At 70.5% G+C, this 45,354-nt stretch carries 36 protein-coding genes (1 of these 36 cut by a window edge); 28 read left to right on the forward strand and 8 right to left on the reverse strand.

All coding sequences use genetic code 11. From position 1 onward, the window contains the following. From ACZK5D_RS14770 to pknB, 3 genes are all read left to right on the forward strand, one after another. On the forward strand, positions 1–291 hold the 3' portion of the coding sequence (locus ACZK5D_RS14770) for an FtsW/RodA/SpoVE family cell cycle protein (RefSeq protein WP_463665816.1). Its footprint begins 1,104 nt before the window's first position; the window shows 291 of its 1,395 coding nt (coding positions 1,105–1,395); its start codon lies off the left edge, out of view; the stop codon is at positions 289–291. Further along, positions 288–1,715, forward strand: a complete 1,428-nt coding sequence (locus ACZK5D_RS14775) for a peptidoglycan D,D-transpeptidase FtsI family protein (protein ID WP_463665817.1) — start codon at positions 288–290, stop codon at positions 1,713–1,715. Before ACZK5D_RS14770 ends, ACZK5D_RS14775 begins: the two co-directional genes overlap by 4 nt. Before the next feature lie 67 nt (positions 1,716–1,782). Then, entirely contained in the window at positions 1,783–3,615 is a 1,833-nt protein-coding gene (pknB, locus tag ACZK5D_RS14780) for a Stk1 family PASTA domain-containing Ser/Thr kinase (RefSeq protein ID WP_463665818.1), read from the forward strand. 89 nt (positions 3,616–3,704) lie between these two features. Here the strand turns inward: pknB and ACZK5D_RS14785 are convergent, their stop codons facing one another. Further along, on the reverse strand, positions 3,705–4,343 hold the full coding sequence (locus ACZK5D_RS14785) for an aminodeoxychorismate/anthranilate synthase component II (RefSeq protein WP_463665819.1): 639 nt from the start codon (positions 4,341–4,343) through the stop codon (positions 3,705–3,707). Between the two features lie 66 nt (positions 4,344–4,409). Beyond that, positions 4,410–5,189, reverse strand: coding sequence for a DUF881 domain-containing protein (locus ACZK5D_RS14790; protein WP_463665820.1), 780 nt, complete (start codon positions 5,187–5,189; stop codon positions 4,410–4,412). A 109-nt stretch (positions 5,190–5,298) separates the two neighbouring features. Between ACZK5D_RS14790 and ACZK5D_RS14795 the strand changes: the two genes are divergently transcribed. The 13 genes from ACZK5D_RS14795 to ACZK5D_RS14855 all read left to right on the forward strand — a co-directional run bounded on the left by ACZK5D_RS14795 (position 5,299) and on the right by ACZK5D_RS14855 (position 19,888). Continuing rightward, a complete protein-coding gene (locus tag ACZK5D_RS14795; RefSeq protein ID WP_463665821.1) occupies positions 5,299–5,583 on the forward strand; it encodes a cell division protein CrgA in 285 nt (94 codons plus the stop codon). Further along, the gene (locus ACZK5D_RS14800; RefSeq protein WP_463665822.1) at positions 5,580–6,224 is read left to right on the forward strand and encodes an HAD family hydrolase; all 645 of its coding nucleotides are present in this window, start codon (positions 5,580–5,582) and stop codon (positions 6,222–6,224) included. The genes ACZK5D_RS14795 and ACZK5D_RS14800 overlap by 4 nt, the downstream gene beginning before the upstream one ends. 39 nt (positions 6,225–6,263) lie before the next feature. Beyond that, positions 6,264–7,781, forward strand: coding sequence for a lysine--tRNA ligase (locus ACZK5D_RS14805; protein WP_463665823.1), 1,518 nt, complete (start codon positions 6,264–6,266; stop codon positions 7,779–7,781). Between the two features lie 323 nt (positions 7,782–8,104). Beyond that, positions 8,105–9,406, forward strand: a complete 1,302-nt coding sequence (locus tag ACZK5D_RS14810) for an ABC transporter substrate-binding protein (RefSeq protein ID WP_463665824.1) — start codon at positions 8,105–8,107, stop codon at positions 9,404–9,406. A gap of 145 nt (positions 9,407–9,551) precedes the next feature. Then, entirely contained in the window at positions 9,552–10,484 is a 933-nt protein-coding gene (locus tag ACZK5D_RS14815; protein ID WP_463665825.1) for a carbohydrate ABC transporter permease, read from the forward strand. Then, positions 10,484–11,392 (forward strand): carbohydrate ABC transporter permease, encoded by a 909-nt coding sequence (locus ACZK5D_RS14820; protein ID WP_463665826.1) that lies wholly within the window; start codon positions 10,484–10,486, stop codon positions 11,390–11,392. Before ACZK5D_RS14815 ends, ACZK5D_RS14820 begins: the two co-directional genes overlap by 1 nt. Further along, positions 11,389–12,801 (forward strand): GH1 family beta-glucosidase, encoded by a 1,413-nt coding sequence (locus ACZK5D_RS14825; protein ID WP_463665827.1) that lies wholly within the window; start codon positions 11,389–11,391, stop codon positions 12,799–12,801. The genes ACZK5D_RS14820 and ACZK5D_RS14825 overlap by 4 nt, the downstream gene beginning before the upstream one ends. An 11-nt stretch (positions 12,802–12,812) precedes the next feature. Continuing rightward, entirely contained in the window at positions 12,813–13,817 is a 1,005-nt protein-coding gene (locus ACZK5D_RS14830; protein WP_463665828.1) for a LacI family DNA-binding transcriptional regulator, read from the forward strand. A 122-nt stretch (positions 13,818–13,939) separates the two neighbouring features. Then, entirely contained in the window at positions 13,940–14,893 is a 954-nt protein-coding gene (locus ACZK5D_RS14835) for a DMT family transporter (protein WP_463665829.1), read from the forward strand. Then, positions 14,890–16,179, forward strand: coding sequence for an ABC transporter substrate-binding protein (locus ACZK5D_RS14840; protein ID WP_463665830.1), 1,290 nt, complete (start codon positions 14,890–14,892; stop codon positions 16,177–16,179). The genes ACZK5D_RS14835 and ACZK5D_RS14840 overlap by 4 nt, the downstream gene beginning before the upstream one ends. Further along, positions 16,176–17,099 (forward strand): carbohydrate ABC transporter permease, encoded by a 924-nt coding sequence (locus ACZK5D_RS14845; protein ID WP_463665831.1) that lies wholly within the window; start codon positions 16,176–16,178, stop codon positions 17,097–17,099. Before ACZK5D_RS14840 ends, ACZK5D_RS14845 begins: the two co-directional genes overlap by 4 nt. Positions 17,100–17,102: 3 nt before the next feature. After that, positions 17,103–17,954, forward strand: coding sequence for a carbohydrate ABC transporter permease (locus ACZK5D_RS14850; RefSeq protein ID WP_463665832.1), 852 nt, complete (start codon positions 17,103–17,105; stop codon positions 17,952–17,954). Beyond that, entirely contained in the window at positions 17,954–19,888 is a 1,935-nt protein-coding gene (locus ACZK5D_RS14855; protein ID WP_463665833.1) for a glucosylglycerate hydrolase family protein, read from the forward strand. The genes ACZK5D_RS14850 and ACZK5D_RS14855 overlap by 1 nt, the downstream gene beginning before the upstream one ends. A 6-nt stretch (positions 19,889–19,894) precedes the next feature. Here the strand turns inward: ACZK5D_RS14855 and ACZK5D_RS14860 are convergent, their stop codons facing one another. Beyond that, on the reverse strand, positions 19,895–20,608 hold the full coding sequence (locus ACZK5D_RS14860) for an NUDIX hydrolase (protein ID WP_463665834.1): 714 nt from the start codon (positions 20,606–20,608) through the stop codon (positions 19,895–19,897). A 63-nt stretch (positions 20,609–20,671) separates the two neighbouring features. On the opposite strand from ACZK5D_RS14860, the gene nadA reads away from it, so the two are divergent. Genes nadA through nadC form a run of 3 tightly spaced genes read left to right on the forward strand, consistent with a single transcriptional unit; the run spans position 20,672 to position 24,236 of the window. Further along, complete coding sequence (gene nadA / locus ACZK5D_RS14865) at positions 20,672–21,706, forward strand: quinolinate synthase NadA (protein WP_463665835.1); 1,035 nt, start codon at positions 20,672–20,674, stop codon at positions 21,704–21,706. After that, positions 21,703–23,325, forward strand: a complete 1,623-nt coding sequence (gene nadB, locus ACZK5D_RS14870; RefSeq protein ID WP_463665836.1) for an L-aspartate oxidase — start codon at positions 21,703–21,705, stop codon at positions 23,323–23,325. The genes nadA and nadB overlap by 4 nt, the downstream gene beginning before the upstream one ends. Further along, positions 23,322–24,236 (forward strand): carboxylating nicotinate-nucleotide diphosphorylase, encoded by a 915-nt coding sequence (gene nadC, locus ACZK5D_RS14875; protein WP_458995266.1) that lies wholly within the window; start codon positions 23,322–23,324, stop codon positions 24,234–24,236. Before nadB ends, nadC begins: the two co-directional genes overlap by 4 nt. Before the next feature lie 191 nt (positions 24,237–24,427). Here the strand turns inward: nadC and ACZK5D_RS14880 are convergent, their stop codons facing one another. The 4 genes from ACZK5D_RS14880 to ACZK5D_RS14895 all read right to left on the reverse strand — a co-directional run bounded on the left by ACZK5D_RS14880 (position 24,428) and on the right by ACZK5D_RS14895 (position 31,306). Then, on the reverse strand, positions 24,428–25,912 hold the full coding sequence (locus tag ACZK5D_RS14880) for an amino acid permease (RefSeq protein ID WP_463665837.1): 1,485 nt from the start codon (positions 25,910–25,912) through the stop codon (positions 24,428–24,430). Between the two features lie 96 nt (positions 25,913–26,008). Continuing rightward, positions 26,009–26,461 carry a NanQ anomerase/TabA/YiaL family protein gene (locus ACZK5D_RS14885; RefSeq protein ID WP_463665838.1) on the reverse strand — a complete coding sequence of 151 codons (453 nt, stop codon included), beginning with the start codon at positions 26,459–26,461 and terminating at the stop codon, positions 26,009–26,011. 3 nt (positions 26,462–26,464) lie between these two features. Continuing rightward, on the reverse strand, positions 26,465–29,545 hold the full coding sequence (locus ACZK5D_RS14890) for a glycoside hydrolase family 2 TIM barrel-domain containing protein (protein ID WP_463665839.1): 3,081 nt from the start codon (positions 29,543–29,545) through the stop codon (positions 26,465–26,467). A 336-nt stretch (positions 29,546–29,881) separates the two neighbouring features. Continuing rightward, on the reverse strand, positions 29,882–31,306 hold the full coding sequence (locus ACZK5D_RS14895) for a nitronate monooxygenase (protein WP_463665840.1): 1,425 nt from the start codon (positions 31,304–31,306) through the stop codon (positions 29,882–29,884). A 241-nt stretch (positions 31,307–31,547) separates the two neighbouring features. On the opposite strand from ACZK5D_RS14895, the gene ACZK5D_RS14900 reads away from it, so the two are divergent. From ACZK5D_RS14900 to ACZK5D_RS14920, 5 genes are all read left to right on the forward strand, one after another. Then, positions 31,548–32,573, forward strand: coding sequence for a LacI family DNA-binding transcriptional regulator (locus ACZK5D_RS14900; protein WP_463665841.1), 1,026 nt, complete (start codon positions 31,548–31,550; stop codon positions 32,571–32,573). Between the two features lie 162 nt (positions 32,574–32,735). Continuing rightward, positions 32,736–33,857, forward strand: coding sequence for a molybdopterin-synthase adenylyltransferase MoeB (moeB, locus tag ACZK5D_RS14905; RefSeq protein WP_463665842.1), 1,122 nt, complete (start codon positions 32,736–32,738; stop codon positions 33,855–33,857). A 16-nt stretch (positions 33,858–33,873) separates the two neighbouring features. After that, a complete protein-coding gene (locus ACZK5D_RS14910; RefSeq protein ID WP_463665843.1) occupies positions 33,874–34,113 on the forward strand; it encodes a MoaD/ThiS family protein in 240 nt (79 codons plus the stop codon). 13 nt (positions 34,114–34,126) lie between these two features. Then, a complete protein-coding gene (locus ACZK5D_RS14915; RefSeq protein ID WP_463665844.1) occupies positions 34,127–34,996 on the forward strand; it encodes a DUF4031 domain-containing protein in 870 nt (289 codons plus the stop codon). Between the two features lie 90 nt (positions 34,997–35,086). After that, positions 35,087–35,542: a cupin domain-containing protein gene (locus ACZK5D_RS14920; protein ID WP_458995275.1), complete on the forward strand. Its 456-nt coding sequence runs from the start codon at positions 35,087–35,089 to the stop codon at positions 35,540–35,542. 39 nt (positions 35,543–35,581) lie between these two features. On the opposite strand, the gene ACZK5D_RS14925 is transcribed toward ACZK5D_RS14920, so the two are convergent. Continuing rightward, a complete protein-coding gene (locus ACZK5D_RS14925) occupies positions 35,582–39,022 on the reverse strand; it encodes a 1,3-beta-D-glucan phosphorylase, GH149 family (RefSeq protein ID WP_463665845.1) in 3,441 nt (1,146 codons plus the stop codon). A gap of 230 nt (positions 39,023–39,252) precedes the next feature. Here ACZK5D_RS14925 and ACZK5D_RS14930 point away from each other — a divergent pair, with 230 nt between their 5' ends. From ACZK5D_RS14930 to ACZK5D_RS14945, 4 genes are all read left to right on the forward strand, one after another. Continuing rightward, entirely contained in the window at positions 39,253–39,843 is a 591-nt protein-coding gene (locus tag ACZK5D_RS14930; RefSeq protein ID WP_458996468.1) for a TetR family transcriptional regulator, read from the forward strand. Further along, positions 39,840–41,585: an ABC transporter ATP-binding protein gene (locus ACZK5D_RS14935; RefSeq protein ID WP_463665846.1), complete on the forward strand. Its 1,746-nt coding sequence runs from the start codon at positions 39,840–39,842 to the stop codon at positions 41,583–41,585. The genes ACZK5D_RS14930 and ACZK5D_RS14935 overlap by 4 nt, the downstream gene beginning before the upstream one ends. Beyond that, the gene (locus ACZK5D_RS14940) at positions 41,582–43,564 is read left to right on the forward strand and encodes an ABC transporter ATP-binding protein (RefSeq protein WP_458995278.1); all 1,983 of its coding nucleotides are present in this window, start codon (positions 41,582–41,584) and stop codon (positions 43,562–43,564) included. The genes ACZK5D_RS14935 and ACZK5D_RS14940 overlap by 4 nt, the downstream gene beginning before the upstream one ends. 454 nt (positions 43,565–44,018) lie before the next feature. Beyond that, positions 44,019–45,352, forward strand: a protein-coding gene (locus tag ACZK5D_RS14945) for an IS3 family transposase (RefSeq protein WP_463664529.1) whose coding sequence is annotated in 2 segments (ribosomal slippage) — positions 44,019–44,298 and positions 44,298–45,352 — 1,335 coding nt in all. Because the reading frame shifts where the segments join, the coding sequence is not laid out codon by codon here. Positions 45,353–45,354 lie beyond the last annotated feature (2 nt).

A 45,354-nucleotide genomic window follows, 5' to 3' on the forward strand; every position in this document is an offset into this window, starting at 1 on the left:
AAGACGGCAGTCACCTCGCCCGACGGGTTCGGCAAGCTGCTCGCCACGGGCCTGAGCTTCACCTTCGCGCTGCAGGTGTTCGCCATCATCGGCGGCGTCACCCGCCTGCTGCCGCTGACCGGCCTCACCACCCCGTTCATGTCCCAGGGCGGCTCCAGCCTGATCGCCAACTGGATCATCATCGCCATCCTCATGGTGATCTCGCACCGCAGCCGCATGCCCCAGGCCGCGACAGCCGCGCCCCGCGACCTCAGCCTCCTCGACGACGCGACGACGGTGATCACCCGATGAACGGCCCCATCCGCAAGGTGACGGTGTTCGTGGCGCTGATGATGGCCGCCCTGCTGCTCAACCTGACCGCCATCTCGGTGGTGCAGGCCGACGACCTCAACGCGGACCCGCGCAACCGTCGGGTCCGCGACGCCGAGTTCGCCCGCCCGCGCGGCGCCATCCTGGTGGGCAACGACCCCATCGCCGTCTCGGTGGAGCGCCCCGGCCGCTTCCCCTACGTGCGCACCTACCCCGCGGGCGAGCTGTGGTCCTCGGTCACCGGCTGGTACTCCTACGACTACGCCCGCTCCGGCCTCGAGAGCTACTACAACGAGGAGTTGGCCGGCACCTCTCCGGAGCAGTCGGTCGGCCGCCTCGTCGACCTGCTCACTGGCAGGCGCTCGCAGGGCGCCAACATCTCCACCACGCTCAACCCCCGCGCCCAGGCCGCCGCGGTGCGGGCGCTGGGCAACCAGCAGGGCGCCGTCGTGGCCATGAACTACGAGACCGGCGAGATCCTGGCGATGGTGTCCACCCCCACCTACGACCCCAACCGGCTGGCGACGGTGGACCTCGAGGTGGCGCGCGAGGCCTGGACCGAGCTGCTGGACTCTCCGACGGAGCCGCTGAAGAATCGCGCCACCCGCGAGGTCTACCCGCCGGGGTCCACGTTCAAGCTGATCACCGCGGCCGCCGCCCTGGAGGACGGCATGGTGCCCAGCAGCGAGCTGGACGCCCCCGTGTCGCTGCCGCTGCCCAACTCCAGCCGCTCCATCGGCAACTCCACCAACTGCGGCGGCACCACCGTCACGCTGCAGCAGGCGCTGCAGACCTCCTGCAACACGGCCTTCGGGTCGCTCGCCCTGGACCTCGGCGACGAGAAGCTGCGCGCCATGGCCGAGGCCTTCGGCTTCAACCAGGAGCCCACCGTCGACATCGCGGCCGCCACCTCCCGCTTCCCCACCGAGATCGACGAGGCGCAGACGGCGCTGTCTGCCATCGGGCAGTACGACGTGGCGGCCTCGCCCCTGCAGATCGTCCAGGTCGCGGCGGCCATCGCCAACGACGGCGTCATGATGTCGCCCTACCTGGTCAGCACGGTGACCAGCCAAGACCTCACGGTCCTCAGCTCCCGGACCCCCGAGGTGATCGGGCAGCCCATCAGCGAGTCGTCGGCCGAGCTGCTGCAGCAGATGATGGTGGCCACCGTCGAGGACGGCACCGGGCGCCCCGCCCAGACCGACGGCGTGGTCGTCGGCGGGAAGACCGGCACCGCCCAGACCGCCCCCGACCGGCCGCCCTACGCCTGGTTCGTCGGCTACGCCGAGGACCCCACCGTGGCCATCGTCGCGTTCGTGGAGAACGCCGACGTGGACCGCGACGACATCTCCGGGGGCCGGCTCGCGGCCCCGATCTTCAAGGCCGTCCTGGAGGCTCTCCGATGAACATCTCAGAAACCTCTCAGGTGTATGGCGCAGTATTGTCCGTGATCGACCGGAAGGATCTTCAGCGATGACAGAGCGAGGTGCCCTGCTCGGCGGCCGTTACGAGCTCGACCAGGTGATCGGCCGCGGCGGCATGGCTGAGGTGTGGCGCGCCAGGGACCTCCGGCTGGAGCGCGACGTCGCGGTGAAGCGGCTGCGGGTGGATCTGGCGAGCGACCCGACGTTCCAGGCGCGGTTCCGTCGCGAGGCGCAGTCCGCCGCGGGCCTGAACCACCCCAACATCGTCGCCGTCTACGACACCGGCGAGGAGCGCGACGGCGACGTCTCCGTGCCCTTCATCGTGATGGAGCTCGTCGAGGGCGTGACGCTGCGCGAGGTGCTGCGCGACGGCCGCAAGATCGTGCCGGAGCGCGCGATGGAGTTCACCGCCGGTGTCCTCGACGCCCTGGCCTACTCGCACCGGGCCGGCATCATCCACCGCGACATCAAGCCCGCCAACGTCATGCTGACGCCCAACGGCACCGTCAAGGTGATGGACTTCGGCATCGCGCGCGCGGTGGCGGACACGTCGGCCACCATGACCCAGACCGCCGCCGTCATCGGCACCGCGCAGTACCTCTCCCCCGAGCAGGCGCGCGGCGAGAAGGTGGACAACCGCTCGGACATCTACTCCGTCGGCTGCCTGCTCTACGAGCTGCTCACGTCGCAGCCGCTGTTCAAGGGCGACTCGCCGGTGAGCGTCGCCTACCAGCACGTACGCGAGATCCCCGTGCCGCCGTCGGAGATCGACGCGGAGATCAGCCCGTCGATGGACGCCATCGTGCTGAAGTCGCTGGCGAAGGATCCTCGGGACCGCTACCAGGACGCCTCCGAGATGCGTGAAGACCTGGTGCGGGCCCTCAACGGGCAGCCGGTGCTGGCCGCGATGCCCGCGGAGCGGCCCACGCAGGTGATCGCGAGCGACCCGATGACCACCACGGCCCGTCGCGGCGTGGCTCCCGTCGCGGTGCCCGTCTCCCCGGCCGCGTCGCCGGCCACGGCGGCCACCGATCCCCTGGAGCCGGAGAAGAAGTCCAACAAGGGCGTGATCGCCCTGGCGATCGTCGCCGGGCTGATCCTCATCGCCATGGGCGTGGCCATCTGGACCATCCTCAACCCGCCGGAGCCGCCGTCGACCGCGACGGTCCAGGTGCCGACGGTGGTGGGCCAGACCGAGGTCGCGGCCACGAACATCCTCACCGACGCCCGGCTCGTGCCCAACGTGACCTACGTGGTGGGCACGGAGGACGACAAGGGTCTGGTGCTCAGCTCAGATCCGGCCGCCGGCCAGATGGTCGAGCCCGGTTCGCGGGTGTCGCTCGTGGTGTCGAGCGGCGCGGATGTGAAGACCGTGCCGGAAGGCCTGACCGGCGTCACGGTGGCCGAGGCCCGACGCCTCCTCACCACGGCCGGGCTGACGAAAATCCGCGAGGAGGAGGCGGATCCCGCCACCGAGCCCATCGACGCGGTGGCCGGCAACGTTGTCTCGGTCAACCCCGTCTCGGGTGCCGAGGTGCCGCCTGACCAGGAGATCGTCCTGACGGTGGCGACGGGTCGCTCGATCGTGCCCGTGCTGACGGAGCGCACCGCGTCGGCGGCGCAGCGCGAGGCGGAGGCCAAGGGCTTCCGCGTCAACATCACCGAGGCGGAGACCTCCGAGGTATCGCCGGGGCTGGTGTTCGACCAGGATCAGGCGGCGGGCGTCGCCCTGGACCGCGGCACGGTGATCCAGCTGCTGGTGGCGGTGGCCGAGCCTGAGCCGACTCCGACCCCCACCCCGACACCCACCCCCGATGCGACGCCGACCCCCGATCCGTCTCCCTCGGTGTCACCGGAGCCGACGGCCTCACCCACCCCGTAGCCCCGGGCGCTGACCCGGACCAAGACGACGCGGCCCCCTCCACAGCGGAGTGGGCCGCGTCGTCGTGTGACGCCTGCGGTAGGTCTTGGTCAGGTCAGGGTGGTGGTCACCAGCGGCGACAACTTCGCCGCGCGCGCGGGGGCGTCCGCGTCTCCGCACTCCACCAGCCAGTTGGCCAGCATCTGGTAGCCGCCCTCGGTGAGCACCGACTCAGGGTGGAACTGCACCGCCTCGACCGGGAACTCGCGGTGGCGCACCGCCATGATCACGCCGGTGTCCGTCCGGGCCGTCACCTCGAGCACGTCCGGCACCGTGTCCTCGACGATGGCCAGCGAGTGGTAGCGCGTCGTCGTCACCGGCGACGGCAGCCCCGCGAACACGCCCTTGCCCTCGTGGAACACCGGCGAGGTCTTGCCGTGCAGCAGCTCGGGTGCCCGGTCCACGACGCCGCCGTAGGCCACCGCCATCGCCTGCAGGCCGAGGCACACCCCGAAGAGCGGCTTCACCCCGCCGAGCGCGCGCACCACATCGACGCAGACTCCTGCCTCCTCGGGCGTGCCGGGGCCGGGCGACAGCAGCACACCGTCGAACGGCTCATGCCAGTCGGGCGCGTCGAAGCGCGGGTCGTCGTTGCGCCACACCTCCACCTCCGCGCCGATCTGCGCGAGGTAGGACACGATGTTGTAGACGAACGAGTCGTAGTTGTCGATCACGAGGATGGCTGCCACGCGGCCATTGTGCCACCGCCGGCCCGTTCGGCCGTCGCCCATATCGCTGCCAGGACGGGCGGGGGCTCAGCCGGCGACCGTCGCCAGGCGCACGCCGGTGGATCCGCTGAACGCGGGAAACTCCAGCCCTTGAGACCGCTCGACGGCGTAGCCGAGGCCGTAGGCCGCCACGTACTGGCGGTAGATCTGCAGCGACGGCGACTCGTCCAGAGCGGCCAGCAGCAGGTCCTCGTCCCCGATGGCCTCGATGACGTAGGGCGGCGCGTACGGGATGCCGTGCAGGACGACGGTGTTGCCGACGCACTTGATGCCCGTGGTGGAGATGACGCGCTGGCCCTGGATGGTCATCGCCTCGGCGCCCCCCGCCCACAGCGCGTTGGCCACCGCCTGGATGTCCTGCTGGTGGACCACGAGCGCGTCGTCGTCCACGCCCGCGGGCTTGACCTCGTTGGGCGCGTCGGTCAGCGTCACCCGCACGCCCGGCCCCACGACCGCCACCATGCCGGCCTTCTCCTCGGCTCGGGCGAGGTCGTCGGCAAGGTCTCCGGTGCCCACCTGGGCGGAGCCGAGCTGCGCGACCTCGGCGCGCAGTGCCTCCGCCTCGCCCCGGAGTTCGGTGTTGCGCCGCCCCTGGGACACGATGAGGTCTCTCAGGTCAGCCGTGCGGTCGGCGCGCAGGTCCGTGCCCCGGGCCGCGATGGCGGCCACGGTCATCATGAGGCCGGCGAGGAGGCAGACCAGGACGGTGGTCACCCGCCCGCGCGGCGACCGCGACCTCAGCTGGTTCTTCCCGATGTTGGCGCGGACGCGGGGCACCCGCTCCTTCACCGCATCCCACATCCGCATGCGCCCACGGTACCCGCCGGCGCGGGGCTCGCCGGGGTCCGGCCGGCACACTGATGCGCGGGATTCGTCGTCGCTCGCCTAGGCTAGGACTCCGAAGAAGGAGGCAAGAGTGCCCGAATCAAAGGTGCGTAAGTCCGCGGAGGACAAGAAGAAGTTCAAGGCGAAGGCCGAGCTTGCGGAGAAGCGCAGCGAGACCGCCCGCCTGGCCCCGGCCGGGCGCTCCTGGGTGCCCGCCGTCTTCCTGCCGATCGGCCTCCTGGGCGTGGCCTGGATGGTGACGTGGAACCTCGCCTACGAGTACGTCGGCTTCATGCGTGCCCTCGGAGACTGGAACCTCGCGATCGGGCTGGGGCTCATCGTGACCAGCTTCGTCGGAATGACCCTCTGGAAGTGAGCGAACTCGGCACGTTCGACGCCGTCATCTTCGACTTCGACGGCACGCTGGCGAACTCCATGGCGTCCATGCACCGCGCCTACGCGCTGTGGGCCGTCGAGTACGGCGTGGACCTGGAGACGCTGAGGCAGTACACGGGTCGGCCGGCCGAGGCCGTCGCCCGGGCCCTCCTGCCCGCGGACATCGCCCCGGCTGCGGGCCGCCGCATCGACGAGTTGGAGGTCTCCGACACCGAGGGCGTCGTCGCGCTCCCTGGCTCCGCAGAGGCGTTCGCCGCGATCCCCACCAGCCGGCGGGCCATCGCGACATCCTGCACGACGGCGCTTCTGGACGTGCGCCTCGCCGCCACCGGGCTGCCCCGGCCCGAGGTGGTCGTGACGAGGGACCAGGTCGAGCGCGGGAAGCCCGCCCCAGACAGCTTCCTGCTGGCCGCCGAGCGGCTCGGCGTCGACCCCACCCGCTGTCTCGTCTGCGAGGACGCGCCCGCGGGCGTCGCCGCGGCCCGCGCCGCCGGGATGCCGGTGCTGGCCGTGCTGACCGAACACACCGCCGACGAGTTGGCCGCGGACTGGGCCGTCGACAGCCTCGCCGACGTGGTCTTCGAGGACACCGTCGACGGCGTGCGCGTGCGCCTGGCCTGAGCCCCCGTCGTGACGGGTCACGCGGCCCCACCGGTTAGGATGTCCCGCGTGACTGATACCCCCACCCCCCTGCCCAGCGACTCGGAACAGACCGCCGTCCGCAAGGAGAAGCGCGCCCGGTTGCTCGAGGCCGGGGTGGAGGTCTACCCCGCGGACCTGACCCGCAGCCACACGCTGCGCGCCATCCGGGCCGGATGGGGGCACCTGGAGGCCGGCGAGGAGACCCAGGACGTGGTCACCACCGGCGGCCGCGTGGTGTTCATCCGCAACACCGGCAAGCTCGCCTTCGCCACACTCCAGGACGGCTTCACCCCCGACGACAACGGCGAACGCCTCCAGGTGATGCTGTCGCTCGCCGAGGTGGGCGAGGACGCGCTCGCGGCCTGGAAGACGGACGTGGACCTGGGCGACTTCGTCTGGGTGACCGGCCGGGTCATCTCGTCGAAGCGCGGGGAGCTGTCCATCATGGCCTCGCAGTGGCGGATGGCGTCGAAGGCGCTGCGCCCGCTGCCGGTGATGCACAAGGACCTGTCCGAGGAGGCCCGGGTCCGCCGTCGCTACGTGGACCTCATCGTGCGCGACGACGCCCGCCAGATGGTCCGCACCCGCGCCGCCATCACCCGGGCGGTCCGCCAGACGCTGTACGCGCAGGACTACATCGAGGTGGAGACGCCCATCCTGCAGCTCGTGCACGGCGGCGCCGCGGCGCGTCCGTTCACCACGCACATCAACGCGTTCGACATCGACATGACGCTGCGGATCGCCCTGGAGCTGCACCTCAAGCGCACCATGGTGGGCGGCGCGGACCGGGTCTTCGAGATGGGCCGCGTGTTCCGCAACGAGGGCATCGACTCGACGCACTCCGCCGAGTTCACCATGCTCGAGGCCTACATGGCGTGGGGGGATCAGCGCACGATCGCGCGGCTCATCCAGGACATCGTCGTGGCGGCGGCGGATGCGGTGGGGTCGCGGCAGATCGAGACGCCGAAGGGGGTCATCGACCTCGACGGCGAGTGGCCGTGGCTGTCGGTGTTCCCGGCCATGTCGGAGCGGTTCGGCGAGGAGATCACCGTCGATACCCCCCTCGACGTGCTGCATCGGATCGCGGACGCCCACGAGGTGGAGTACGACCCGAAGTGGGCCGCCGACAAGATGGCGATGGAGCTGTTCGCCGAGGTGATCGAGCCGGACCTGCTGCAGCCCACGTTCGTCTACGACTACCCGTCGATCGCCCAGCCGCTCGCGCGCCCGCACCGCACCGACCCGGGCAAGGTCGAGGCGTGGGACCTCATCATCGGTGGCCTGGAACGCGGCACCGGCTTCACCGAGCTCGTCGACCCGGTCATCCAGCGTGAGGTGCTGGTGTCGCAGTCGCTCAAGGCGGCCGGGGGCGACCCGGAGGCGATGCAGTTCGACGGCGACTTCATCGAGTCGCTCGAGTACGGCGTGCCGCCCATGGGCGGGCTGGGCCTCGGCATCGACCGCCTGATCATGCTGCTGACGGGCGTCGGCATCCGCGAGACCATCCTCTACCCCCTCCTGCGCCCCCAGGCCTGACCCGCGTTGAGCCTGACACGGCTCTCGCGGGGCTGAGTTGAGCCTGATCTGGATCTCAACGCGCGAAACGGCCGATTTGCACGTTTCACCCGCGTTGAACCCCAGATCAGGCTCAACTCGTCCCCCCACCCAGGCGGCGACGACGGCGCGGTTCGCCGGGCGCAGAAGGCGCCCGATTATCACAAGTTGATAACCCCGGTTGACTTTCGCGGCGGGGCCAACATAAGCTTCCAGCAATCCCTGAGAGCGCTCTCGGTGATTCGCCGAAGACAGATGAGAGCGCTCTCTACGGGAAGGCACACAGTCATCACAAAGGAGTCACCGTGCGTCCTGCCATCCGCAACCTCGCCGCCGTCGCTTGCGTCGGCGCCCTACTCACCGCCTGCTCTGGCGGCACCCCCGACGCCACGTCGTCGGCCACCTCGTCGGCCGACCCGAACGCCGAAGTCACCCTCACCGTCGCGACGTTCAACGAGTTCGGCTACGAGGAGCTCTTCGAGGAGTACATGGCCGACAACCCCAACGTCACCATCGAGGCGCGTAAGGCCGCCACCTCGAACGAGGCGCGTGACAACATGAACACCCGTCTGGCCGCCGGCTCCGGCCTGGCCGACATCGAGGCCATCGAGATCGACTGGCTCACCGAGCTCATGCAGTACCCGGACAAGTTCGTCGACCTCGCCGACCCCGAGCTCGACGGCCGCTGGCTGGACTGGAAGACCGCCGCGGTCACCACCGAAGACGGCAAGGTCATCGGCTACGGCACCGACATCGGCCCGGAGGCCATCTGCTACCGCGCCGACCTCATGGAGAAGGCGGGCTTCCCGACCGACCGCGAGGAAGTCGCCGCGCTGCTCGAGGGTGACTGGGACAACTACTTCAGCGTCGGCAAGGACTACGTCGCCAAGTCCGGCGGCGTCGCCTGGTTCGACTCCGCGTCGGCCACCTTCCAGGGCATGGTCAACCAGGTCGAGAACCCCTTCGAGAACTCCGACGGCACCCCCATCCCGCTCGCTGAGAACACCGAGATGAAGGCCATCTACGACCAGATCGCCACGGCCGCCGTCGACGACAAGCTGTCGGCCGGTCTCGCGCAGTGGAGCGAGGACTGGACCAACGCCTTCCAGAACGACAAGTTCGCCACGATGCTCTGCCCCGGCTGGATGCTCGGCGTCATCGAGGGCAACGCGGGCGGCGTCGAAGGCTGGGACATCGCCAACGTGTTCCCTGGCGGCGGCGGCAACTGGGGCGGCTCGTACCTGACCGTTCCCGAGCAGGGCGCCAACCACGAGGCCGCGAAGAAGCTGGCAGCCTGGCTGACCGCTCCTGAGCAGCAGATCAAGGCCTTCCAGGCCAAGGGCACCTTCCCGTCGCAGGTCGAGGCCCTCTCGGATCCGGCCCTGCTGGAGCAGACCAACGCCTTCTTCAACGACGCCCCCACCGGCCAGATCCTGGCTGACCGCGCCAAGGCCATCGAGGTTCAGCCCTTCAAGGGCCCGAACTACTTCGCGCTGACCCAGCTGGTCACCGATGCGCTGAACCGCCTCGACGTCGAAGGCACCGACGACGCCGAAGGCTCGTGGAACAAGGCCCTCGAGGCGTACGACGCCCTTGGCCTGAGCTGATCCACAGGGGCCGGGGTTCACGCCCCGGCCCTTTGGACAAGGCCTGGCCTCCGCCGTCGGCTCCGGCCGAAAAGCACGGGGGCCGGGGATCATTCCCCGGCCCCCGACCCCTCCCGCCCGCTGTCGCGCGAAAGAGTCACCACCCATGAACCAGCTCACCTGGCGCCAACGCATGAGCCGGCTCGACGTCAAAGCGTCGCCGTACCTCTACATCAGCCCCTTCTTCATCCTGTTCTTCATCGTCGGCCTGTTCCCCCTCGTCTACACCGCCTGGGTGTCGCTTCACGACTGGAACCTCATCGGCGGCCAGGGCGACATGGTCGGCCTGAAGAACTACACCGACGTGCTGCAGCAGCCCAACTTCTTCAAGGCGCTGCGCAACACCTTCTCGATCTTCCTGCTGTCGTCGGTGCCGCAGGTGATGGCCGCGATCGTCATCGCCTACTTCCTGGACACCAACCTCCGGGCCAAGACCTTCTGGCGCATGGGTGTGCTGCTCCCCTTCGTGGTGGCCCCCGTGGCCGTCTCCCTGATTTTCGCCAAGATCTTCGCCGACCAGTCGGGTCTGGTCAACGCTGTCCTCGAGATCCTCGGCGCCTCCCCCATCGGCTGGCACGCTGATCCCCTCGCCGCCCACATCGCGATCGCCACCATGGTGAACTTCCGTTGGACCGGCTACAACGCCCTGATCTTCCTGGCCGCCATGCAGGCCATCCCGCGTGAGGTGTACGAAGCCGCCATCGTCGACGGCGCCAACCGCCTCCGCACCTTCTTCTTCGTCACCGTCCCGATGCTCCGGGCCACCATCATCTTCGTCGTCATCACCTCCACCATCGGCGGCCTGCAGATCTTCGACGAGCCTCGCATGTTCGACACCACCGGCCAGGGCGGCGCGGACCGGCAGTGGATGACGCTGACGATGTACATCTACGAGCTCGGCTGGGGCGCACAGAAGAGCTTCGGCCGCGCGGCGGCCGTGTCCTGGATCCTCTTCCTCATCATCATCGCGATGGGCCTGGTGAACTACCTCATCACGCGCTCCATCTCGTCCAACTCGAGCGGAAAGGCGGGCCGTTGATGTCCACCCAGATGTCCTCTCCCATGGCCACCCAGCTCGCCGGCAAGGGCGCCGGGCGCGCGGTCAAGCGCAAGCTGCACGGACTCGACAAGCGGCCGGGGTGGGTCACCTACGGCGTGCTCATCGCCGTCGTGCTGATCTCGTTCTACCCGATCTGGTTCACGATCCTGCTGGCCTCGTCCAACGCCACCGACATCGCACGCAACCCCATCCCCTCGCTCATCCCCGCCGGCGAGTTCTTCACCAACGTCGGCCGGGTGATCAACTCCGACATCAAGTTCTGGACCGCGCTGGGCAACTCGATCATCGTGTCGACGATCACCGCCATCTCGGTGGTGTTCTTCTCCACGCTGGCCGGCTACTCGTTCGCCAAGCTGCGCTTCCGCGGCAGCAGCGGCCTGCTGGTCTTCGTCATCGCGACGATGGCGGTGCCGACGCAGCTCAGCATCGTTCCGCTGTTCATCCTCATGTCCGAACTGGACTGGGTGGGCAAGCTGCAGGCGGTCATCGTGCCCGGCATGGTCACCGCGTTCGGCGTGTTCTGGATGACGCAGTACCTGCGTGAGGCGCTGCCGTTCGAGCTGATCGAGGCGGCCCGCGTCGACGGCGCCTCCATGATGCGCACCTTCTGGTCGGTCGCGCTTCCCGCGGCCCGCCCGGCCGCCGCGATGCTGGCGCTGTTCACCTTCGTCGGCTCCTGGACGAACTTCTTCTGGCCGTTCATCATCCTGGGCTCGGCGAACCCCACCCTCCCGGTGGCGCTCCAGCTGCTGCAGGCCTCGTACTTCAAGGACTACTCGCTCATCATGGCCGGTGTCGTCGTGGCCACGCTGCCGCTGGTCCTCCTGTTCGCCGTGGCCGGCCGCCAGCTGGTGGCGGGCATCATGGCAGGGGCGGTCAAGGGATGACGTCGTTGGCCTTCCCGAAGGGCTTCCTCTGGGGCAGCGCCACGGCCGCGTACCAGATCGAGGGCGCTGCCCACGAGGACGGCCGCCGCGACTCGATCTGGGACGTGTTCTGCAGGCAGCCCGGCACCGTGGCGGGCGGCCACGACGGCACCGTGGCCTGCGACCACTACCACCGCATGCCACAGGACGTGGCGATGATGGCCGAGCTGGGGCTGCAGTCGTACCGGTTCTCCACGTCGTGGTCGCGGGTCCGTCCGGACGACGACCAGTTCAACCCCGCGGGGCTGGACTTCTACTCGCGGCTGGTCGACGAGCTGCTCGCCCACGGCATCACCCCGTGGGTGACGCTCTACCACTGGGATCTGCCCGCCGCACTCCAGGAGAAGGGCGGCTGGACCGACCGCGACACCGCCTACCGCTTCGTCGAGTACGCCGAGGCGATGCACGGCGCGCTGGGTGACCGGGTGGACATCTGGACCACGCTCAACGAGCCGTGGTGCTCGTCGTTCCTGTCCTACGCCGACGGCGAGCACGCCCCCGGGCACGCCTCGCGACGGGAGGGCCTGCACGCCGGCCACCACCTGCTGCTGGCGCACGGCCTGGCGACGGCGCGGCTGCGCGAGTTGGCGCCGTCGGCCACGCTGGGGATCACCACGAACCACACCGTCGCAGACCCGCTGGACCCGTCGTCGGAGACGGACCGGGACGCAGCCCGCCGCATCGACGGCATGTTCAACCGGTTCTTCCTCGACCCGATCTTCCGTGGCGCCTACCCCGCCGACGTGCTGGAGGACCTGGCGGGGATGGGTCTCGACGAGGCGATCAGGCCGGGGGACCTGGAGATCATCTCCACCCCGATCGACGTGCTGGGCGTGAACTACTACCACGGTGAGGCCCTCACCGGGACGCCGTCGTCCGACTACGCTCCGACGGTGCAGCCCGACGGGCGGCTCCGGGGCAACCCGAACGTCGGCTCCGAGTGGGTGCAGTCGGTGCCGCGCGGGCTGCCGGTCACGGACCAGGGCTGGGAGATCCAGCCCGAGGGCCTGACCCGCCTGCTGGAGCGGCTGCACCGGGAGTACACGGGGCCGGCCGGGGTGTCGCTCTATGTCACGGAGAACGGTGCGGCGATGCCCGACGTCGCCGATGCCGACGGGTTCGTCGACGACCAGGACCGGGTGGCCTTCGTGCGGGACCACCTCGTCGCCGTCCACGACGCCATCGAGGCCGGCGCGGACGTGCGCGGCTACTTCGTGTGGTCGCTCATGGACAACTTCGAGTGGGCATGGGGCTACGACAAGCGGTTCGGGATCGTGCGCGTCGACTACGAGACGCTGGCCCGCACGCCCAAGGCATCGGCTCTATTCTTCCGGGACGCGGCGCGTCAGAATGGCGTGCAGGTGAAGTGAGGGGACCGACGATGGTGAGGCCGACGCTCGAGGATGTCGCGCGGTTCGCGGGCGTCTCGCGCGCGACGGTGTCGCGCGTCGTGCGTCACGATCCGGGCGTGTCGTCGGAGACGGCCGCCAAGGTGGGCGCGGCGGTCTCCGTGTTGGGCTATGTGCCCAACGCCTCCGCCCGCTCGCTGGCGACGGGGCGCTCCAACACGCTCGCCATGGTGGTCCCCGAGCCCGACGGGCGGGTCTTCTCGGACCCGTTCTTCGGGTTGGCCGTGGCAGGCATCAACGCCGGCCTGGCCGGCACCGACATGCAGCTGGTGATGGTCTTCGCATCCCACCCGGACCGCTCGGGCTCCGTCGTCGACTTCCTCCTCGAGGGTCGTGTCGCGGGGGCGATCGTGGTGTCCCACCACCGCGCCGACGGCCTGGTGGCGGCTGCGGTCAACCTCCCCATCCCGACGGTGTTCCTGGGCGCCCCGCTGCTGCGGGACACGGACATGCACCCGTACTTCGTGGACACCGACAACCTGGCCGGGGCACGCCTCGCGGCGGAGCGGATGCTCGCGACGGGGGTGCGGCACCCCGCCACCGTCGCCGGGCCCACCGACATGTCCGCGGCGCTGGACCGCCTGACCGGCTGGCGCGCCGTCCTGGAGGAGGCAGGGCTGCAGGTCGCCGTCGCGTACGGGGACTACACACGCGAGTCGGGGGCCCTTGCCGCCGCCGAGTTGCTCGACGCGGACCCGTCGATCGACGGGATCTTCGCCGCCTCGGATCTCATGGCAGAGGGCGTGATGGACACGCTGCACGCCCGTGGGATCGCGATCGGGGAGCAGGTCAAGGTGATCGGCTTCGACGACTTCGGCGCCGCGGCCCACACCGACCCGCCCCTGACCACGATCGCCAACCCTGCCGTCCAGCTGGGCCGTGAGGCCACGCGGATGGTGCTCAGCCTGGTGGAGGGTCGCGAGACGGTGTCGCCGGTGACCCTGCCCGTCGAGCTGCGGATCCGCGCCTCGGGCTAGGCCCCCCGGCGGCCGCCACACCTCCCGACGCCTGCCATGTCTCCAGCCTGACAGGACCGCTTGCATCACGCCGTCGATCCACCTACACTCCTGATGTAACCGGTTACATTCAAGGAGGAAGCGTGCGGCGGTCCACCACAGCCACCCTGGCGCTCCTCGTCGTCACCGCGATCTGGGGCTCGACGTTCTTCATCATCAAGGACGCCGTCAGCCTCATCGACCCCATCGACTTCCTGGCCGTCCGGTTCGCCGTCGGCGCCGCGATCCCCGCCGCCATCTTCTGGCGACGGCTCCGCCGCCTCACCGCGACACAGTGGCAGATCGGCCTCGCGCTCGGCGGCCTCTACGGGCTGGCGCAGATCGTGCAGACCGTCGGACTGCAGACGACGGCGGCGTCGGTCTCCGGGTTCATCACCGGCACCTACGTGGTCCTCACCCCGATCATCATGTGGATCGCGTTCAAGGCGCGCCTCAACATCCGCACCTGGGCCGCCGTCGCGCTGGCGCTCGTGGGCCTGGCCGTCCTCAGCCTCACCGGGCTGGGCGGCGGGGGCGTGGGCGAGGCGCTGACCCTCGTGGGCGCCACGCTCTACGCCGTGCACATCGTCCTACTCGACCGGTGGTCGCGCTCCATGGACGCCCTGAGCCTGGCCATCGTGCAGCTCATCGGCGTGGCGCTGACCACCGGGTTCCTCGGCCTCCCCGGCGGCTACCACGTCCCCGCCGACCCGGGCGTGTGGGGCGCCATCGCCTACACCGCGATCGCCGCCGGCATCGTCACGATGCTGCTGCAGACCTGGGCCCAGCGCCACATCACCCCCACCCGCGTGGCGCTGCTCATGACGTTCGAGCCCGTCTTCGCCTCGGCCTTCGCCGTCGGCTTCGGCGGCGAGGACGTCACGCTCCGCCTCGTCGGCGGCGGCGCCCTCATCCTGCTCGCCACCCTCCTCGGCATCACAGGCGGCCAGGCCGACCCCGCCGACGCCCCCCTGATCCCGGCGCCAGACGGCGCCGCCACCCCTCCCCCCACCACCCCCGTCATCAACGGAGATAGACAAGAAGGAGACCCCCTATGACCATCCTCACCCGCCGCCGCCTCGGCGCCCTGGCCGGACTCGCCGCGCTCGGCATCGGGCTCACCGCCTGCTCCGGCGGCAACACCTCAGCCCCCGCCGACGGCGACTCCAAGGTGGTCTGGTCCACCTGGGGCTCGCCCGAGGAGCTGAAGATGTTCGACCGCGTCCAGGAGTCGTTCAAGCAGGCCAACCCCGACGTCGAGCTCGTCTTCCAGCCCACGCCGTCGTACTCGGACTACCACTCCAAGCTGCTCACCCAGCTCTCCTCCGGCACCGCCCCGGACGTGTTCTACGTGGGCGACGACCGGATCGCGTCGGTCATCCGCAACGACGTGCTGGCCCCCGTCAGCTCCTCGTCGCTCGACGAGGCCGACTTCGCCGAGAACGTCCTCGACGTCGCCCGCTGGGAGGGCGAGCTCTACGCGCTACCCAACGACGTCAACCCCGACGCCCTCTGGTACGACAAGGAGGCCCTCAAGGCCGCCGGCATCACCGAGGACCCGGCCGAGCTCGCCGCCAACGACGAGTGGACCACGGAGAAGTTCTTCGAGATGACCGGCAAGCTCGCCGCGGCGGACCTGACCGGCGCCGTCTACTGGAACTACTGGGCCACCCACAACTCGATCATGACCGCCGGCGGCGGCCAGGTGTACGACGACGAGGGCGCCTACGTGGCCAACACCGACGGCAAGAGCGTCGCGGCGCTGGACGAGTACGCCGCACGGTTCGCCACGGGCGAGCTCAAGCTCGCCGACCTCCTCCCCGAGGGCTCCGGCGAGGACACGCTGCTCGTCACCCACAAGCTGGGCTTCCTGGCCCAGGGCCGCTACACCATCGGCACCATCCGCGGCGCGGGCGTCGACGAGAGCCTCTACGACATCGTCCGCTGGCCCACCCCCGACGGCAAGGCGGCGCCCACCGGCGTCGCGGCGTCGTACCTCGCGGTGAGCAAGAAGGCGGCGGAGAACGACGCGGCCTGGGATTTCTTCTCGTTCTTCCTCAGCGCCGAGGGCCAGCAGCTCCGCCTCGAGGGCACCGGCAACGCCGTCCCGTCGATCGCCGGCGCCGACGACATCGTGCTCGCCGACGGCTTCCCCATGCACGCGCAGACCATGCTCGACATGCGCGACCTCGGCTACTCGAACTTCGCCACCGAGGCGGCCGTCCCGGACCTGTCCAATCAGATCGCGGTGGAGTTCATGCAGCCCCTGTACGAGTCGGGCTCCGGCGCGCAGGAGACCCTCGACGCCGTGGCCGAGCTGGTCAAGGAGAAGACCGCGTCATGACCGCAGCCCCGCTCGTGGCCGGGGGGCGACCCCCGGCCCGGCGCGGCTGGCGGGAGAGGGACAAGTACTGGGGCATGGCGTTCGTCGCGCCCCAGGCGCTGGGCATGCTCCTGTTCACCCTGCTCCCGTTCGCGGCCGCGTTCCTCCTGGCGTTCACCGACTGGAACGGCTTCGGGATGCCCGAGTTCGTCGGCTTCGACAACTTCGCCGACCAGCTGACCAGCCCGCTGCTGGGCCGCGCCATCCTCAACACGATGGTGATTGCTCTCGTCACGGTGCCGATCGGCCTGTTCCTGGCCATCGTCGCCGCCGTCGTGCTCAACAAGATCAAGGGCCGCGCCTTCTACCTGGTGCTGTTCTTCGCCCCCGTCGTCACCAGCTCGGTGGCCATCGCGCTGATCTGGCAGCAGCTGCTGCGCGCCGACGGCGTGCTCTCCGGCTCGCTTACCCGCCTGTTCGGCATCGCCCCCATCGACTGGCTCGGCGACCCGATCCTGGCCCTGCTCGCCGTCTGCCTGGTGACCGTCTGGGCCTCGCTCGGCCTCAACGTGGTCATCTTCATGGCCGGCCTGCAGTCCATCTCCCCCTCGGTGATGGAGGCCGCCGCCATCGACGGCGCGGGCCCCGTCGCCCGGTTCTTCAAGATCATCCTGCCGCTGCTGTCCCCCATCGTCTTCTACCAGTCCGTGGTGGCGTTCATCAGCTCGCTGCAGACCTTCGACCTGGTGTTCGTCCTTGTCAACAATGCCGGCCCGGACAACGGCACCCGCACGATCGTCTACCACATCTACGACCTCGGGTTCGCGAAGTCGCAGTTCGGCCTCTCCAGCGCCGCCTCCATCGTCCTGCTCGTCCTGACCCTGGTGATCACCGCGATCCAGTTCGGCGCGCAGAAGAAGTTCGTCCACTACGAGAGCTGAGCCATGACCGTCCTCACCTCCACCCGGCCCCGCCGGGGCCTCTCCTGGCTCAAGCACCCCCTCGTGCTGGCGGCCGCGCTGCTCATGGTGGCGCCGTTCCTGTGGATGCTGCTCACCTCGTTCAAGGGGTTGCCGCAGCTGCTCACCGACCCGCTGTCGATCCTCCCCCAGCCGTGGGTGTTCACCAACTGGGCCGACGCGTGGAACGCGCTGCCGTTCGGCCGCGCCTACGCCAACTCGATCTACATCACGGTGCTGGTGGTGGCCGGCACGCTGCTCACCACGTCGATGGCCGCCTACGGCTTCGCGCGGATCCCGTTCAAGGGCTCGACGGTGCTGTTCTGGGTGTTCCTCGCCATGCAGATGGTGCCCAAGCAGGTCACGCTCGTGCCGTTCTACTTCCTCATGGCGCAGATCGGCTGGGTGGACTCGCACCTGGCGCTCATCATCCCGGCGATCATGGTCAACCCGTTCGGCGTGTTCCTCGCGCGGCAGTTCATCGCCTCGGTGCCCGTCGAGCTGGAGGAGGCCGCGATGATCGACGGCGCCTCCCGCTGGCGGATCTACTGGACCATCATCCTTCCCGCCATCCGGCCGGGGCTGGGCGCGCTCGGCATCATCGTCGCGCTCGACGCGTGGAACAACTTCCTCCTGCCGCTGGTGCTGCTCAACTCCACCGACCTGTTCACCGTCCCGCTGCTGCTCAGCCAGTTCCAGGGCCAGTTCGGCGGGATGAACTACGGCATCGTGATGGCCGCCACCGCCCTGTCGACGGTGCCGATGCTCATCGCGTTCGTGATCGGGCAGCGGCAGATCATCGAGTCGCTGGCCACGTCCGGGCTGGGCGGGCGCTGATGAGCGACCTCGGCCGCGACCTCGCGCACCGGTTCGACCTGGTCGACGTCCCCTACACGGCGCGGTTCTCCCGGCTGTTCGTCCGTCGGGGGGAGGGCGGCCTGACGGTGTACGAGGCGGCGTACGAGCGGCCGCTGGACGAGAGCGTGGTGGTCGCGGGGCTGCGGATCCTCGACGAGGCAGGCCGCGAGGTCGAGGTCGTCCGCGCGAGCCCCGCGGGCATCGAGTTCGACGGCGGGGCACGTTTGGTCGTCGACGGCGGGGAGGTCCTGGTCGGCGGACTGCCGGAGCTGTGGTCGGTGTCGGCGGAGGACGTCGCGTCTCCTAGGCTTCGAGACGCCCTCGGCGACTCCGTCGCTGCGGGCTCCTCAGCCAGCGAGAAGGACGGCTCCGCCGCTGCGGGCGCCCCCTCTCCGCTGGCCGAGGAGCCTGGAGCAACGAAGTCTCTGTTTTCGCTGGCTGAGGAGCCCGCAGCGTCGAAGTCACTGTCCTCGCTGACCGAGGAGCCCCCAGCGACGAAGCCTCTGTCTTCGCTGGCTGAGGAGCCCGGAGCGACGAAGCCTCTGTCTTCGCTGGCTGAGGAGCCCGGAGCAACGAAGTCTCCGTTTTCGCTGGCTGAGGAGCCCGCAGCGACGGAGTCGCCAAGGGCGTCTCGAAGCCTAGGAAGCGCAAGGATCCGCACCTCACCCGACCACGACCTCCTCACCCCGCACGACCAGCAACTCTCCGAGTGGCTCGACCGCTGCCCCACCGTCGGCCCCGCCCACCGCGACCTCACCCGCTTCTCCTGGTGGGTCCTCGCCATCAACACGCTCCGCCTCGACGCCCCCGAGGGGCCCAACCGCGCCGTCGTGCCGTCGAAGATCGGCTACGTGGGGCTGTGGCAGTGGGACGCGTACTTCATCGCGATCGGCCTACGTCACGGCGACCCCGAGCTGGCCCGCGAGCAGCTCCGCATCGCCGTCGCCCACCAGGGCGCCGACGGCCAACTGCCCGACGTCGTGCACGAGCAGGGCATCCTCGCCTCCAGCGACGACCTCCCGCCCCTGGACCTGGAGAACCTCCGCGCGATGGCGTCGCCGTCGCTGGCCCACTCCCGCGTCCCGCTCACCAAGCCGCCGCTCACCGCTCTGGCCGTGGCGAAGCTGGCCGAGGTCATGGGCGAGGGCGTCGTCGACGAGTTCCTTCCCGCCGTGCTGCGCGCGCAGGAGTGGTGGTACGCGCACTCCACCCGCGACGGCCGCCCGGTGTACCTGCACCCCTACTCGTCGGGCCTCGACGACTCACCGATCTTCGACGACGACGCCATCGTCGCCTCGCCGGACCTGGCCGCGTACCTCGCCCTCTCCGACCGTCTGCTGTCCGGCTGGCTCGAAGAGCGCGGCCGCGTCGACGAGGCCGCTGCCTGCCGTGAGCGCGCCTCCGCCACCGTCGACTCCCTTGTCACCAGCTGGGACGAGGCCCGCGGATTCTTCCCGGCCATCGGCGAGGACGGCGACCCGATCTCGGCCGAGACCATCGTCTCCCTCATGCCGCTGCTGGCCGACGGCCTGCCCGGCCACCTCGTCGACGGCGTCCTGACCGCGATCGGCGACCCTGCCCGCTTCGCCACCCCCCACGCGCTGCCGACGGTGTCCGCCTCAGACCCCGACTACTCCACCGAGCGCATGTGGCGCGGACCCGTGTGGGTCAACACGAACTGGCTCGTCGCGGAGGGCCTCCGTCGCCGTTCCGCCGCCGACCCCTCACGAGCCGACCGCCTCCTCGACGCGGCCGACCGCCTCGAGCGCGACACCCTGTCGCTCGTCGACGCACACGGCCCGAACGAGTACTTCAACCCGGTGTCCGGCGAAAGGCCGCCGCGAGCGACGACGGTGTTCGGCTGGTCGGCCGCCCTCGCCGTCGACCTAGCCGTCCGCCTGTCGGCCGGGTGAGCATCCCTACTCGGGTCGGAGGACGGCGAAGGGGTCGGTGACCACCAGGGCGTGGTCGCGGAAGCGGAACACCCGGGCCGGGCGACCGCCCTTCGTGCCCGGGGCGGACATCTCCCCCGTCGGCACCAGCTGGCCGCGCCTGGTGAGTACGCGCTCGAGGTTCGTCGGCTTGACGTCGTGGCCCAGCGCCGCGACGTAGACCTCCCGCAGCTCCGCGACCGTGAACTCGGCCGGCATCAGCGCGAACCCGATGTTGGTGTAGCTCAACTTCGCCCGCAGCCGGGTCACGGCCTGCGCGACGACGCTGTCATGGTCGAATGCCAGGTCCGGCAGGGCGTCGACGGCGAACCACGCCGCCCGCTCCGGCAGGTGCGGCTCCAGCACCGTCGGCACGAGCCCGAGGTAGCTCGTGCCGATGGTGCGCTGCGCGGGGTCGCGGCCAGGGTCGGAGCGGGTGCCCAGCTGCTCCAGATGCGTCAGCCCCGCGACGTCCACCTTCTGCGCCAGGTGCCTGAGTACCGCCGCCTCCAGCGTCTCCTCCGGCTCGACGGGGCCGCTCGGCAACGCGAACCGGCCCGCGTAGGGCTCGTGGTCCCGGCCGGCGAGCAACACGCAGAGCCGGGGTACGTCGTCGACGACGCGGACCTGGAGGACCGCCCCGATGGCCTCGTGCCGGTAGAGCGCGACGCCCACGGAATCGCGCTGGGATTGGGGAGCCATGGATGGCATGCTACAGTTCCCCTAGTTTTCGCCTGACAGTCGAAAACTTGAAAGGAGCACGAGATGACCCTCCTCCAGGAGCCCGCCGCCGGCACCGAGGCCTGGGAGCGCTGGACGGCCGACGAGGTGGCCGCGTGGCAGACCCGCGTCCACGCGCTCGCGGCCGAGCGCAACGCCGTCATCCTCGCCCACAACTACCAGGCGCCGATCATCCAGGACGTCGCGCACCACGTGGGCGACTCGCTGGCCCTCTCCCGGATCGCCGCGACCTCGGACGCCGAGACCATCGTCTTCGCGGGCGTCCACTTCATGGCCGAGACCGCCAAGCTCCTCTCCCCCGCCAAGCGAGTCCTCATCCCGGACCAGGCGGCCGGCTGCTCGCTCGCCGACACGATCAACGCGGACCAGCTGCGCGCCTGGAAGGCCGAGCACCCCGGCGCCGTCGTCGTGTCGTACGTCAACACCACCGCCGAGGTGAAGGCCGAGACGGACGTGTGCTGCACCAGCTCCAACGCCGTCGAGGTGGTGCGCTCCATCCCGGAGGACCGCGAGATCCTGTTCCTCCCCGACCAGTTCCTCGGCGCGCACGTGCGCCGCGCCACGGGCAGGCAGAACATCCACGTCTGGCTCGGCGAGTGCCACGTGCACGCCGACATCTCGCCGTCGGACCTCATCGAGTCTGTGCGCGCCAACCCGTCGGCGGACCTCTACGTGCACCCCGAATGCGGCTGCACCACCAGCGCGCTGTGGCTGGCCGAGTCGGGCGAACTGCCCGGGGACCGCACCCACGTGCTCTCCACCGGCGGAATGCTGGACTTCGCGCGGCGGGAGACGTCGCGGCAGGTGCTGGTGGCCACCGAGATCGGCATGCTGCACCAGCTCCGCAAGGCCAACCCGTCCACCGACTTCCAGCCGGTCAACCCCAAGGCCGCCTGCCCCTTCATGAAGATGACCACGCCCGAGAAGCTCGAGGCGTGCCTCGGCGATCCCTCCCTGACCAGGGGCTATGAGGTGGACGTGCCCGCAGACGTGGCCGCCCGCGCCCGGCAGGCCGTCGAGCGGATGGTGGCGATCGGCAACCCCGGATCGGGGGAATGATGCTGCCCGCGGCTCCCCCCGCGTGGACGGGGCGGACCGACGTGGTGGTGGTGGGCACCGGCGCGGCGGGGCTCTCGGCGCTGCTGCACCTGGCCGCCGCCGGCGTCGACTGCGTGGCGGTCACCCGCGGCGAGGTCACCGACTCCGCCACGGCGTGGGCTCAGGGCGGGCTCGCGGCGGTGTGGGACGACGGCGACACCCTCGCCTCCCACGTCGCCGACACCCTCACCGCCGGGGCGGGGCTGTGCGACGTCGAGGCCGTCGAGGACCTCGTGGCGAGCGCTCCGGGCGCGATCCGTCGGCTGATCGGGCTGGGGGCTCGGTTCGACCGGGCTGCGGGGGGCGGGCTGGACCTGCACCTCGAGGGCGGGCACTCGGCGCGCAGGATCATCCACGCCGACGGCGACGCCACCGGCACGGAGATCGAGCGCGCCCTGTGGGCGTCGCTGTCGTCGGCGTTGGAGGGGTCACGCACGCGTCTCATGACCCAGACGCGGCTCATCGACGTGCTCACCGACTCCGACGGGCGCGCCTGCGGCGTGCGTCTGCTCGACGCCGACGGGCGGGTGGGCGAGCTGCTTGCGGGCGCCGTCGTGCTGGCCACCGGCGGGATCGGCCAGCTGTGGCCGGTCACCAGCAACCCGCTGGGCGCCACGGGAGACGGGGTCGCGGCCGCGCTGCGGGCCGGCGCCGAGGTGCGCGACCTGGAGTTCATGCAGTTCCACCCCACCGTGCTGGCCGACGCCGACGCGGGCTCGCGGGGGGTTCTGGTGTCCGAGGCCGTGCGCGGCGAGGGTGCCTGGCTGGTCGACGACGCGGGCCGTCGGATCATGGCCGGCGTGCACCCGCTGCTCGAGCTGGCGCCGCGCGACGTCGTGTCGGCGGCGATCATGGCCGAGCTGGACCGGACGGGCGCGCCGCATGTCTGGCTCGACGCCACCTTCTTCGGGCGGGAGAAGTGGGAAGGGCACTTCCCGGGCATCCTGGCGCTCTGCCGGGGCCGCGGCGTCGACCCGGTGACCGAGCGCATCCCGGTGCACCCGGCTGCGCACTACGCGTGCGGGGGTGTCGCGGCAGACCTGCACGGGCGGACCTCCGTGCCGGGGCTGTACGCCGTCGGCGAGGTCGCCGCGACGGGGGTGCACGGGGCCAACCGGCTGGCGTCGAACTCCCTGACCGAGGCGCTCGTCGCGGGCGACCGGGTGGGCGCGCTGCTGGCCTCGGGGCCTGTGGGCCGCGTGGGGGTGGCCGCGCCGCGGGAGGCGGCGGGCGTCGTCGAGGCGTCGGCCCTGCCCTGGATCAGGCAGTGGATGCAGCGGGAGGCGTTCGTGTCGCGGACCGGCCCGGGGCTCGCGGCTCTCGGGGCAACGCTGGCGGCCGCGCCGTTGAGCGCGGGGCCGGTGGACGACGCGACCCTGACCGCGACCAACCTGCACGCCGTCGCCACCGTCCTCGCGGCGGCCGCGGCAGAGCGGACGGAGTCGCGGGGGGCCCACCGGCGCTCGGACTTCCCCGCCACGTCGCCCGGCTGGGAGCGACGGATCGGGTTGCGCCTCAGCGGCGGCCACCTCACCCTCACCTCCACTCCACTGACCACCCGCGAAAGGACCGCAGCATGAACGCCGTGTCGACCGTCGACCTCGCCCCCCTCGAACGGGACGTGGCGGAGGCCTGGAGCGCCGTCGACCCGGCCGAGGTGCGGCGGATCATCGAGGTCGCCGTCGACGAGGACCTCCGGCTCGGGCCGGACGTGACCACGGAGGCGACGGTGCCCGCGGACGCCGTCGGGGTCGCGGAGGTGGTGGCACGCGAGGCGGGAGTCGTCGCGGGGGTGCCCGTGGCCGTCGAGGTGCTGCGGGCAGTGTCGTCGCAGCTGGGGGTCGAGGCGCCGTGCGAGGTGGTGCTCGGGGACGGCGCGAGTGTCGCGGCGGGCGACGTGGTGCTGCGGATCACCGGGCCCGTGCGCTGCCTGCTGACCGCCGAGCGGACGCTGCTGAACTTCCTCGGGCAGCTGTCCGGGGTGGCGACGGCGACCGCGTCGTGGGTGACAGAGGTGGCCGGGACGGGCGCCCGGATCCGCGACACCCGCAAGACCGTGCCGGGCATGCGCGCGCTGCAGAAGTACGCCGTCGTGTGCGGCGGCGGGGTGAACCACCGGATGGCGTTGGGGGACGCGGCGCTGATCAAGGACAACCATGTCGCGGCGGCTGGGTCGGTCGCGGCGGCGTTCCGGGCCGTGCGGGCGCAGGCACCCGGGGTGGCGGTGGAGGTGGAATGCGACACCGTTGAGCAGGTGCGCGAGGCGGTCGCGGCGGGCGCCGAGCTGGTGCTGCTGGACAACATGACGCTGGCGGAGACCAGGGAGGCGGTCGCGGTGTGCCGGGCGGCGGGGGTCCGGACCGAGGCGAGCGGAGGATTGACGCTGTCGCGGGCTGGTGAGGTCGCGGCGACGGGCGTGGACTTCATCGCGGTGGGCGCGTTGACCCACTCGGCGGCCGTCCTCGACCTCGGCCTCGACCTCCGCGCCTGATCTCCGCCCGTCGGCTCTGCAGGAATCTACCCGTGCGGCGGGTTCTGCGCATATGTGCCGATCCCGCTGAATAGGTAGGTTTTCCTTCACCGTCGGCACCTGCGAGGCAAGTGACCCTGCAGAGTGCTACCCATACAGCGGCATCTGCATATATCTGCAGATGCCGCTGTGGAGGTAGATTCCTGCAGAGGTCAGGCCGCGACACCCACCTCCGCGGGGGCCATCGACTCGGCCGACGGCGCCAGCTCGGCCTCCGCGGCGTCCGGGTCGGACGCCTTGAGCCGCCGGATGTAGCGCTCGTACCAGAGGACGGCCAGGCCGAGGAACACCACGACACCGCCGACGTTGTAGGTGAGCGTCAGCCACAGGGCCTGGCTGAGCGGGATGGTCCCCGCGACGAACACGAAGGCGAACACCACCAGCAGGAACGTCGCGACACCCAGGCCGAGCGACCGCGACCCCATCCGGAAGTCCCGCGCCACGCCGTCGAACCTGCGGCGCAGCACCCAGTAGGCCAGCAGGATCAGCAGCGGAGGCAGCAGCGCGGTGGCTGCGGTCATGTTGATGACGATGCCGAGCAGGTCGTTGATGTTGCCGGAGCCGAGCGCGGGGATGACGAGGATCGGCACGACGATGGCGAACTGCAGCCAGGCCGCGCGCCACGGGATGCCCTCGGAGTTGAGCTCGACGAGCTTGCCGCCAAAGATGCCCTTGGGGATCTCGGAGAAGAAGATCTTCACCGGGGTGGAGGTCCACATGAGCAGGGAGCCGAGGGTCGCGGCCAGCAGGATCACGCCGACGACGCGGTTGACCAACACGGCGGAGAGGCCGAAGTGCTCCCCGACGGCGCCCATGACCACGAACAGGCCGTTGGAGTAGTCGAGCGTGCCCACGGGGACGAACACGTTCATGAGCAGCGACGCGGTGGCGTAGAGCAGGCCGATCACGATGCCCGCGATGACGATCGTGCGCACGAACGCCTTGACGCCGCCGCGCAGATCGTTGAGGAACACAGCCGACGACTCGGCGCCGCCCACGCCCTGGATGATCCACGCCAGGGTGCCCATGAAGCCCCACGCCAGGGCGAAGGTGGAGAGGTCGGGCGTCATCGCCCCGCCGGTGATGGGGGTGGCGGGCTCGACGCCACCGAAGACGGAGGCCAGCGAGAGGACGATGAACGTGGCGGTGAGGACCAGGACCAGGGTGGCGCCGATCGAGGTGACCGAGCCGATCCACTTGGCGCCCTTCGTCGAGACCCAGGTGGCGACGGCGAAGATGAGGATCGAGAGCACCGTGATCCACAACTGCGACAGCTGCTTCTCCTCCCCGTACAGCAGGTAGGACGCGAACACGAGGATCAGCGGCAGCAGCGAGGCGAAGTAGAACAGGTTGACGAACCAGTAGCTGAACGCGGTGAGGAACGCCCACCGGCCGCCCATGGAGGTCTTCACCCACTGGTAGACCCCGGACTCGGAGTTCTTGTTCAGGGCCACGAATTCGGCGATGACAAGCGTGAACGGGATGAAGTAGAGCAGCGTGGCGAAGAAGAACGCCGGGGCGGAGGCCAGCCCGATGGCGACGTTGTTGTTGATGACGTTGCGGATGTTGAACACCGCGGCCACCGTCATGGTGAGCAGCGCGAACATGCCGATCCGCGCGCGATTTGTTCCGGTCATGGCGACTTTCTGTGTGTGGGTGGTGGGGGGGAGGTGGGGTTGGCGCCCTTCGAGAGGGCGGCGGTCGCAGCGCGACGCCTCCTGGCGCGAAGGGGGTTACTTGTTGTGGAAGCTGGCGCCCTCGACGGTGACGTGCAGCAGCACGGCCCGCGCGTCGGGGGTGGGGAGGACGCGGGCGGCCTCGTCGATGCCGACGACGAGCAGCCCGCCGTCGGGCACGACCACCCGCTCCGCCTCGCCGGTGAAGGGTTGGCGGTCGGTGAGGTCGCTGTAAGGGCCGACGGCGGTGAGTGCCTCCTTCGGCGCCACCTCCACCGCGACCTCGCCGCCCAGCGACGCCAGCACCATGAGGTAGCGACGACGCCCGGTCAGCTCAGCCGTGGCGAGGTCCGCGGCACTGCCGAGGCGGTAGGTGAGCGAGTCGCCGATCGAGTAGGCGACGCCGTCGGCCAGCGACGGTGCAGCGTCGAGCGCCTCGAGGGTCCGTGCCCACTTCTTCTCCCCGCCGAGCAGGGCGCGGAGGGTGTCGGGGCTGTCGAAGATGCGCATGGCTCAGTTCTCCTTGATCGGCTGGAGCGTGAACTCGAACGAGAACGGTTCGAACCGCGTGCGGTAGCTGTCCAGCACCTCGGAGCCCCAGGAGTTGGAGCCGAGGCCGAGGACCTGGTCGTTGAGGTTGAGGGTGACGGTGCCGCCGGCGGTGAGGTCCGTGACGTGGCGGGCGGTGTCGATGTCCTCGCAGCGGTACGGCCACGCCGAGAAGTGGAACGGCCGCTCCCCCGACCGCCGCGACACCCGCAGCCCCTGCCCCGAGCCGTCGGTCAGTTCGACCCAGCGGACGTCGCCGCGGTTGCCGTAGTCCTGCGGTACGACGTACGGGGTGACCATGGCGTCGACGTCGCTGTTCCAGAAGCCGACGGGGTTGGCGGCGAACGAGTCGGGGTAGTTCTCGCCCGGGCCGCGGCCGAACCAGGCCACCTGCCGAAGGTCGCCGGGGAGCTCGAGGGTGACGCCGATGCGCGGGACGATGTCGCGGTAGCCGCCATACGGGGTGCCGGCGGCACGGACGGTGGCGGCGCCGTCGGCGTTGATCCGCCACTCCACGTCGACGTGCATCCCGAAGTCGAGGACGGGGGGAGCGATCCGGGCGCGGTAGGTGACGACGACGTCGCCGTCGTCCTCGCGCCAGGCGACGTCGCGGACCGAGGTCTGCATGAGCTGGAGGTGCCGCGGGAACCAGAGCTCGTCGGCCTCCTGCTGGTGGTTGTCGATCAGCGGCTTCCAGAACCCGACGCGGAGCGGGGCGGCGACGAGGTCGCGGCCGCCGTCGGTCCAGGAGAGGAGGTCGGCGGTGAGAGTGTCGAAGGTGAGCCGGCCGGTGGGGGTGGCGACGTCGAGGCGGTGCTTGTCCGGATCGGCGTGGAGGGCCAAGCCTGCTGGGCTGCGATGCTGCCCTCCGGGGAGCACCCCTTCGAGAACCTCGGGACGGCGCCCAGCCCGCGGAGACGTGCCGGTAGTGGCACCCTCTGTCCCGCCCTCTGAGCGTGCGGGCCCTGACTGGGGGACCGACTCCGCGCCGGCGCCCTCCGCAGCGAGCTGGTAGCGGCCCAACTCGTGGCCGGCAACGCACCAGGACGTGGCGCGGGTGGTGGTCACCGTCGCGATCGACGCCCACTCCCGGGCCCCGGCCATCGGCAGCTCATAGCTGAGCTCAGCCGTCGCACCCGGCGCGACGGCGCCCACGGGCAGCAGGTCGGTGGTGGTGAGCACGCCGTCGGCCCAGGTGTCGATCCGCAGCTCGATGTCGCTCAGGTCGCTGAACCACCGGCGGTTGGTCACGCGCACCACGCCGTCGGCGTACGACACGCGGACGGGGCAGATCACGGCCGCGTACTCGAGGAGGCCCGGGCTCGGCTCCTGCCACGGGAAGACCAGGCCGTCGATGCAGAAGTTGGAATTGTTCGGGTAATCGCCGTAGTCACCGCCGTAGCGGTGGTACTCGTGCCCATCGTCGGTGAGCGCGAGCAGCCCATGGTCGGCCCACTCCCAGACGAAGTGGCCCTGGATGGAGTCCCACTGGTCGAACACCGCCTGGTACTCCGCCAGCCCACCGGGGCCGTTGCCCATGGCGTGGCCGTACTCGCAGATGATCCGTGGCTTGGGGTGGGGGTGCTCGCCGAAATCGTTCATCTGGGACACGCGCGAGTACATCGTCGAGATCACGTCGACCACCTCGGCGTTGCGGTCCTCCTCGTAGTGCACGGGGCGGAAGGGGTCGAGCTCCTTGGCCGCCCGGTACATCGAGCGAATGTTGCAGCCGTAGCCGGACTCGTTGCCGAGCGACCACATGATGATCGACGCGTGGTTGCGCTGCGCGAGCACGTGCCGCTCGATCCGGTCCACGTAGGCCGTCTCCCAGGCGGGATCGTCGGTGATGCGGGAGAGGTCGTCGACGTTGGCGAAGCCGTGGGACTCGAGGTCGGTCTCCGCGACCACCATGAGCCCGATCTCGTCGCACAGTTCGTAGAACCGGGGGTCGTTGGGGTAGTGCGCGGTGCGGACGGCGTTGATGTTGTGGCGCTTCATCAGCTCGAGGTCGCGGCGGACGCGGTCCATGCCGACGGCGCGGCCGCGGCGGTCGTCGTGGTCGTGCCGGTTGACGCCGTGCATCATGAAGTAGGCGCCGTTGAGCCGGAGCAGGCCGTCCTCGATGGTGACCTCGGCCAGCCCGAGCCGGTGCGGGACGTACTCGGCGGCGCCGTCGGGCCCGACGACGGTGAGCAGCATGTCGTAGAGGTGCGGCTCCTCGGGGTTCCAGAACCGGGCGCCGGGGACCGTGAGAGTCGCGGTCGCGCCGGGGGCCAGGGTGGCCTCGGCGACGGTTGCTCCGCCGTCGGAGATGGTCCAGGTGAGTGCGGTTGCACCGGCGGCGGCGGCGGTGAGAGTGACCTCGGCGTCGTCGCCCACCTTGTGCGTGCGGACGTGGAAGTCGGTGAGCCGCGCGGCGGGGCGGGTGACGAGGTAGAGGTCGCGGAAGATGCCCGAGGCCCACCACATGTCCTGGTCCTCGATGTAGGTGGCGTCGGAGAACTGGAGCACCTTGATGGCGAACAGGTTGTCGCCGTCGACGATGTGCTCGGTGACGTCGAACTCCGCGGACAGCCTTGACCCCTTCGTCATCCCGACGAACGCGCCGTTGAGGTGGACCTCGGCGTAGCTCTCGACGCCGTCGAGCCGCAGGACCACCTGCTCGCCCGGGGCCGGCGCGGTGAGCCGGACCGTGCGCTGGTAGGCGCCGGTGGGGGTGTCGGCCGGGACGTGCGGCGGCTCGATCGGGAAGGGGTAGCCCTCGTCGGTGTACTGAAGGTTTCCGTGCCCGTCGAGCTGCCAGAGGTGCGGGACGACGACGGTGTCCCACCCCTGCTCTACGGCGCGGAAGGCCGCCGGGACGCGGCCCGGGTGGTCGAAGAGGCGGAAGCGCCACTCGCCGGTGAGGTCGACGAAGCCGCGCGAGGCGGTGCGGTTGCGGCCGGCTGCCAGCTCGGGGGTGGCGTAGCCGAAGAAGTAGGCGCGTCCGGGCATCCGGTTGCGGCCGGTCAGCGCCTGGTTCTCCCAGTCGAGGGGTTCCGTCATGGACGCGGTCTCCTTTGCTTCTGCGTCTCACCACCGGGAATGTAACCGGTTACATTGAGAGTAGCGCACGACCGTCTCGGGGTCCAAACGGGGTGCCTCCTACCGCTGGCTGAGGTGCCCCACTCGCTGGCTGAGGTGCCGCGAAGCGGCCTCGAAGCCTAAGAAAAGTGAGCTGACAAGGAACGTCTCTGAGGTTTCGAGGCTCGTCGCTGCGCTCCTCACACCTCAACCCGCGGGGAAGGCTCGTCGCTACGCTCCTCACACCTCAACCAGCGGGGGCGGGCCACGCTCGTCGCCTGGTCCAAACAGCGGACCAGGCTCCACGAACGGGACCTGTCAGATGCCGCTCAGCAGCCAGTCGACCACTGCCTTGGCCGGCCACCCACCCGGGTACCGGGCGGCCAGCACGCGGGCGCTGTCGAGGTCCTGCCCGAGCGTGATGGCGGGCTGCTCCTGGTAGCCGCTCTTGCGCAGCTGCCCGAGGCCGATGTTGGCCATCAGGGCGTTGCACAGGCACTTGCGGCCCACCGTCTCCTCCACTGTGCCGCCCTTGCGCACATACGGCATGAGGGGCTCGGAGGGGCAGCGGTAGGTGATCGACTTGTCCTCGCGCTCGACGGGCACGCGTAGGTAGCCGAGGTCGCAGATGCGTTCGCGCTCCTCGTAGACCGGCTCCTCCGACAGCGTGCCCGGGAGCTGGGCCACCTTGAACGGGAAGCCCGTCGGCGAGGCCCGCGGGTCGTTGCGGACCTCGAGCGTCCCCGCGTCGAGCTCGGCGTGGAGCTGGCTGCGGAGGTCCTGCGTGAGGCCCGACTCGTCGGCCAGCGCGAACAGCGTGCCGGTCTGGACGCCCGCGGCGCCGGCTGCGCGCGCCTCGGCCACCTTCTCCGGGGACGCGAACCCGCCGGCCAGCCAGAACGGCAGGCCAACGCGGGCGATCTTCTCCAGGTCGGCGTGGTCCCTCGGCCCGTAGACGGGGTCACCGGCGTCATCGAGGACCACCTTGCCGCGCGGCGGGGAGCTGTGGCCGCCCGCCGTCGGGCCCTCGACGATGAAGCCGTCGGGGCGGATCTCGGGGTCGCGGTTGAGGTAGTCGGCCAGCACATGGAGGGTGACGATGGCCAGGAAGTTGGGGCGGCGCAGCGGCGGCAGCTCGTCGCCGAGCAGCGTGTGCGGGTTGAGCGCGGCCCGGTGGGTCGTCGTCGAGTTGATCACGTCGATGGTGAGGTGGCCGGTGCGGCCGGAGGCGTACTCGGTGAGCACGCGCGGGATCTCGCGCGGCACGCCGGCGCCCATGATCACGTAGTCGACATCCGCCAGCATCGCGCCGAGGATTGCCGACAGGTTGGCCGTCTGGATCTTCTCCAGCAGGTTGATCCCGACGGTGCCCTCGTGGCCCTCCTTTGCCAGCCACACCTCGGAGAAGTTGCCGCACAGGCTGAGCTCGAGCGCGGCGCGGCGGGGCGAGATGGTGAGGGTGGGGTGGGGGCGGTACGGCTGCCCCTCCGCGCGGCCACCCTCGAGGAAGTAGGTGTCCAGGACGCGCTGGGCCATGGCCTGCGACGGGAAGTGCGCCAGGGCGCGGCGGCGATGCCCGCCCGGGTCCCCGTCCTGGAGCTCGCGGGCAAGCACGCCGTCGAGCGCGGTGCCGGACACGACGCCGAGCTGGCCGCAGAGCGAGACCTCCCGGGCAAGCTGCCAGGACGAGACCGCGACGCCCATGCCGCCCTGGATGAGGGTGGGGGGTTGTGTGATGGTCACCGGCTTCTCCTCGAGAATGCGCGAACAGATATCCCTACGGTACCGTAACTTACGCGACCGTAAGAATCGTGGGCGGAGAGCTCCGCAGTTGAACGATCCCTCGTCGCCGCCGTCTGCGGCGAGCGCCCGCTTCCGAGGTCGTTGGCGTGACCCGCACCCGGACACGACCGTTCGAGGGCCGGCGGGTCGACGACCCCGGTGCGTGGGAAGATGGGCCGCACCCACGCCCCAAAGGAGTCCCGTGCCCAGAGCCCCCCGCGCCGGCCGCGCCAGCGTCACGATCGGCGACGTCGCGCGCGTGGCGGGGGTGTCGCGGGCGACGGCGTCGCGGGCGCTCAACGACTCACCCCTGGTCACCGACGACACCAAGGAGAAGGTGCGCGAGGCGGTCCGCGAGACCGGCTTCGTGATGAACGCCCAGGGCCGGGCGCTGGCCGTCGGCCGGGCGGAGTCCGTGGCCATCCTCGTCACCGAGCCCCTCGACGAGCTGTTCCAGGACCCCACCTACGCGTCGATCCTCCGCGGGATCACCGAGGGCCTCGCCGAGACCCCCACCCTGCCGATCCTGCTGCAGGCCTCCTCGGAGGCGGAGCACCGGCGGGCGCTGCGGCACTTCGAGCGCCGCTCCGTCGACGCGGTGATCGACATCTCCCCGTATGTGGGCGGGGACATGCTCGAGGCGCTCAGGGGCGGCACCCTCCCGGTGGTGCTGTGTGGGCAGCTCGAGGGGCAGCCGTACGAGGGCGTCTTCTCGAGCGTGTTCGCCGACGACGTCCGCGGCGCCCGCCTGGCCGGGGCCAGGATGGCCGAGCGCGGGCGCAGATGCGTGGCGGTGATCAACGGCCCGCTCGACAATCCGGCGGCGGCGGACCGGCTCGTCGGCTACCGGGAGTCGCTGGGCGCGCTGTTCCGCCCCGAGCTCGCGATCTCCACCGGCTGGGACTCGACCTCCGGGTTCGAGGCGATGCGCCGGCTGCTGGAGGCCGAGCCCGGCATCGACGGGGTGCTCGCGGGCTCGGACCGCATCGCCGTGGGCGCGATGGCGGCGCTGGAGCTGAGCGGGCGCTCCGTGCCCGGGGACGTGTCGGTGATCGGCTTCGACGACCACGCCGTCGCCGCCACGTCCACTCCCCCGCTGACGACGGTGCGCCAGCCGATGCGCGAGGAGGGCAGGATCGCGGCCGAGCTGGCCCTGGCCATGGTGGGCGGGGAGCCCCCGACGACGGTGGTGCTCGAGATGGAGCTTATCGAGCGCGCCAGCGTCTGACGGGGCCGGCCCCCGGGGGTCCCTTGGCTTGGGTGGGTTTGAGCCGATGGATGGGTTCGCGGCGTCGCTCACGCTCGGCCCACGCTGGGCCGGCTACGCGAACCCATCCATCGGCTCAAACCACCCCCCACCCGGCCCGGGCCGCACGGGTAGGCTCGAACGGTGACAGCCCCGCTCGTGGAACCCGGCCCGGAGCTCACCCGCGCCCAGCTCACCCGCTACTCGCGGCACCTCCTGGTGCCTGGCATGGGCATCGAGGCGCAGCGCCGGCTGCTCGCCGCGCGCGTCGCCGTCGTGGGCGCCGGAGGCCTCGGCAGCCCGATCCTCGCCTACCTGGCCGCCGCCGGAGTCGGGCACCTCACGATCATCGACGACGACGTGGTGGACGCCACCAACCTCCAGCGCCAGATCGTGCACCGCGACGACGCCGTCGGGCACCCCAAGGCGGAGTCGGCCGCCGCGTTCGTCCGCGCCCTGAACCCCGAGGTCAGCGTCACCACCCACCGCGCACGCATCACCCCTGACAACGCCCAGAGCCTTCTGGCGGGCCACCACCTCGTCCTCGACGGCGCGGACAACTTCCCTACCCGCTACGCCGTGGCCGACGCCTGCGCCACCCTCGGCCTCCCCGTCGTCTGGGCGGCGGTGCTGCGCTTCGACGCGCAGGTGTCCTCCTTCGTGCCGGGCGGCCCCGACGCGGTGACCCTCCGCGACCTCTACCCCGTCCCGCCGCGCCCCGAGGACGTGCCGTCGTGCGCGGAGGCGGGCGTGCTGGGCGCGCTCGTGGGGCAGGTCGGCTCCATCATGGCCGCCGAGGCCGTCAAGCTGATCTGCGGCTTCGGCGAGCCGCTCGTGGGCCGCATCCTGCTCATCGACGCCCTCACCCAGCGCACCCGCGAGGTGCCGTTGCGCCCCGCTCCCCCCGTGACCAGAACACACACTCCGGAGGCACCCATGGCCCTGAACGAGCTCACCGTCGAGGACGTGGCCGCGATCCTCGACGACCCCGCGCGCCCCACCCTCCTCGACGTCCGCGAGCCGGCCGAGCACGCTCTGGGCACGCTGCCAGGCTCGCTGGCCGTGCCGCTCGGCGAGGTGCTGAGCTGGGACCGCCTCGACGACAACCTCCCCGACGGCCCGGTGATCGTCTACTGCAAGATCTCGCCCCGCGCCCGGCGGGCGGCCGCGCACCTGGTGGCACTGGGGCATCCGGACGTGTCGCTCATGGACGGCGGCATGATCGCCTGGGCGGAGCGGATCGATCCCAGCTACCCGCACTACTGATGCGAGACTGGTCTCCATGGCGACGGTGAGGTACTTCGCGGCGGCGGCCGAGGCCGCGGGCACGGAGCAGGAACAGGTTGAGGCTGCCACGCTCGGCGGGCTGCTTGCGGACCTCCGCGCCCGGCACGACGCCAGGCTCGGCCGCGTGCTCGAGGTCAGCTCGATCCTCCACGACGGTCGATACGTCTCAGACCCCGCCACCCCGCTGGCCGACGGCGCCGTGCTCGACGTCCTGCCCCCCTTCGCCGGCGGCTGACGGGGGATCGACCATGGCCGTGCTGATCGATCCGCCCCGCTGGCCCGCGCACGGCACCGTATTCGGGCACCTGGTCTCCGACTCCTCGCTCCACGAGCTGCACGCCTTCGCGGCCCGCGCCGGCATTCCGCCCAGGGCCTTCGACCACGACCACTACGACGTACCGGTGTCGCGGTACGACGAGCTGGTCGCGGCCGGCGCGGTGCCCCTCGACGAGCGGGAGCTGGTGCGGCGCCTCGCCCGCTCCGGGCTGCGGGTACGCCCCCACGAGAAGACCCCCACCCGCGTCAGGGCCCGCGCCGCCGTCGTCGCCGCCTGGGAGGGGCTCGGCCTCCCGGGCTCCCTCCGCGACACCCTGATGACCCGCTGGTCCGAGCCGCACCGGCACTACCACGACGTCCGCCACCTGGCGCAGTGCCTCTCCGCGCTGGGCCACCTCGGCTGCGACGACCCGGTCGTCGAGGTCGCGGCCTGGTTCCACGACGCGGTCTACGACGGCGTCCCTGGCCAGGACGAGGAGCGCTCGGCGGCGCTCGCGGAGACCCTGCTGGACGGCGTGATGGCGGCCGGGCAGGTGGAGGAGGTGTCGCGGCTGGTGCGGATGACCGCCGACCACTCCCCCGACGACCCGTTGGGCGCGCTCCTCTCCGACGCCGACCTCTCGATCCTCGGCCAGATCCCCGGCCGCTACCACGTCTACGTCCGCGACGTGCGGCTGGACTACGCGCACGTCGACGACGACGCCTGGCGGGTGGGGCGGGCCGCCGTCCTGCGCTCGCTGCTCGGCCAGGACCCCCTGTACCGGACCGTCGCCGGCCGCGACCTCTGGGAGGCCCGCGCGCGCGCCAACCTCGCCGACGAGCTGGCCAGGCTCGACACCTGATCCATGTCCCCGGCGTGGCCGGGGCGCGCGAATCTCAGCGGACCGCTGGCGCGGGTCGCTAGATTGAGAAGACCAGCGGAGGGAGAACCCATGAAGATCACCGACAACGGTCCGGAGCCCAACGTCTTCGACCTTGAGACCGCCACCAAGGAGAACCCGAACTACCGCACAGTGGCATGGACGGGCAAGTACCTGCAGGTCACGCTAATGTCCATCCCCGTGGCCCACTCGATCGGGTTGGAGGTGCATCCGGATACGGACCAGTTCATCCGCCTCGACGCCGGCAAGGGTCGCTGCCTGATGGGGCCCACGAAGGACGACCTCAACGTGAAGGTCGACGTCGAGGACGGCTGGTCCGTCCAGGTGCCGGCCGGCACGTGGCACGACATCGTCAACACCGGCGACGAGCCCATGCAGCTCTACGTCATCTACGCCCCGTCGCACCACGCCAAGGGGAAGGTGCACAAGACCGAGGAGGACTCGGAGGCCGACGAGAAGGCGGGCAAGGACGAGCCTCCCGCCTGGACGTCCCAGCCGGAGGAGTGAGCAGGTGGGGAGCGCCTCACGCGCTCCCCACCGCCGCGCTCAGGCCCCTGCCGGAATCCGGACGCGCAAGGCGGTCACCGTGCCCTCCCGCCGGAACACGGAGCCGCTCAGCTCGGCATTCAGGGCGCCGTCCGGGTGCTCACGCGTCGAGCCGTCGGCCAGCTCCGCGGTGATCGACGTGGTGTCGCCCCCGCGGACGCACACCACCGGCACCTGGCAGAACGTGAACGCCAGCGAGCCCGGCGGCAGCCCGAGGGTGCGCTGCTCCCCACCCGCGTCGAGGTAGCTGAACTCCGCGGGCTCCGTCGTCCACTCGGCGTCGCGGAGCAGCAGCGGCCTGACGACGATGCGGCCCTCCTCCACGCGGAGGCCCAGCTCCCCCAGCCGGGTGAGGATCTCCTCCTTCACCTGGCCGGTCATCCCGGGCTGGCGGGCGCCGTGATCCTTCGGCGTGTGCGAGTAGGGATCGGTCGGGAACGCCCCGTAGACCTCCGGCGTCTTGCAGTACCCCAGCCCCTGGCGCACGTCCTCGTAGGCAGCCTTGAGCGCGTCGACCACCGGCGCCTTCGCCCCGTCGGCCACCGCCCGCTCGAGGGTCTCCTGGACGGCGAGCAGCAGCTTGGACACCATGTGCCAGTAGATCGAGCCGAGGCCCTCGAACGCGAAGAAGGACCCGGAGCGGCCGGTGAACTCGGCGTGCCGGAAGACCTCCTCGTGGACCTCCCTCAGGCGGTGGCGGCCCTCGGCGAGAGCGGTCCCGAGGTCGGGGTGTCCGGCGAGTGCGTCCAGAGCCCGCTCCACCTCCTTCGCGTTGCGGATGCCCGCGGCGAAGTGATATTCGCCGTGGATGTCCCGGACGACGACGCTGCGGTCTCCCGCCGCCACCAACGCCCCCACGAGCGGGCAGGACTCAGCCTGCGTCGCGGTGATGGTGTTGCGGCCGAGGAAACTGGGCACCTGCTTGTCCGGGTAGAGGATGTAGCTGTGCTGATCGGCGCGGTAGAGGGCGCTGCTCCTGAGCGACGCCAGGAGCGCCACCGACTCCTCCGGGCTGAGCGCCCCTGACGAGAGCGCCGCCACCTGCCCCTCGAGCATCTCCGGGAGCCTGCGCACGGCGGCCCGGCCGGGGGCGAGGTCGAGGATGTTGTAGGAGTGGATCATCGCGTCCGCTCTCGTGTTGGCACGGAGAGCGGCGTCGACGTGGGCCTGCGCGTGGTCGAGCAGCGCGGCGACCTCGTCGACCCGCACGGTGACGCGCTCGGGCCCCACACCGGCGTAGACCCGCCGGCGGTAGGCGGTGCCCGCGGCGCCGAGGGCGTCCATGACGGCGCGCCGCGACTCGTCGTCGACGGCGTCGCCGGCCGGGCGCGCCAGGACCGCGAGCACCTCCGCCAGCAGGTCGCTCAGGGCGGGGGTGAGCTCGACGTCGGCGTCGAGGAGTCCCCGCACGACGGGGATGTAGCGGCGCAGGTAGGCCAGCGTGACCACCGACAGCCCGCGCCCGACGAGCGCGTTGTTCGCGTCGTTCCACTCGGGGCGCTGCGTGTTCATCCAGATGCCGCCGCCGGGGACGAAGTTGACCAGCTTGGCCAGGAGGATGAGGAGGAGCTTCTCGGCCAGGGAGACCCGCACGATCCCGCCGTCGGGGTCGTGGAGCAGGCGCCCGTCGGCGCCCTCACGCGCCACGCGCCGCTCGACGAGTGACTGGCGGGCATCGTCGAAGGCGATGGTGTCGAAGGGGTCGGCCAACGTCGCCTCGTAGGTGGCGATCCGGTACGGCACGTCGGCGTGGGTGAACACCGCGCGCCCCGCGAGCCTGCGGAGGCGGCCGGGGTGGAACCGCTGGGAGGTCTCCAGCAGCTTGAGCAGGTAGATGACCTGATGGTCGCTCCAATACCCGATGTTGGCCCAGGGGTTCTCCGGCTCCGGCACCTCCCAGTCCACTCCCTCGCGCGAGATCCGGTAGGGGTTGTAGCCGTCGGCCGTGGTGGCATCCAGGAACACCGTGATCATCGATTCCACGTATTCAGGGAACGACCACGCGAGCGCCTCCCAGTTCTGGAAGATGTCGCGCCAGTTCCCCTGGTAGGTGAGGCGCGGGTTGCCCTGCCCGTCGACGAGCTCGATCCGGAACCTGTTCCAGGGCCGGCTGGGGTCGCCGTGGCGCCGGCTGAAGGTCAAGGGGAGGTACTCCATCGCGAGGCGCCAGAGGTCCGGATCGCCCGACCGGTCGGCCGCGGCCCCGAGGGCGTCGATGCGCAGGCGCTCCGGCAGCGACGCCAGCGTGTCGGCACAGCGGGCGGCCGTGGCCGGGCTGCGCTGGGCGACGAAGGCGCGCACGTCGTCGGCGCCGACCTCGTAGCCCGACGCGGGGAGGCCTCCGCGCATGGTGTTGTAGAGGACGTTGGCCAGGTGGTGCGTGGCGGCCACCTCCTCGCCGGTGACCTGCGCTGCGTCGGTGGACGCGAGGATCGCCGAAAGGTCGTCGCGGGTCCGTGCCAGGTCCGCGTCGAGCGCCGCGGCGATCCCGCCCTGGCGCAGCTCGGCGTTGAGGGCGACCACATCGGCCGCGTCGTGGTCGACGTCAGCGACGATGCGCCAGGAGCGCCGGCCACCGGGGGGCAGCGTCACGGCGGCGCGGAGGAGGTAGGCGCCCTGTTCGCCGCGCATCTCGAGCTCCTCGTCGACCGCACCGGGGAACCCCGTGAGCTGGCGGGTGGACAGGAGGCGGGTCGCGCCGTCGAGCCCGAGCTGCCAGGCCACATTGGCCCGCAGTGACTCGCTGGGCTCGGCGAGGTCGGTGAGGGATGCGTTGAGGTGGTAGATGCCGAGCCCTGTGGCGGGGTCCAGCTCGCTGCGCTTGTAGGCGTCGAGGAGGTTGCTCAGCTCGTTCTGGACCTGCTGGCTGGTGCCGGCGGGAAGGATGTTGACCAGACCGTCGAGCACGTCCACCTCGCTGGCCCGGCCGTCGAGGGACGTGAGCTCGCAGCTGCGCACGACGCCGTACCGTGCACTGGACTCCCAGGTCACCCGAAAGCTCATCCCGAGGTCTGGGCGGGTCTCCTCGAACACCAGGGCGGCACCCAGGACGTCCTTGTACAGGACCCGCTCCACCGACGGGTCGCCCGGCCGGAGCTCGGCGAACGGGTGCCAGTGCGAGACGGCACCCCCCTCGCCCGTCACGCGCATCCTCGTGAGCCCACCCGTGCGGCCGGCGCTCTGGGCGACCTTGTCGTCGGTGTAGTACGGGAACAGCGCCTTCTCGGCGTCGACGCGGCCGGCCGTCAGCCCGCCGGTGGAGGAGATGAAGATCCAGACGTCGCTGGAACTGACGATCGTCATGAAGAAGGGATCCATGCGGTCGTAGCCGCTGATCCGGTGGAACCTGCGCCCCTGCAGTGTCACCAGTGCGCCGTCGCCGGCGGCTTCCCGCGTGGGCGCCGCCGTGACGGGCGTGGTTGCGCCGAAGGTCGTGGTCATTGGTCCTCGCTCTCGTCTGCGGGCGGGCGATCCGCCCGGTCCCGAGAGCGCTCTCATCGTCTGGCGGATGTGTCGCAGCTGTGCGATGGTCGGGTGAGAGAGCGCTCTCACGAATCATGACACGAGCGGCGCCCGAGAGCAAGAGCACCCGGGCCCCGGAGGAAACTGGACGAGCGCGGGGAGCCGGCCAGGTTGATGAGTGAGTGTTCACTCACTACACTCGTCCCGTGATGTCCCGCGCCGCCCCCATGCCCCCCGAGCAGCGACGCGCCGCGATCGTCGAGGCCAGCATCCCCCTCCTGGAGGAGCACGGCCAGGCCCTCACCACCCGCATGGTCGCCGAGGCGGCCGGCGTGGCGGAGGGGACGATCTTCCGCGTGTTCCCCTCCCTCGACGACCTCATCTCCGCCACCATCAGCGAGGCCCTGTCCAGCGAGCGGCTCTCCACCCGGCTCGCCGCCGCGGACCTCACCGGCGACATCGAGCGCCAGACGCATGCCGCGATCGAGCTGATCGAGCAGTACCTGCACTCCGTGCACACCATGTTCGTCGCCGCCCACGGGGCCTCGAAGCACACCGCGCCCCACGCCGCGCAGTGCGCCCGCACCGAGCTCGAGGCCCGCACCGTCGAGCTCGACGCCTGGATGACGGACCACTTCCTCCCCTACCGCGACCAGATCACCATCCCCCTCGAGGCCTTCGCCACGCTGCTGCGCACGTTCGCCGTCGGGCACGCCTCCCGTTTCGTCTCGTCGTCGCTCTCACTCGACGACCTCGCCCGCATCGCGCTCCACGGGGCGCTCCGAAAGGACATCGCATGATCTCCCGCTTAGGGCGGCTCATCAACCGCTACATCCGCCCCTACTGGGGGCTGCTCGCGATCGTCATCGCGCTGCAGACCATCGCGACCATCATGTCGCTCTACCTGCCCACCCTGAACGCCCGCATCATCGACGAGGGCGTCGTCACGGGCGACACGGACTTCATCTGGGGCACCGGCGGCGTCATGCTGCTGCTCTCGGCGGTGCAGGGCGCGGCGCAGATCGCCGCCGTCTGGGCCGGCGCGAACGCCGCGATGCAGTTCGGCCGCGACGTCCGGGCCGCCATCTTCGAGCGCGCCCTCTCCTTCTCCGCCCGCGAGCTCAACAGGTTCGGGGCCCCGTCGCTCATCACCCGCAACACCAACGACGTGCAGCAGGTCCAGATGCTGGTGCTCATGAGCGCCGTCATGCTGGTCTCCGCCCCCATCACCATGGTGGGCGGCGTCTTCATGGCGCTGCGCGAGGACGCCGGGCTGTCCTGGATCATCCTGGCCGCCGTCGTCGTCCTCGGCGCGGGCATCACCATCCTCATCGTCAACATGGGGCCGCTGTTCGAGGTGATGCAGAAGCGCATCGACACCCTCAACCGCGTGCTCCGCGAGCAGATCACCGGCATCCGCGTGGTCCGCGCCTTCGTCCGCGAGCCCCACGAGGCCCGCCGCTTCGACAAGGCCAACGCCGAACTGGTGGACACCACCACCACGGTGGGCCGCCTGATGGCCTTCCTGTTCCCGTTCGTCGGGCTCATCATGAACATCTCGACGGTGGGCGTCATGTGGTTCGGCGCCCAGCGCATCGAGTCCGGCGACATCCAGATCGGCCAGCTCACCGCCTTCATCTCCTACCTCATCCAGATCCTCATCTCCGTCATGATGACGACGATGCTGCTGGTGATGGCGCCGCGCGCCGCCGTCTGCGCGGACCGCATCATGGAGGTGCTGGACACCGAGAGCTCCGTGGCTCCGCCTGCCAACCCGGTGGCGCCGTCGGGTGAGCGCGGCCACGTGGTGTTCGACCGCGTCAGCTTCTCCTACCCCGGCGCCGAGTCGCCCGTCCTCAAGGACGTGTCCTTCGAGCTGACCCCCGGCACCACCACCGCGATCATCGGCTCCACCGGCGCCGGCAAGACCACGCTGATCAGCCTCATCCCCCGCCTCTTCGACGCCACGCAGGGCTCCGTCCTCGTCGACGGCGTGGACGTGCGCCAGCTCGACCCGGACACCCTCTGGGCCCGGATCGGCCTCGTGCCGCAGAAGCCCTACCTCTTCACCGGCACGGTGGCCAGCAACCTGCGCTACGGGAAGCCCGACGCCACCGACGAGGAGATCTGGGCCGCGCTGCGCGTGGCGCAGGCCGAGGCGTTCGTCCTCGAGAAGGACGAGCAGCTCGAGACCCACATCGCCCAGGGCGGCACCAACGTCTCCGGCGGCCAGCGGCAACGCCTGGCCATCGCCCGGGCGCTGGTGAAGAAGCCGAGCGTCTACATCTTCGACGACTCCTTCTCAGCCCTCGACGTCGCCACCGACGCCCGGCTCCGCGCCGCGCTCCGGCCTGAGACCGCCAACGCGGCGGTCCTCGTCGTGGCGCAGCGCGTCTCCACCATCACCGCCGCAGACCTCATCCTGGTCCTGGACGACGGCGAGATCGTCGGCCGCGGCACCCACGACGAGCTCCTGGCCTCGAACGAGACCTACCGCGAGATCGTCGAATCCCAGCTGAGCGCCGAGGAGGCCGCCGCATGAGCGAGAACAAGGCAACCCCCGTCAAGGCCAACGAGCGCCCCAAGCACGCCCCCACCCACCGCGGCGGCCCGGGCCACGGCCCCATGTCCGGCAGCGGCGAGAAGGCGGCCAACTTCAAGGTCTCCGTCCGACGGCTGCTCGGGCACCTGCGCCCCCAGCGCGCCGGGATCATCCTGGCCATCGCCCTGGGCGTGGCGTCCGTGGCGCTCGCCGTCGTCGGCCCCAAGATCCTCGGCCGCGCCACCGACCTGATGCTCTCGGGCATCATCGGCGCCCAGATGCCGGCGGGGGCCACCAAGCAGCAGGTGATCGACGCCGCCGTCGCCGACGGCAACACCCAGCTCGCGGACCTGCTCCGGAACCTGGACTTCGTGCCCGGCGAGGGCATCGACTTCGGCGCCATCGGCAGCATCCTGCTACTCGTGCTCGGCCTTTACGTGGTGTCGTTCGTCTTCTCCTACGTGCAGGGCTGGGTGCTCAACGGCTCGGTGCAGAAGTCGATCTACCAGATGCGCCGCGAGGTGGCCGCCAAGCTGGACCGCCTCCCGCTGTCCTACTACGACAAGCAGCCGCGCGGCGAGGTGCTGAGCCGCGTCACCAACGACATCGACAACGTGTCGCAGACGCTGCAGCAGACCCTGTCGCAGCTGCTCAACTCGCTGCTCATGGTGATCGGCGTGCTGATCATGATGTTCTGGATCTCGCCCATCCTTGCGTTGGTCGCGCTCATCTCGGTGCCCATCGCCATGCTGGTGGTCTCCGTGATCGGGAAGCGCTCGCAGAAGCTGTTCGCGCAGAACTGGAAGTCCACCGGTGAGCTGAACGCCCACATCGAGGAGGCCTTCACCGGCCACTCCCTGGTCAAGGTGTTCGGCCGCCAGAAGGAGGTGGAGGCGGAGTTCCAGCGCCGCAACCAGGAGCTGTACAAGGCCGGCTTCGGCGCCCAGTTCATCTCCGGCATCATCATGCCCGTGATGTTCCTCGTCGGGAACCTCAACTACGTCGTGATCGCCGTCGTCGGCGGCCTGTGGGTGGCGTCGGGACGGATGAACATCGGCGACGTGCAGGCCTTCATCCAGTACTCGCGCCAGTTCACGCAGCCGCTCACGCAAGTGGCGTCCATGGCCAACCTCCTGCAGTCCGGCGTCGCGTCGGCCGAGCGCGTCTTCGAACTGCTGGACTCCGAGGAGATGTCCGTCGAGCCTTCCGGCGAGCTGAAGGTGTCGCGGGGCGAGGTGGTCTTCGACCACGTCGGCTTCTCCTACAAGCCCGAGCAGCCGCTCATCCAGGACCTGTCGCTGACGGCGCAGCCCGGCCAGACGGTCGCCATCGTCGGCCCGACGGGGGCGGGCAAGACCACGCTGGTCAACCTGATCATGCGGTTCTACGACCTGCAGAAGGGCCGCATCCTCATCGACGGCGTGGACATCGCGTCGGCGCCCCGCGGCGAGGTGCGCAGCAACATCGGCATGGTGCTGCAGGACACGTGGCTGTTCGGCGGAACCATCCGCGACAACATCGCCTACGGCCGTCCTGACGCCTCGGAGGAGGACATCCGGGCCGCGGCGAAGGCCACGTTCGTGGACCGCTTCGTGCACTCCCTGCCCGACGGCTACGACACCGTCATCGACGAGGAGGGGTCGAACGTCTCGGCGGGCGAGAAGCAGCTCATCACCATCGCCCGCGCCTTCCTGGCCGACCCGGCGCTGCTGATCCTCGACGAGGCCACCTCGTCGGTGGACACCCGCACCGAGGTGCTGGTCCAGCACGCGATGGCGGCGCTGCGCACGGGGCGGACGTCGTTCGTGATCGCGCACCGGTTGTCGACCATCCGCGACGCCGACCTGATCCTGGTCATGGAGGAGGGACGGATCGTCGAGCAGGGGACGCACCACGAGTTGCTCGACGCGCGCGGTCACTACTACGACCTCTACCAGAGCCAGTTCAACGCGGCGATCGAGGAGGAGACCGCCGCCTGACCTCACCATCCCCCTCCTGACGGGCCCCAGCCGCGACACGGCTGGGGCCCGTCTCGTCGACACGAGGCCACCGGCTGGAGCGTTGGTCGCCCCTGGCGGAGCGCCTGGTCAGGGGCGGATGTCCATTGTCGCCGGCCGAGGCGCCAGCCCCATCCCCGGCCGAGGCGCCAGCCCCATCCCCGACCGAGGCGCCCGCCCCATCGCTGGCTGAGGTGCCCGCCCCATCGCTGGCTGAGGTGCCGCGAAGCGGCCTCGAAGCCTAAGAAACGTTGGCTGACAAGCTCACGAGTCAGAGGCTGATCCACGGCGCAGATTGTGGGCGCAGAGGCAGGGTGGGTCAGGGGTTTGAGCCAATGGATGGGTTCGCGGAGAGCCCCGCGCTCAACCCACGCGGGAGACGTTTGTCAAGTGTCGGGTTTGATGGAGGCATCCAAGTCACGAAGGAGGGCATCGGATGCCAGCACTACGGAAGTATCCCGACGAGTTGCGTGAGCGGGCGATCCGGCTCACATTGGAGGCGAGGAAGGACCCGGCGTCACGGCCGGGGGCGATCCGCCGGATCGGGGAGCAGCTAGGGATCAACCCGGAGACGCTACGCGGCTGGGTGTCCCAGGCAGAGGTCGACGAGGGTACCCGGCCGGGCACCACGACCTCGGACGCGCAGCGGCTGGTTGAGCTTGAGCGGGAAGTGCGCGAGCTGCGTCGGGCCAACCACATCTTGAAGACCTCGGCGGCTTTCTTCGCGGCGGAGCTCGACCGCCCCAACCCCAGGTAGTCGCCTACATCGACGCCCATCGCCATGACGTGGTCGATGGGCGCGAGGTCGGGGTCGAGCCGATCTGTCAGGTCCTCACCGAGGCCGGCGCCAAGATCGCCCCGTCGACGTACTACTCCGCCCGGTCGCGGCCACCCTCGCCGCGCGCGGTGCGCGATGAGGAGTTGAGGGTCGAGATCGCCCGCGTGCACCGCGACAACTACGGCGTGTACGGGGTGCGCAAGGTCCATGCGCAGCTGGTTCGCGAGGGCATCGCCGGGCACGCCTGCCACCCGACGGGCTCCGGCCTGATCGCACGATGCACCACCCGTCGGCTGATGCGCGAGCTGGGGTTACGCGGCCTGATCCGCTCGAAGAGCCCCCGCACCACCCAGCCCGGCAACGGGCCGGACCTGCGCCCCGACCTGGTCGAGCGCCAGTTCCGCGCCGACACGCCGAACCAGCTGTGGGTCGCCGATATCACCTATGTGCGCACCTTCGCCGGCTGGGTCTACGTCTCCTTCGTCCTCGACGTGTTCTCCCGCCGCATCGTGGGCTGGCAGGTCTCCACCAGCTTGCGCACCGATCTGGCCCTCGACGCCCTCGAGATGGGCCTGTGGACCCGGGCCCGCGACGGACACGACACCAGCCAGCTCGTCCACCACTCCGACAGAGGAACCCAATACGTGGCCATCCGCTACACCGAACGGCTCGCCGAGGCAGGAGCAGTCGCCTCGGTCGGCTCCCGCGGCGACTCCTACGACAACGCCATGGCCGAGGCCCTCAACTCCCTGTTCAAGGGCGAACTCGTCCGCAATCGCGGCCCCTGGCGCTCGATCGACGACCTCGAGATCGCGGTGGTCGAATGGGTCCACTGGTACAACCATCGGCGCCTCCACGGAGAGATCGGCCTGATCCCACCCGTCGAATACGAGACCGCCCACTACAGCGCCAGAGCACACGCGACGGCCTGCACCCAGCCCTTCGACGAGCCCGAGCGTGCAATCCATGCCTCCATCAAAGCCGGAACTTGACA

This window comes from Tessaracoccus yangjingae (assembly GCF_055326235.1).

Excerpts from the sequence above, each read along its gene's own strand:
- ACZK5D_RS14855 (WP_463665833.1), top strand. The coding sequence starts at position 17,954 with ATGAGCGACCTCGGCCGCGACCTCGCGCACCGGTTCGACCTGGTCGAC.
- ACZK5D_RS14845 (WP_463665831.1), top strand. The coding sequence starts at position 16,176 with ATGACCGCAGCCCCGCTCGTGGCCGGGGGGCGACCCCCGGCCCGGCGC.
- ACZK5D_RS14920 (WP_458995275.1), top strand. The coding sequence starts at position 35,087 with ATGAAGATCACCGACAACGGTCCGGAGCCCAACGTCTTCGACCTTGAG.
- ACZK5D_RS14910 (WP_463665843.1), top strand. The coding sequence starts at position 33,874 with ATGGCGACGGTGAGGTACTTCGCGGCGGCGGCCGAGGCCGCGGGCACG.
- ACZK5D_RS14830 (WP_463665828.1), top strand. The coding sequence starts at position 12,813 with ATGGTGAGGCCGACGCTCGAGGATGTCGCGCGGTTCGCGGGCGTCTCG.
- ACZK5D_RS14930 (WP_458996468.1), top strand. The coding sequence starts at position 39,253 with ATGTCCCGCGCCGCCCCCATGCCCCCCGAGCAGCGACGCGCCGCGATC.
- pknB (WP_463665818.1), top strand. The coding sequence starts at position 1,783 with ATGACAGAGCGAGGTGCCCTGCTCGGCGGCCGTTACGAGCTCGACCAG.
- ACZK5D_RS14880 (WP_463665837.1), bottom strand. The coding sequence starts at position 25,912 with ATGACCGGAACAAATCGCGCGCGGATCGGCATGTTCGCGCTGCTCACC.
- nadA (WP_463665835.1), top strand. The coding sequence starts at position 20,672 with ATGACCCTCCTCCAGGAGCCCGCCGCCGGCACCGAGGCCTGGGAGCGC.
- ACZK5D_RS14820 (WP_463665826.1), top strand. The coding sequence starts at position 10,484 with ATGTCCACCCAGATGTCCTCTCCCATGGCCACCCAGCTCGCCGGCAAG.
- ACZK5D_RS14825 (WP_463665827.1), top strand. The coding sequence starts at position 11,389 with ATGACGTCGTTGGCCTTCCCGAAGGGCTTCCTCTGGGGCAGCGCCACG.
- ACZK5D_RS14815 (WP_463665825.1), top strand. The coding sequence starts at position 9,552 with ATGAACCAGCTCACCTGGCGCCAACGCATGAGCCGGCTCGACGTCAAA.
- ACZK5D_RS14915 (WP_463665844.1), top strand. The coding sequence starts at position 34,127 with ATGGCCGTGCTGATCGATCCGCCCCGCTGGCCCGCGCACGGCACCGTA.
- ACZK5D_RS14860 (WP_463665834.1), bottom strand. The coding sequence starts at position 20,608 with ATGGCTCCCCAATCCCAGCGCGATTCCGTGGGCGTCGCGCTCTACCGG.
- ACZK5D_RS14935 (WP_463665846.1), top strand. The coding sequence starts at position 39,840 with ATGATCTCCCGCTTAGGGCGGCTCATCAACCGCTACATCCGCCCCTAC.
- nadC (WP_458995266.1), top strand. The coding sequence starts at position 23,322 with ATGAACGCCGTGTCGACCGTCGACCTCGCCCCCCTCGAACGGGACGTG.
- ACZK5D_RS14805 (WP_463665823.1), top strand. The coding sequence starts at position 6,264 with ATGTCCCGCGTGACTGATACCCCCACCCCCCTGCCCAGCGACTCGGAA.
- ACZK5D_RS14885 (WP_463665838.1), bottom strand. The coding sequence starts at position 26,461 with ATGCGCATCTTCGACAGCCCCGACACCCTCCGCGCCCTGCTCGGCGGG.
- ACZK5D_RS14940 (WP_458995278.1), top strand. The coding sequence starts at position 41,582 with ATGAGCGAGAACAAGGCAACCCCCGTCAAGGCCAACGAGCGCCCCAAG.
- nadB (WP_463665836.1), top strand. The coding sequence starts at position 21,703 with ATGATGCTGCCCGCGGCTCCCCCCGCGTGGACGGGGCGGACCGACGTG.
- ACZK5D_RS14850 (WP_463665832.1), top strand. The coding sequence starts at position 17,103 with ATGACCGTCCTCACCTCCACCCGGCCCCGCCGGGGCCTCTCCTGGCTC.
- ACZK5D_RS14790 (WP_463665820.1), bottom strand. The coding sequence starts at position 5,189 with ATGCGGATGTGGGATGCGGTGAAGGAGCGGGTGCCCCGCGTCCGCGCC.
- ACZK5D_RS14925 (WP_463665845.1), bottom strand. The coding sequence starts at position 39,022 with ATGACCACGACCTTCGGCGCAACCACGCCCGTCACGGCGGCGCCCACG.
- ACZK5D_RS14890 (WP_463665839.1), bottom strand. The coding sequence starts at position 29,545 with ATGACGGAACCCCTCGACTGGGAGAACCAGGCGCTGACCGGCCGCAAC.
- ACZK5D_RS14775 (WP_463665817.1), top strand. The coding sequence starts at position 288 with ATGAACGGCCCCATCCGCAAGGTGACGGTGTTCGTGGCGCTGATGATG.
- ACZK5D_RS14840 (WP_463665830.1), top strand. The coding sequence starts at position 14,890 with ATGACCATCCTCACCCGCCGCCGCCTCGGCGCCCTGGCCGGACTCGCC.